This is a genomic window from Priestia sp. USM5, assembly GCF_058323215.1.
Map to the genome: position 1 here is coordinate 173,015 of NZ_JBSGKN010000001.1, position 57,671 is coordinate 230,685.

Here is a 57,671-nt window from a genome sequence, read left to right on the forward strand (position 1 = left end):
GGATGTGAGTCATACGGAGACTACTCATTTATTTAAACGCATTATAAGTGAATCCTCTCCAGCAGTATGTAATGCTGAGGGAATTTCAGACGAAGATATCGCGATTTTACAATACACCGGGGGAACAACAGGTTTTCCAAAAGGAGTCATGCTTACTCATAAAAACTTGGTAGCCAATGCAACGATGTGTTCACATTGGTTATACCGCTGCAAGCATGGAGAAGAAAAAGTGCTTGGAATTATCCCGTTTTTTCATGTGTATGGTTTAACAACGGTTCTTGTTCTATCGGTTTTGCAAAACTACGAGATGGTGCTTCTGCCTAAATTTGATGCAAAAACGACGCTCAAAACCATTCATAAGCAGCAGCCTACTTTATTTCCAGGTGCTCCGACAATTTACATCGCATTATTAAACCATCCTGATTTAGCAAAATACAACCTATCTTCTATTGATTCATGTATGAGCGGTTCGGCTCCTCTTCCTGTGGAAGTGCAGGAGCAGTTTGAAAAGCTCACTGGAGGTAAACTAGTGGAAGGATATGGATTGACGGAAACCTCTCCTGTTACTCATGCTAATTTTCTTTGGAAAGAGAGAATACCAGGAAGCATTGGAGTGCCTTGGCCAGACACAGATGCCAAAATTCTCTCGTTTGAAACAGGTAAAGAAGCTGCTGTAAGCGAAGTAGGAGAAATTGCGGTTAAAGGTCCTCAGGTCATGAAAGGATATTGGAAGCAGCCTGAAGAAACGGAGGCTGTTATGCGAGACGGGTGGTTGCTAACAGGTGATGTTGGCTATATGGATGATAAAGGTTATTTTTATGTAGTAGATCGAAAGAAAGATATTATTATTGCCGGGGGATATAATATCTATCCTCGAGAAGTTGAAGAAGTATTATATGAGCATGAAAAAATTCAAGAAGCTGTAGTGGTAGGTGTTCCTGACCCATATAGAGGAGAAACAGTGAAGGCTTACATTGTATTAAAAAATGGTGTAAGATGTACTGAAGAAGAGTTAAATGAGTTTTCTAGAAAGTATTTAGCTGCTTATAAAGTTCCGCGCCTTTATGAATTTCGAAATGAGCTTCCAAAAACAGCGGTCGGGAAGATTCTGCGACGAGCGCTGATTGAAGAAGAAAATGAAAAGCATAAAAAGGCGACGTAATCGATCGTCGCCTTTGATTTTTTTGCTGAAACATAATTGACAGATACTTGCGGTTTCTTTATTATAAAGATATGAATGAATAATCATTCATATTTTAAAGGAGCGTATAAGATTGAGAAGAAATAAGCCAAAGTATAAGCAGATTATCGATGCAGCTGTAGTAGTAATAGCAGAAAACGGATACCACAATGCTCAGGTTTCTAAAATTGCTAAGCAGGCTGGAGTTGCAGACGGTACGATATATTTATATTTTAAAAACAAAGAAGATGTCTTGATTTCCTTATTTCAAGAGAAGATGGGACAGTTTGTAGAAAAAATTTATGAAGAACTGGCGGGAATTGAAACTGCGGCAGAAAAACTTCACGTATTAATTGACAAGCATTTTTCGTTTCTAGCGGAGGATCATCATTTAGCTACAGTGACACAGCTTGAACTGCGTCAATCGAACAAAGATTTAAGATTGAAAATTAACGATGTATTAAAAGATTATCTGACTCTCATTGATTCTATTTTACAGACAGGAATCGAAACGGGTGAGTTTTCTGAAAATATAGATATTCGTCTTGCGCGACAGATGATTTTTGGAACGATTGATGAAACTGTCACAACATGGGTAATGAACGATCATCGATATGGTCTAATAGAATCGGTAGATAAAGTCCATTCCCTGCTGTTAAACGGCTGCAGCGGCTCATAATCGTAAGTGAGCCTGCTGCTCCCTTGCGAGGGGAGAAGCGCAAGGTAATGAAAATAGAAAGAAAGGGTGGGGGAAACAAATGGAGATTATCCAGGTTGAAACTGTTGATGCAATAAGCTTCATTACGTTGAATAGACAACCTGCTAACGCTTTGTCTCAAGATTTATTAAAAGATCTTTCAAGTGTTTTAAAACATTTAGAAGATAGCAAAGAGACAAGGGTTATCGTCATTAAAGGCGAAGGGAAATTCTTTTGTGCTGGAGCTGATATAAAAGAGTTTACATCACTGCAGCAGGAAAAAGATTACGAGAAACTTGCTGTTAACGGCCAAGAGCTCTTTGAGTATATTGAAAATTACCCAAAACCAGTTATTGCAGCTATTCATGGAGCTGCTTTAGGCGGAGGATTAGAGCTTGCTATGAGCTGCCATATCCGTTTGGTAACAGAAAATGCTAAGCTGGGCTTGCCTGAACTTCAGTTAGGAATTATACCAGGGTTTGGAGGAACTCAGCGATTGCCTCGTTATGTAGGGGTTCATAAGGCTTGTGAGATGATGCTGACAAGTGATCCAATATCGGGCAGCGAGGCAGTGGAGTTAGGATTGGCAAACGCAGCTTTTGAAGAAAGTCAGCTTATCAATGAAACATTTTTACTTGCTAGAAAAATTGCCAAAAAAAGCCCAATCTCTGTTAAAGCTACCTTGCAGCTGCTTCAACATGTAAAAACAGATGCTTATTACAGCGGCATCAAAAAAGAAGCACAGTTTTTTGGAAGCGTATTCAAAAGCCGTGATGCTCAAGAAGGCGTAGCCGCTTTTATTGAAAAGCGCCAGCCTAAATTTTTAGGAAAATAAGCTTAGGAGGGGAATTGAATGAATATTTATGTGTTAGTAAAAAGAACGTTCGATACAGAGGAGAAACTTTCACTAAAAAATGGTCAAATTGTTGAAGATGGAGCTGAATTTATTATTAATCCTTACGATGAGTATGCAGTTGAAGAGGCTATTCAGCTAAAGGAAAAGCATGGCGGAGAGATTACGGTCGTGAGTGTAGGAGGGGAAGAATCAGAAAAAGAACTCCGAACAGCTTTGGCTATGGGAGCAGATAAAGCGGTTTTAATCAATACGGAAGATGACATAGAAGATGGCGATCAGTACACGACTTCTAGGCTGCTGGCACAGTACTTAAAAGAGCAATCTCCTGATTTAATCTTAGCAGGAAACGTAGCGATTGACGGAGGTTCAGGCCAGGTGGGACCGCGCGTAGCAGAACAGTTAGAAATCCCTTATATTACAACGATTACAAAGCTGGATATTGAAGGTGAAAAAGTGACGGTTGTACGCGATGTGGAAGGAGATTCGGAAGTTATTGAAACGTCGCTTCCTCTTTTAGTAACAGCTCAGCAGGGACTTAATGAGCCTCGCTATCCATCTCTTCCAGGGATTATGAAAGCGAAGAAGAAACCGTTGGTTGAAGTGGAATTAGACGATTTAGATTTAGATGAAGATGATGTAGAAGCAAAAACAAAGACAATTGAAATTTATTTACCTCCGAAAAAAGACGCGGGGCGCGTATTACAAGGAGATATAAAAGATCAAGTAACAGAGCTGGTCAATTTACTGCATAAGGAAGCAAAAGTCATTTAATAAGTCAAAAGTCAAAACAATGGGGGTATTGTAATGGGACGCAAAGTGTTAGTTCTTGGAGAAGCACGTGATGGGGGATTACGAAACGTATCGTTTGAAGCGATTTCCGCAGCGTCTACTGTAGCTGACGGGGGAGAAATTATTGCAGCGTTAGTAGGAAAGGACGTAAAATCTTTAAGTGAAGAACTTATTGCATACGGAGCAGATAAAGTTGTTGTGACGGAGCATGAAGATTTAGCTGCTTACACATCGGATGGTTACGCTCAGGCATTATTAGCCATCATTGAAAGTGAACAGCCTGAAGCTATCGTATTTGGGCATACGGCTCTTGGCAAAGATCTAGCGCCAAAACTGGCAGCTCGCTTAGATAAAGGACTTATCTCGGATGTGACGGATGTAGAAGTGGGAGGGGATCAAGTAGTCTTCACTCGCCCAATTTATTCTGGTAAAGCATTTGAGAAGAAAATCATGACCGATGCTTTTACGTTTGTCACGATTCGTCCAAATAATATTTCACCGCTTGCAAAAGATGAGGGGCGTACAGGTGATGTAGAGGATTTAAATGTTGAAATCAAAAACCTGCGTACTGTTGTAAAAGAAGTCGTACGCAAAGCAACGCAAGGGGTTGATTTGTCCGAAGCAAAAGTCGTGATTGCAGGTGGTCGAGGTGTAAAAAGTACGGAAGGTTTTGGACCTCTCCAAGAACTAGCGGACGTGTTAAATGGAGCTGTTGGAGCGTCTCGCGGAGCGTGCGATGCAGATTACTGCGACTATTCTCTTCAAATCGGTCAGACGGGCAAAGTAGTCACACCAGATTTATACATTGCCTGCGGAATTTCAGGTGCAATTCAGCATTTGGCAGGTATGTCAAATTCAAAAATTATTGTTGCAATCAATAAAGATCCTGAAGCGAATATTTTTAAAGTAGCTGACTACGGAATCGTTGGAGATTTATTTGAAGTAGTGCCTCTGCTAACGGAAGAATTTAAAAAGCTGAAAGTACAGTCTGCGTAAGATTCTCGGACAAAAGTATTTGAGACGAAGTGAAGAACGAACCGTTGATCAAGATTTTTGATTAGTGGTTCGTTTTTTTGTTAGGGTAAACGCAGGGTAGGTCTTTCTAGCAGGTGATTGGAGGGCAAGGCGAAGACTCCTGCTAGAAAAGCGAAGTCTTGCATGGAAATCAACTGCGGTGTCGCAAGCGGTTCAACCCATGTATACTATTTGTTCGTCTTTGGATTCATTTAGTCAGGTCTCAGCCTCATGGGAAACGAAATTTTCTACGCATATTTTTAGGCAAATTGTACAAACTAGAGCGGAGAATAAACAGTATAAATGTAAGCAAAAAGTTAGCAAACCTTATTTGAAGGTGATATACTGTGAGTAGAATTTGGATATTGCATATATTTAGGAGGAATTAAAATGGCTATTGCACATGCTACAGATAAAAACTTTACAGATGAAATTAAATCAGGCCTAGTGCTTGTTGACTTTTGGGCACCATGGTGTGGCCCTTGTAAAATGATTGCTCCAGTTCTTGAAGAAATTGATGGCGAACTTAACGATAAAGTTAAAATCGTAAAAGTAGACGTTGATGAAAATCAAGAAACAGCTGGAAAATTTGGTGTTATGAGTATCCCAACTTTAGTATTATTCAAAGATGGAGAGAAAGTTGATCAAGTAGTTGGTTTCCAACCAAAAGAAGCATTAACAGAATTAATTAATAAACACGCGTAAGTCAAAACCTAGCTCAGGCTAGGTTTTTTTCTTTTTCTCCACTTTTTCTCTTTTGGGAATACTTTTATTTAGCGAATATGCGTTCGTTTGTTTTATACTAGATGTAAGGAACACCGCCATAAATCCAGCTTATGTACATGTATTAAGACAGGAAAGAATGTAGGTTACGCTTCATAAGCGATTGTATAGATGGACAGAGTAAGAGAAGAGGAAGGAGAAAAGTATGAACGATTATTTAAAAGAAAAGCTGGCTATTTTACCGGATCAGCCCGGCTGTTACTTGATGAAAGATAAATATGGAACGGTCATTTACGTAGGAAAAGCAAAAGTATTAAAAAATCGAGTACGTTCCTACTTTACCGGATCTCATGACGGAAAGACGCTTCGACTTGTAAACGACATTGTCGACTTTGAATATATCGTCACATCTTCTAATTTAGAAGCGCTTATTTTAGAAATGAATTTAATTAAAAAGCATGACCCAAAATACAATATTATGCTTAAAGATGATAAGGGCTATCCGTTTATTAAGATTACAGCTGAAAAACAGCCCCGACTTGTTATTACAAGAAAAATAAAAAAAGATAAAGGGAAATACTTCGGTCCTTATCCTAATGTTCAAGCAGCAAATGAAACAAAGCGGCTTCTTGATCGCATTTATCCGTTAAGAAAGTGCTCCACTATGCCAGATAGGCCTTGTTTGTATTACCATATCGGGCAATGTCTAGCTCCTTGCGTAAAAGAGGTAAAAGAAGAGCAAAACAAACAAATTATTGAAAATATCACGCGGTTTTTAAATGGTGGATATGAGCATGTCAAAACAGAGTTAACTGAAAAAATGTTAAAAGCTTCAGAAGAACTTGACTTTGAACGGGCTAAAGAATACCGAGATCAAATTGCTCATATCGAAGCGACAATGGAAAAGCAAAAAGTAACGTTTAATGATTTTGTTAATCGAGATGTGTTTGGCTATTCTTACGATAAAGGATGGATGTGTGTTCAAGTTTTCTTTATTCGCCAAGGGAAATTAATTGAGCGAGAAGTTTCTATGTTTCCTTTTTATAAAGAGCCAGAAGAAGATTTCTTAACTTTTATCGGTCAGTTTTATGCCAAAAATATTAAGCCAAAAGAAGTGATGGTTCCAGCAACGATTGATGCAGAGTTAGCTGAGAAGTTAGTAGAAGTAGAGGTTCAGCATCCAAAGCGAGGCAAAAAGAAAGAATTAGTAGAACTTGCGTGTAAAAATGCAAAAATTGCGCTCGGTGAAAAATTCTATTTAATTGAACGAGATGAAGAGCGTACAGTTGGCGCAGTTGAACGGTTAGGAGAAGAGCTTGGAATTGCCGCTCCTTATCGGATTGAAGCATTTGATAACTCAAATATTCAAGGAACAGACCCAGTTTCTGCGATGATTGTTTTTGTTGATGGGAAACCGGAAAAGAAAGAATATCGCAAATATAAAATTAAGACCGTAAAGGGACCAGATGATTACAGTTCCATGAGGGAAGTCGTTCGCAGACGGTATTCCAGAGCGTTAAAAGAAGGCCTTCCGCTTCCGGATTTAATTGTTGTAGATGGAGGCAAAGGGCATTTAGCTGCAGTCCAGGACGTTCTCGAAAATGAATTGGGACTTTTAGTGCCTACAGCAGGTCTTGTTAAAGATGATAAACACAGAACCTCCAACCTGATGATTGGTGAGCCTCCTCAAATCATACCGCTTGAACGCAATAGTCAAGAATTTTATTTGCTTCAGCGAATTCAAGATGAAGTTCACCGCTTTGCAATCACCTTCCACCGTCAAGTGCGCTCTAAGTCCGCTTTTCAGTCAGTTCTAGACGACATTCCGGGAGTGGGAGAAAAGCGTAAGAAAGCTTTGTTAAAGCATTTTGGTTCGGTGAAAAAATTGAAAGAAGCAACGGTTGAAGATATACGAAATTCAGGTGTTCCTCAAAACATTGCTGAAAAAATTTATGAAACATTACAAAAATAGTCTTGAAATAATAGAAAATATTTGATAAGCTATTAACTAATTTCATACGACACTTCATCAAATGAAGTGAAGATAGAGGTGCAAATTTAATCAGTACGCATCAGGAAGGGTATGAGCCCTTATGAACGATGCGGAAAGGGAAATTTGCCGAAGTGAACATTACCTCATAGTAATGATTGCTGGTTCTGCGTTGAATAAACGTAGGATTGTCAAGATGTAGATTCTTGGAGAGCTATCTCACGGCAGTGGACGGTTATGTTTTATAATTTTCGTTCGTTAAGCAATGAGAGCTCATCTCATTGCTTTTTTTATTGTCTGAGTAAAAAAATTTAGCTTCTCATCATCCTGCATATGCAAATTTATTGAAAAGGAATGAACAAAATTATGGCATTAATCGTTCAAAAATTTGGTGGAACATCTGTTGGTTCTGTTGAACGTATTCAACATGTAGCAAACCGTGTTATTCAAGAAGCAGAGCGCGGTAACCAAGTAGTAGTTGTTGTATCGGCAATGGGCAAAACCACAGATGCACTGGTGAAATTAGCAAGTGATATTACGGACAGTCCAAGTAAACGCGAAATGGATATGCTTCTTACAACTGGAGAACAAGTAACGATTTCCCTGTTAACAATGGCTCTTCAATGCAAAGGTCATGAAGCCACTTCGCTAACAGGTTGGCAAGCTGGTATCCAGACGGAAGCAGTTCACAGCAATGCACGAATCCAGCACATTGACACGACTCGTATTCAAAGCCAATTAGATAGAGGTCGAATCGTAGTAGTAGCTGGATTCCAAGGCTGTTCAGAAGATGGAAGCATTACAACATTAGGTCGAGGCGGCTCTGACACGACGGCAGTAGCTCTTGCCGCGGCACTAAAAGCTGCAAAATGTGATATTTATACAGACGTAACAGGAGTGTTTACGACGGATCCGCGCTACGTAGAAGAGGCTCGTAAACTTCATTCTATTTCATATGACGAAATGTTAGAATTAGCCAATTTAGGAGCAGGGGTGCTGCATCCGCGCGCTGTTGAGTTTGCAAAAAATTATCAGGTACCGCTAGAAGTGCGTTCAAGCTTAGAAAACGAGAATGGAACGATTGTTGAGGAGGAAGTTTCAATGGAACAAAACTTAGTCGTAAGAGGAATTGCGTTTGAAGATAATATTTCACGGGTGACAATTGAAGGGTTAAACAACGAGTTACAAACTCTTTCTACTATTTTTACAGCATTAGCAAAAGAACAGTTAAATGTGGATATTATTATTCAAAACGTAACGGCTAATAATCGCCTCTCTATCTCATTTTCTATTAAAACTGTAGATGTAGAAGCTGCTCTTGCCGTCTTAAAAGAGTATAAATCTACCTTGGGGTATACGCGTATTGAACATGAAAGCAGTCTGGCTAAAGTATCGATTGTGGGATCTGGCATGATATCTAATCCAGGTGTTGCAGCCGAAATGTTTGAAGTGCTGGCAGGAGAGAAAATTGAAGTGAAGATGGTCAGCACGTCTGAAATTAAAGTATCTACAGTTGTACCGCATGCTGATATGGTAAAAGCTGTTGAGACGCTTCACGTAGCATTTGAATTAGAAGAGCAGCAGGCAGTGCAAGTATAAAGAAAAGAAAAAAGACGTGGTATCTCCACGTCTTTTATATATACGTATTTCTTACTTTTTATAACGCTCCGCACGGGTTTCGGTAGGTAAGATATCTTTTCGGTCCCACTGCACGGAAATCAGCACTTTTCCGTTCTTTTCTTTAGGTGTTAAGTAGGCTTCTGTTAGGCAGTTGTTTTGACGCTGAATCTGTTCAGCCACAAACCCTGACTCAAGATGAAATGAACAAGTTTCCTGCTGAAATCTTTTGCTGACCACATCACCTGATAACTCAAGCTCTAGTGAATATTTATCTTTTTTGGCAAGCGTCAGTGTTCCCCAGGAAGCTGCTTTAAAAAATGCGACGATTTCATCCATTGTATTTAATGGATATTTACGCGCAAGGTGTTTTCCTGCCCAGTATGAGATGGTATTCGTTTCGTCTCCAAGAAGCTCTGGAATTAACACGTCACGCAAAAGGCTGTATCCGAAATATGGAACGTGATCAAGAGCTCTCTCTGTTTCAGCTGCGGCATTAGGTTCTAATGTTTCCATCGTCTCTTCAAGTTCTTGCTGTGATTCTGTTTGTAAATTGCTCATGCTTTCCCCTCTTTCTTTACTACTATTATATACAAATCTAAAAAACCTCTCACGCATTTTTTTAATAAAATGTAAGAGGATCTTTATTATGGTAAAAAGAGTTAGATGTAAAGATAAAAAATCCATAAAATTACTTTTAAAAGGGTACTTTTACCTGTGTAAATGTTTTGTGAACTTGTTTACAATAAAAGTATAAAGTAAACGCTTACTTAACTGTGGCAAGCGATATTATAATAGAAAGAAAAAATCTTTAACATCAATGCAGTAAGCGTTAACAAATATAAAATTTTATAAATTTATATTTTATAGAAGATTTAAACATCTTGCCTTGACGCTCTTAATCGATGGGAGTAAAATTAACCTGTCACATACTTTATTAGGAAATGCAAAGGTTTTCATTTCCTGTATTCACGATTAATCTATTTGTCTAGTGGGAGTAAGAAAGTTCTTCACAAACTATGTTCATTTAACTAAGGGGGGTCTACGCAGATGGCGGCAAACAGAGAGTTTCAATATCGGAGAATCCATTCACTACTTGGAGTAATACCAATCGGGATTTTCTTAACACAGCATTTAGTTGTGAATCATTTCGCGACAAAGGGAGAAGAATCATTTAATCAAGCAGCTCACTTCATGGAGAGCTTACCTTTCCGCTATGCTCTAGAAATTTTCATTATTTTCTTACCAATCGTTTTTCACGCAATATACGGTCTTTACATCGCATTCACTGCTAAAACAAACGTTAACAACTATGGATTTTTCCGTAACTGGATGTTTATCCTTCAGCGTGTTTCAGGTGTAATCACACTTATCTTCATCACATGGCACGTATGGGAAACCAGAATACAAGCTGCGCTTGGAAAAGAAGTAGATTTTCAAATGATGGAACGAATTTTAAGCAACCCAGCAATGTTTGCATTCTACATAGTTGGTGTTGTATCTACGATCTTCCACTTTGCAAACGGTCTATGGTCATTTGGAGTTAGCTGGGGGTTAACTGTAACACCACGTTCTCAAAGAATTTCAACTTATGTGACATTAGCAATCTTCTTAGCACTTACATTCGTAGGTGTTCGTACATTATTCGCATTTGCATAAAATTAAGGTTTTGAAGGAGTGGGGTTCCGATGAGTAACGGAAAAATCATCGTAGTCGGTGGCGGTTTAGCTGGCTTGATGGCAACAATAAAAATTGCTGAGTCTGGCAAGCAAGTAGATTTATTTTCACTAGTTCCGGTAAAAAGATCTCACTCAGTTTGCGCACAAGGTGGAATCAACGGAGCCGTAAATACGAAAGGTGAAGGAGATTCACCATGGGAACACTTTGATGACACAGTGTATGGCGGAGACTTTTTAGCCAACCAGCCACCTGTAAAAGCAATGTGTGAAGCAGCTCCTGGTATTATTCACTTACTTGACCGTATGGGTGTTATGTTTAACCGTACTCCTGAGGGTTTGTTAGACTTCAGACGATTTGGCGGAACGCAGCATCACCGTACGGCTTTTGCTGGAGCAACAACGGGTCAACAGTTATTGTACGCATTAGATGAGCAGGTTCGTCGCTATGAAGTTGCCGGACTTGTGACAAAGTACGAAGGATGGGAATTCTTAGGTGCTGTTCTTGATGATGAGCGCAGCTGTCGCGGAATTTCTGCACAGAATTTAAAATCAATGGAAATTAAAACGTTCCCAGCTGATGCGGTTATTATGGCTACAGGTGGACCTGGTATTGTCTTTGGAAAATCGACGAACTCAGTTATTAATACAGGTTCAGCGGCATCTATCGTGTATCAGCAAGGTGCATACTATTCAAACGGAGAGTTTATTCAAATTCATCCAACTGCTATCCCGGGAGATGATAAGCTTCGTCTTATGAGTGAATCTGCTCGTGGAGAAGGCGGACGCGTTTGGACATATAAAGACGGTAAACCTTGGTATTTCTTAGAGGAAAAATATCCGGCATACGGTAACTTAGTACCTCGTGATATTGCAACTCGTGAAATTTTTGACGTCTGCGTAGCGCAGAAGTTAGGAATTAACGGAGAGAACATGGTTTATCTGGACCTTTCACATAAAGATCCAAAAGAGCTAGACATTAAACTTGGAGGTATCATCGAAATCTATGAAAAATTCATGGGCGATGATCCGCGCAAAGTACCAATGAAGATTTTCCCAGCCGTACACTATTCAATGGGCGGTTTATGGGTGGATTACGATCAAATGACAAATATCCCTGGCTTGTTCGCAGCTGGTGAGTGTGATTATTCGCAGCACGGAGCGAACCGTTTAGGAGCAAACTCATTATTGTCAGCTATTTATGGCGGTATGGTTGCTGGTCCTAAAGCCGTTGAATACATCAATGGTTTAGAAAAGAGCGCAGATGCTATTTCTTCAAGCGTATATGATCGTCATGTGAAAGAAGAAGAAGAGAAATGGAACAATATCATGAATCTTCAAGGTACAGAAAATGCATACGTTCTTCATAAAGAGCTAGGGGAATGGATGACTGACAACGTGACAGTCGTACGATACAATGACAAACTGTTAAAAACAGATGAAAAGATTCAAGAATTAATTGAACGCTATGATCGTATTAACATTAATGACACGGCTAAATGGAGTAATCAAGCGGCAACATTTACTCGTCAGCTTCAAAACATGCTCCAGCTTTCACGTGTTGTAACGCTTGGAGCTTACAACCGTAACGAAAGTCGCGGTGCTCATTATAAGCCGGATTTCCCAGATCGTAACGATGAAGAATTCTTAAAAACAACAATGGCATCTTTCGTTGATAAGAAAACGGCTCCTTCTTTCCATTATGAAGAGGTAGACGTATCGTTAATCAAACCGCGTAAGCGCGACTACACAAAGAAAAAAGATGAAAAACCAAAAAAACAACAAGAGGGGGTTCGTTAATCAATGAGTGAACAACAAACAGTCCAAAAGACAGTGCGCTTCATTATTACACGTCAAGATTCAGCTGAATCTGCTCCTTACAATCAGGAGTTTGAAATTCCGTATCGTCCGAATATGAACGTTATTTCAGCACTGATGGAAATCAGACGTAACCCTGTTGATGCTTCAGGTAAAGAGGTTGCTCCGATAAACTGGGAAATGAACTGTTTAGAGGAAGTATGCGGAGCCTGTTCAATGGTTATCAACGGTAAACCTCGTCAGTCATGTACAGCTCTTGTTGATAAACTAGAACAGCCGATTCGCTTGCAGCCAATGAAAACATTCCCTGTTGTTCGTGACTTGCAGGTAGACCGCAGCCGTATGTTTGATTCACTGAAAAAAGTAAAAGCCTGGGTTCCGATCGATGGCACATACGATTTAGGACCAGGACCGCGTATGCCTGAAAAGAAACGTCAGTGGGCGTATGAGTTATCCAAGTGTATGACATGCGGCGTTTGCTTAGAAGCTTGTCCAAACGTAAACGACAAGTCAAACTTCATCGGTCCAGCACCGCTTTCTCAAGTTCGCTTGTTTAATGCCCATCCAACCGGTGCGTTAAATAAAGGAGAACGTTTAGAGACGATTATGGGTGATGGAGGGCTAGCGAACTGCGGGAACTCTCAAAACTGCGTTCAATCATGTCCAAAAGGAATTCCATTGACTACTTCAATCGCAGCTTTGAACCGCGACACAACAATTCAAGCATTCAGAAGTTTCTTTGGTAGCGATCAAGTATAACCACTCAAAACCTCTCCACGTGGAGAGGTTTTATTATGTCTATGACGAACGGAGGAAATACAGATGAATAATATTTCGTATATTGAAGACATGGATCACTGGAAAGAGTCATTTTCGTTTAAGCAGAAAATCAAGGTAAGATTTTCGGAAACAGATATGTTTGGGCACTTAAATAATACGGTTCCTTTTGTTTATTTTGAACAAATACGTACGGAATTCTTTCACCATATTGGCTTTATGCAAAAGTGGACGAGTGAGTATGAGGGAACGATACCGGTAGTGGCTGATTTGCAGTGCGACTATGTCAAACAAGTGTATTTTGGCAACGTGCTAGCTGTTTTTGTAAAGGCCCATAAAATCGGACGTTCTTCGGTTGATTTACACTATATGATTCAAAATGAGCAAGGAGAGGTTGTACTCACGGGGAGAGGAACAATGGTGCAAATTTCTAAAGAAACAGGAAAAAGCGTGCCTTGGAATGAAGAGATGAAAAGGTGTTTATCGACTATATAAAAATGGCTTGAAGGCTCTTTCTTCAGGCTTTTTTTCTTTTTCAAAGGTAAAAAAGAGTTTTTTGCATATTTTTTCTAAAACTAGTAACCGCGTAGGCATACCGCACATAAGATATGTTGACTAAATTTACACCCATCCGATAGTTCAACTCAGGATCAGGCAAGGAGGGTTACATTGAAAGAAAAAGAGTTTCAACCTAAACCGCTACTTACAAAGCGTGAACGAGAAGTATTCGAGCTTTTAGTACAGGACAAAACAACAAAAGAAATCGCGAGTGAACTATTCATTAGCGAAAAAACAGTTCGAAATCATATTTCTAATGCGATGCAAAAGCTTGGAGTCAAGGGGCGTTCTCAAGCAGTCGTAGAACTCCTTCGAATGGGAGAACTTGAACTATAACATGAGCTGGCTTTCTTTTTAGAAAGCCAGCTTTTTGTATATTTTTTTAAGTATCGCATATGTATCTAAAAAGAATATCATTAAGAAAATATTATAAAAAAGGTAAATCTTTATAAAAGAAACTTATTGCTTGAAATTGAATTTCAGAGTACGTATACTTTTAAGTAAGGAGATACTACTTCAAAAGAAAGAGAGGTGAGATGATGAAAAATGTATGGTTAGGGGTATTATTATGCATGATATTCTGCTTGCCTTTTGCGAGTTTGCCAGATAAATTTATTGATAATGACTTTGAAAAAGTAAAGGTCACAAAAAGTTCGGTACAGCATTACACGGATATCGTGCACATGTCTCCAGGAGCTAAGCACAGCGTCAAACAAATAGGATCTCTAATACAAAGTGTGATAGTAACTTTTGCTTTAGTATGGGTGAGTACCAAGCTCATCATTCCGACGCATCAAATTGCGTATTTTTTCCTCAAGAAAACACTTTTTTATCCAAAAATCTTTCAATCAAGTTACCTCAATTAAATAAAAAAGGTTGAAATTTCAGCAGCCTTTTCTTCAAACCTAAAATTACCTACTATTCTTAGGCTTATTTGTCATGGGGATTTTCTATACAAATAATGCAATGAAAATTTAATATTCTTCTTAAAAACTTTATAGGAGTGATCATTCAATGATGATTAAAGAAACGGAATTACCAGGAATCGGCCGTAAATTTGAAATTGAGACAAGCGGAGGAAACCGTGTGGTCGTTATTATTCATGATGATGGACGACGTGAAATCTACCACTTCGATCAAAAAGATTTAGAAGAAAGCATTTTTGACATTACGTTAACAGATACGGAATCAAGACAGCTAGCTGCAATTTTAGGCGGCATGATTTACAAGCCAAAAGCAATGGAAACCATTGAAGTGGCATTCAATGACTTAGTGATTGAATGGTACAAAGTTGAAAAACAGGCGAAAGCTCACAGTAAAACAATTGGCGAAATTGACGTTCGCAGCAACTATGATGTCACAATCATCGCTGTCATTAAAAACACGCAAAAAAAATTATCTACCCCAGGACCAGATACGTTAATTGAAGAAGGAGATACGCTTGTCATCTCTGGTGAAAGAGGAAATTTAAAAACGCTCATTAAAGAATTGCTTTCACAAGGAGGTAGTTCATAATTGGATCATTTAGTATTTGAAGTTGGGACAGCTTTGTTACTAGTCGCTTTAGCGGCTATACTAGCACATAAATTTAAATTTACGATTATTCCATTCCTCATTCTGCTGGGCATGGCGGTTGGTCCCCATGCTCCTGAGTTTGGCTCATTCAGTTTAAAGTTTATTGAAAGCCAAGAGATTATTGAATTTATGGGGAGAATTGGAGTTCTCTTTTTACTCTTTTATTTAGGGTTAGAATTTTCAGTTGGAAAGTTAATTAAATCAGGTAAGTCCATCGCGGTGGGAGGATCTATTTATATTTTAATTAACTTTACCTTAGGATTATTGTATGGATACCTGACAGGAAATCCTCTTCTTGAAGTGCTGATTATCGCTGGAATTATTACGATTTCGTCCAGCGCAATTGTCGCAAAAGTATTGGTTGATTTAAAACGAACGGCAAATCCAGAAACGGAATTGATATTAGGGATCATCATGTTTGAAGATATTTTCTTAGCGGTTTATCTTTCTGTCGTTTCAGGGTTGGTGCTTGGAGACCACGAATCGCTTGCTGGATCTTTAACATCTATTTTAATTGCGTTTGGCTATATGATGCTGTTCTTTATCATTGCTCGAAAAGCTACGCCTCTACTAAATAAACTTTTAAATATTTCATCGAATGAAATCTTTATAATCGTCGTTTTTGCGGTATTGTTTTTTGTGGCAGGCTTCTCAGAAACAATTCACGTGGCAGAAGCAATTGGAGCATTATTGCTTGGGCTTGTATTTTCTGAAACAGAACATCGCGATCGGATTGAACATCTTGTCGTACCGTTTCGTGATTTCTTTGGAGCCATCTTTTTCTTCAGCTTCGGATTAAGTATTGATCCTCTCACGCTCTGGGATGCAGGCTGGCTTGCCCTTGGAGCAGTTGCGCTTACGATTATTGGTAACTTTACAGCCGGTATGATTTCAGGAAGAAAAAGCGGGCTGTCACACAAGGCTTCGACCAATATTGGATTAACAATCATGTCACGAGGTGAGTTTTCAATCATTATGGCTAACATCGGAATTGAAGGAGGATTATCGGCCATCCTTCAGCCATTCGCTGCGCTTTATGTATTGATTTTAGCTATTATTGGTCCTTTGTTAACGAAGGAGTCTAAGCATATATACGGATTTTTAAACTCAATATTTAAATGGAAAAAACCAAATCCTCAAGAATCTAATGGATAAAATATATAAAACACAGTTGACAAATCGGATTAATATGATAAAATTCAAAATAATCCAATAACAAATCAGTTAACTATAGCAACGGGCTGATCGGTCAACCGAAAGCTCCTACCTTTTTTAGGTAGGAGCTTTTATGTTTTTAGGTGAAATAGCTTTTGATTTAAAAATTCAAGGAGGAGGAATTGCTGTGAGTGTCGTGATTCAATCGGTTAACCGCTCATTTCAAAAAGGAGAACAAGTAACTCAAGCATTGCGAAATGTAAATCTTACGATTAATAAAGGTGAATTTATTACCATTATTGGTCCGAGCGGATGCGGAAAAAGTACGCTGCTTAAAATGATCGCTGGACTTGATATAGATTATGAAGGGCGCATTGAAATCAACGGGAAGCACATAGCCGGACCTAGCATTAAACAAGGAATGATCTTTCAAGAACACCGCTTGTTCCCGTGGCTTAATGTGGAGCAAAATATAGCGGCTGACTTATCGCTGAAAGATTCGAACGTTCGGCGCCGCGTAGATGAGCTAATTGATATTGTCAGGCTGAAAGGATTTGAAAAAGCTTATCCTCGAGAACTATCTGGGGGGATGTCTCAACGAGTTGCGATTGCGCGTGCTCTTTTAAGAAATCCCGAGGTTTTATTGTTAGATGAACCGTTTGGTGCGTTGGATGCTTTTACTCGCACTCATCTGCAAGATGTGCTGTTAGACATATGGAAAAAAGAAAAAACAACCATGATTTTTGTTACCCACGATTTAGATGAATCCATTTACTTAGGAACTAAAATTGTGATTATGAGTGCCAGACCAGGAGAAATTAGTCGGGTTGTTCCAGTAGAAATTAGTCATCCGCGAAAAAAGACAGAACTACCTTTTCAGCAGCTAAGGCAGCAAGTGCTGAAAGAATTTGAAGAAGCAGGAGAACATTAAAGATTCAATCAGACAGAGAAGGAGACAGAACAGATGAAAAAGCTACTTTTAACTGCAGCTATTGTACTTGTTCTCGCATTGGCTGGGTGCGGGACGAAAGAAAAAGCGAGCGGCGAAGATTCGAAAAACGTTACGATCAATATTGGCATTCAACAAAGCCTAGGACCTTTAATGCTGGCACAAAACCAAAAATGGTTTGAAAAAGAATTTAAAAAAATAGGTGTAAACGTTAAATGGACAGAGTTTCAAAGCGGTCCTCCGCAATTTGAAGGGTTAGCATCTGGACACTTGGATTTCGGCCAAGTTGGAAACTCACCGGTTATTTCTGGTCAAGGGGCAGATATTCCATTTTTAGAAATTGCTAATTCGAGCGACGGATTAAAAGGAAATGCTATTTTAGTAGGGAAAAACAGCAAGATTAAAAGCGTAAAAGATTTAAAAGGTAAAAAGATTGCGGTTGCCAAAGGCAGCAGCGGTTTTAACTTATTGTACAGAGCTCTTGATCAAAATGGGTTAAAGCCAAGTGACGTAAAGATTATTCAGCTTCAGCCAGACGAAGCTCAGCCAGCATTTGAAAATGGGTCAGTGGATGCATGGTCAATTTGGGAACCGTTTATCTCCCTGCAAAACTTAAAAAATGAAGCTCGTATTTTAGCAGACGGCGATTCGTTAAAGGTTGCTTCACCAGGCTTTACTATTGTAAGAGAAGGCTTTGCAAAAGATCATCCGGAGTTAGTCGTTAAGTTTTTACAAGTTTATCAAAAAGCACTTGAATGGCAAAACGAACATTTTGAAGAATCTGTGGATATTCTAGCAAAACAAAAAAATCTAGATAAAGACGTAGTAAGACAAGTGTTAAAAAATAATCCTGCCTATAATCGCCCAACCTCTAAAGAAATTATTGCAGAACAACAGCGAACAGCTGATTTTCAACAATCTTTAGGCGTTATTAAAAAGAAAATTGATACGGGAGATGTCGTTGATAATTCATTTATTGAAAAAGCATTAAAAGAAAAATGAGGTGATGAAAATGAGTAAAACATCCGTGGTTTCAGGACATGTCCAGTCTTCAGCAGCTCACTTGCAACAAGTGAAAAAAAGAAAGGAAGAAGCGAAAAATAAGCAGGGAATTTTCCTTCGTTCTCTCGTCGTGCCAATTTTGCTTATCGTCGTGTGGCAAATCATTGGTTCTGCGGGCTATGTATCTAAAACCGTTCTTCCTACACCTGTTGATATTGTACTTTCTTTCAAACAGCTCATCGTATCGGGAGAACTCGGAGCTAATCTTCAAATCAGTATTTTACGTGCTGCCATAGGTTTTGCCGTTGGAGCTGGTCTAGGTTTACTATTTGGTGTTATTGTCGGTTTCTCAAAGAAAACGGAGCACTATATGGATCCATCCATTCAAATGCTTAGAACTGTTCCTCACCTTGCCTTGGCTCCTTTATTTATCTTATGGTTTGGCTTTGGGGAAATTTCAAAGATATTGCTAATTGCAAACGGTGCGTTTTTCCCAATCTATGTTAATACGTATTTAGGCATTCGCGGCGTTGATTCGAAATTATTTGATGTTGCGCGTGTTCTGCAATTTAGTAAATGGAAACAAATCACGAAACTCATTTTACCAGCCGCTCTTCCTAATATTTTACTTGGTGTCCGATTGTCTTTAGGTATTGCATGGCTCGGACTGGTAGTAGCTGAATTAATGGGAGCAAGTGAAGGTGTAGGATATATGATTATGGATGCTAGGCAGTTTTCTCAAACAGATGTAGTTTTTGTCGGAATTATCATTTTTGCTGTTGTAGGCAAATTAACTGATTCATTTGTCCGAGTATTAGAAAAGCGTCTTCTTAAATGGAGAGACAGCTACGCAGGTGAAAAATAAAAGAAGGATTTATATACTTATTAATCCTTGTAAATCTATCAGTTTTATAAGTTAAAAGGAGAGATGATAATGAGTCAGTTTACAATTATTACGGGAAGCCCTTCAAAACAATCAAGGTCAGCTGCTTTAAGTGAGTATATTGCAGCATATCTGCAAAATGAAAAACATGAAGTAAAAACCGTGCATGTCCGCGATCTACCAGCTGAAGACTTACTATATGCTAACTTTTCTAGCCCTGCGATTCAAGAAGCTCAAAAGAAAGTGGCAGATGCTGATGCCGTTATTATTGTCAGCCCAATCTATAAAGCTAGCTACACAGGAATCTTAAAAACATTTTTAGATTTAATACCTGAAAAAGGTTTGCACAATAAAACCGTGCTGCCGATAGCTACAGGGGGAACCATTGCTCATCTACTGGCTCTTGATTATGTATTTAAGCCGACATTATCCGTTTTAGGAGCTACTGCTCTTATTCATGGAGTTTATATTGTTGATTCTGAGGTGGCCTATACGAAAGAAAATGAAATTGAGTTTATTGCGGAAGAAGCAGAAGCGAGAATTAAACGTTCATTAAAAGAGCTTGAATATCATCTAGAACAAACGAAAAGGAGTGTTGAATCATGAAAATGTTATGGTTTATTCCTTCCCATGGAGATGGAAGATATCTAGGGACAAATCGAGGAGGTCGTTCAGCAGACTATTCATATTTTCGACAAGTTGCTCAAGCAGCTGACCGGTTAGGATTTGAAGGAGTTCTGATTCCAACGGGGAAATCATGCGAAGACCCGTGGCTATTGGCTGCTTCACTTATACCTGAAACAGAGCGTTTGAAATTTTTAGTAGCTGTACGTCCGGGCATTATGGCTCCTTCCGTGGCAGCGCGCATGACTTCGACTCTTGATCGAATTTCAAACGGTCGTTTACTAGTTAACGTAGTAGCAGGAGGAGATCCAGCAGAATTAGCCGGAGACGGCCTTTTCTTATCACATGATGAACGTTATGAAGCTGCGGATGAATTTTTAGATGTGTGGAAAGGGTTATTGGCTGGAGATACGGTTAATTATGAAGGAAAACATATTCATGTAGAGAACAGTGAGCTGTTGTATCCACCTGTTCAAAAACCTTCTCCACCTATTTATTTTGGCGGATCTTCACCCGCAGGACAAAAAGTTGCAGCAAAACATTCTGACGTGTATTTAACGTGGGGAGAGCCTCCTGAACAAGTAAGAGAAAAAATAACGGCTGTGAGAAAGCAAGCAGAAGCAGAAGGCAGAACCGTTAAGTTTGGGATTCGTTTGCATATTATTGTACGGGAAACGGAAGAAGAAGCTTGGGAAGCAGCCGATCGATTAATTCAGCATTTGGACGACGACACAATTCAAGCTGCACAGCGTACTTTTGCAAGGTATGACTCAGTTGGGCAGCAGCGAATGGCGAGCCTTCATAGAGGAACCCGAGAGGAACTTACGATTAGCCCTAACTTATGGGCAGGTGTGGGGCTCGTCCGGGGAGGTGCAGGAACTGCCCTGGTAGGCAGTGCTGAAAATATAGCGAAACGAATAAAAGAATATGAAGCTTTAGGAATTGAATCTTTTATTTTATCAGGCTATCCGCATTTAGAAGAAGCTTATCACGTAGGAGAGTTATTGTTCCCGCTTTTAAATATTGATGAGGGTGAAGGAAAGAGTGAAAGCATCGGTGAGATTATTGCAAACGATAGGTTTCCAAAAGCTTCAACCTCGTAAAAGAAGAACCGGTGAATTTTTCACCGGTTCTTCTTTTACATTCATCTCAGCCGAGAGACGAGTCCGTTAAATTGTTGGTTTTGGTTTTTCAGGTGCAGCTTGTTTATCTTTTCGACTTTCTTGAATATATACTTTAAAGAGAAAAATATTTAAACAGCCCAGTGTGAGGAATAACGGTGCAAAATAATATTCTTGAGACATAAGTAGGACGAAAACGCTTCCAAAACAGAACAGAGAACTAAACATAAAGTAAAACTGTAAGAATCTTCTCATTTTAGTCGCCTCCTATTCTTTTTCTTCTTACACTTATTATATCAAATACTTTCCAAAAAAGACACAAAATATTCACAAAATGTTCAATTTTTTTCTTATTTACCTATTGATTTTTTTGTCGATATGTAAATTAAGTGGGTTGTAATACCAATTAATTCCTGGGTGTAACTTTCTGATGGAAAGTTTATGTAAAATTTTATATGATAGAAATGGTATTGAAAAAAGGGGGAAAATCATCATGAGACGAATTGGGTGGCTATTTTTTACTATGGCAATTCTCTTACTCATAACTGCCGGTTGCTCAAATGATCAACAGAAAGCACAGGATCGATTTGATAAATATGTAGCCATGTGGAATAAAGAAGATTTTGAAGGTATGTATGGATACTTGTCTAAAGATGCTAAAAAGACGATTTCAGAAAAAGACTTTGTAAATCGATATAAAAATATCTATGATGCAATTGAAGCGGACAAGCTTAAAGTGAAGGCAAGTAAAATAGAAGACTTAGAAATAAAAGACCATAAAGCTGTTTTACCTTTTGAAGTAAACATGAACTCTGTAGCCGGTGAAATCTCATTTAAAGAAAATGCTGCTGTGGTTCAAGAAAAACAAGGGGATACAGAGAATTGGTATATTAATTGGAAGCCTAATATGCTTTTTAAAGGACTTAAGCAAGGAGAGCAAGTAAGAGTAGCTACTCAGTCAGCTGTGCGTGGAGAAATTATGGATCGTTCAGGGAAATATTTAGCTCAAAACGGAGAAGCGATTCAAGTTGGAGTTGTTCCCCAGCAGTTTTCTAAAGGCGGCGAGCAAGCGATACGACAATTAAGCAAGACTCTTGCTCTTTCAGAAAAAAGTATTAATCAAGCACTGAGCGCTTCTTGGGTGAAAGAGAATCAATTTGTTCCTATTAAAACAGTTAGTCAAAAAGACGCCTCTAATTTAGAGAATTCTTTGAAAAAAGTAGAAGGCATTCAACAAAAAAAGGTGAATGCGCGCGTATATCCTTGTGAAGAAGCGTGTGCTCATTTAGTTGGATACGTTGCGCCTGTCACAGCTGAATATTTAAAAGAGCATAAAGATGAAGGTTATAATGCTCAGTCTAAAGCTGGAATGATTGGCTTAGAATCTTTGTATGAAGATAAGCTTCGTGCTCGAGACGGCGTCACGATTTATACTGTAGATAAAGATGGTAATAAAAAGAATGAAATTGCAAAAGTGAATCCAAAAGACGGGGAAAGCATTCAGGTTACGGTAGACACGAATGTTCAAAAATCCCTTTATGAACAGTTAAAAGATGAAAAAGGAGTAGCTACTGCTCTTCAACCTAAAACGGGAGAAATATTAGGTCTTGTAAGCACGCCAGCTTTTGATCCGAATTCTTTTTCTTTTGGAATCGATGCTAATACGTATCAATCCCTTTCAACGAATCCTAATAAGCCGTTAATGAATCGTTTTACCAAAACGTATTCTCCGGGATCTACATTTAAGTTAGTCACCGGAGCTTTAGCGGTTGATGAAAACGTGCTAAATCCAAATGAAAGTATATCAATCAGCGGGAAGAAATGGCAGAAAGATAAAAGCTGGGGAAATTTCTACGTAACACGAGTGGGCAGCAAACCGAATGTTAATTTACGTGATGCTTATGTTACATCTGATAATATTTATTTTGCGCAGACTGCTTTGAAGCTAGGTTTAGACAAATTTAACAGTGGTTTAAAACAGTTTGGGTTTAATCAAAAATTGCCTGTTAATTATCCTTTTGAAACGTCTAAAATTGCAGGTGATCAAGATATTAAAGATGAGGGAGTATTAGCAAACTCTGGCTATGGCCAGGGGAAACTGCAAGTGAATCCTCTCCACTTGGCATTGATGTATACATCGATTGTAAACGATGGAAATATAGTAAAGCCTATTCTTATGAACGGTGATGAGAGTGGAATATGGAAAAAACAAGTAATATCTAAAGAAACGGCGCAATTAATTCAAAATGATTTAGTTGATGTCATTGAAGATAAAAACGGTACGGGTCATGCAGCAAAGATAGATGGGTTAACCTTGGCTGGAAAAACGGGAACAGCAGAGCTAAAGAAAACTCAAGGTGAAAAAGGGCAGGAAAACGGATGGTTTGTAGCTGTGGACACAAAACAGAAAAACTTACTCGTTTCAATGATGGTTGAAGGGGTAGAGGATAAAGGCGGAAGTCATTACGTCGTGCCGAAAGTAAAAAATGTATTTCAGCAATATAATAAGTAAATAATAAAAGCCAGTTCTAAAAGAGCTGGCTTTTATTATTTACACAAGGGGAGTAATGTTAAGTTTTTGTAAATCCCAATTTTATACAAACTCTGAAAACCCTTATTTTAAAAGGAATCAACGTATTATTGTTAATGTATTGTAAAGAAGCCTAAAAAAATGTGTTTGAAAAGTTATTGACAATTAACAATAATAGGAGTAATTTTTGACTTGGCGTAAAAAAATGAATCGCATAACCTATAGGTGAAAGAACCACATTTTGGGACTTTTGCTCTGGTAAACGTTTGTTTTTTTAGAATTTTTTGATACACAAGAGAGGTGGTTTCTCTCGTTATAGTAATGAACAGCTAGGTTTTATCCATTACTTTAAATGAAAAAAGAAACTAGAACACATATAAAAAGATAGAGAGAAAAAACGAGTGGTAAAGTTTCGATAAATTGGATGGAGGATTGCAACGTGATCAAAAGAAAAAAAGACAAGTTTTCTGAAATGTTAATGGACATTGCCCAAAATATTAAGGACTCAGCGGAGTTTTTAGGCAGCTTTGAACTTCAAAATGTATCTGACCTAAAGGAATTTGCCAACGTTTTAAAAGCGTATGAATCAAAAGGTGATAAATACGTGCATACAGTGATTACTGAGTTGAACAAAGCATTTATTACTCCAATTGAGCGTGAAGATATTTTACAGCTAGCGATGAGCATGGATGATGTACTTGATGGCATCGACAGCTTTGCTGCTTTAATGGAAATTCATTCAATTACGACATTTGATGAATATGTAGCTGAATTTGTTAAAAATATTCAAGGCTGTGCTGAAGAAATTTTAATTACTATTAATTTGTTGTCTGAGAAAAAGCTTCTTCAAATTAGTGAGCATGCAATTAAAATTAAAGAGTATGAGTCACATTGTGATACATTATATCGTCGTGCACTAAAACAATTATTTGCAACATGTAAAGATCCAATTAAAGTTATTCAATATAAAGAAATTTATGAAACGCTAGAAGAAATCGCGGATTATTGTCAAACGGTTGCGAACAACTTAGAATCAGTTATTATGAAGAATGCGTAACGGGGCTATAGTATAATGGATTCAATGCTAATATTAACCATTCTAATTGTAGTTGGTGCACTTGGTTTTGACTTTATCAACGGATTTCACGATACAGCTAATGCCATTGCGACTTCTGTTTCAACCAAAGCTTTAAAACCGCGACATGCAATTCTTTTAGCCGCAACCATGAACTTTGTCGGGGCTATGACGTTTACGGGCGTAGCCAAAACGATTACAAAGGATATCGTTGATCCTTATACGCTTCAAAATGGTTCTGTCGTTATTTTAGCAGCATTAATTTCTGCTATCGCGTGGAACCTAATCACATGGTATTTCGGTATCCCGAGTAGTTCTTCTCATGCAATTATTGGATCGATTGCAGGAGCAGCTATTGCAGCTGCTGGATTTGGTGCTTTAAATTACAAAGGTTTCATCAAAATCATCGAAGCCCTTCTAATTTCACCAGTTCTAGCCTTTGTAGTAGGTTATATTGTCTATACGATTATCAAGCTAACGTTTAAAAACCATAACTTGACGAAAACGAATAAGCGTTTTCGCCGCGTTCAAATCCTGACTGCAGCTCTACAATCTTACACACACGGTACGAATGATGCGCAAAAAGCAATGGGTATCATTACGCTAGCGCTTATTGCTAACAATATGCAAAGCGGTACTGAGATTCAGTGGTGGGTACAGCTGGCTTGTGCGGTCGCAATGGGGCTTGGAACGTCAATTGGTGGATGGAAAATCATTAAAACCGTTGGCGGTAAAATTATGAAAATTCGTCCTGTTAATGGAGTAGCTGCGGACTTAACGGGTGCTGCCATTATCTTTGGAGCAACGTTTATTCATCTACCTGTCAGTACTACTCATGTTATTTCATCTTCTATCTTAGGTGTAGGTTCTGCTCACCGAGTGAAAGGTGTAAAATGGGGAACTGCACAGCGCATGGTGATTACATGGGTTATCACATTGCCAATTTCAGCTTCATTAGCTGCACTTATCTATATGATTTTAAATTTGTTCTTTTAATAAATGGGGAGCTTCTTTTAAAGAAGCTCCTTTTTTTATTTACATCCCCTCATTTGCACAGTACACTTAAAACATGAAAATAACACAATCGTTTTTAAAAGGGAGATGGGGAAATGTTTGGAAAAGTAGCTGCTGATGTATTGGGGCTAAGTGATATTGGTTCTGTTATTAAGCCAGTTGATTATGACAAGGTAGATGCAGACGATTACGTTATGCATGAAGAACAAGAAAAAATTTATTTTCTAATCAAATCAAAGTCAGATGAATATTGCTTTACCAATAAAGCGCTCATTCACCTTGATGGAACAAGTGCTACAAGTAAAAAGCGAATGCTTCGCCGCTATAACTACAGCACAAATCACATTTCAAACGTAATGCTAGAAACGGCTGGAACTGTCGATTTAGATGTGGAAATTAAATTTAAAATTGGCTCGGAAACTTTTTCTATCGATGTACACAAAAAGCATATAGAAGAGGTAAAAGATTTATATAAAGCGCTGTTTAAAATGTCTGAAATAACGCGTGAAAATGAAATTGCGCTCGATTTTGCTAAACAAAGCATTCAGCTAGCTTCTTCTACGCTAAGCAGTACAAGAAATACAAGTGGAAGTGTTGCTGGTGAATTTAAAGAAATTAACGAAGCCGCGTTTTCTTGGTTATTAGATAAAAAAACAGCCTACACAACAAAAGATTTCAGCTCAGTTTTCGAGCTGTATATCAATAATTAATAGAAACAGCTGCTCCTTTTATGGAGCAGCTGTTTTTTAATGCTGAACGTTGTAGAATCCTCATGTTAACCTTGAAAAATCACCGAAAAAAGAGCACAATATAAAATAGAAAAGAGAAACAATAGAGACGGGTTTAACTGAAAGAAATAATAGAAAATAAGACTTATAGGTGGAAAGGATTACGGTATGACAGCAAAAAATAATGAGGATACAGTGGCAGAATTAGAAAAGTCACTTCGACATATTGCAGCGATTGTGAAGCAAAAAGGAAGAGAAATTTTAGAAGACTATACGATTACGCCACCTCAGTTTATTGCTTTGCAGTGGCTGTTTGAACGTGGAGATATGACGATTGGCGATTTATCAAATCGTATTTTTCTCGCTTGTAGTACAACGACAGATTTAGTAGATCGTATGGAAAAAAATAAGTTGGTGGTTCGGGTAAAAGATCCAAAAGACCGCCGCGTAGTGCGTATTCATTTGCTTCCTGAAGGAGCACGTGTTATCGAAGAAGTAATTGAAAAGCGACAAACGTATTTAAATGGCGTACTGGCAAACTTCTCTCCTAGTGAAACAGAAGTTTTACGAGTAACGTTACGAAAATTGCATGATGAAATGAAAGAAAAATGAGGCGATTGTTTTGAGTAGACCAATTGGTGTTATAGATTCAGGTGTGGGCGGATTAACGGTAGCAAAGGAAATTATGAGACAGCTTCCGAAAGAACAAATTATGTACATTGGAGATACAGCCCGCTGCCCATACGGTCCTCGTCCCAGTGAAGAAGTACGAGCTTTCACATGGGAGATGACTAATTATTTAGTAGATAAAGATATTAAAATGCTTGTTATTGCGTGCAACACGGCTACGGCAGTTGTACTAGATGAAATTCAAGAACAGCTCGATATTCCGGTTATAGGCGTCATTGAACCAGGATCACGAGCTGCGCTTAAAGTAACTAAAAATCATAAAATAGGCGTAATCGGCACAAATGGAACCGTTAAAAGCCAAGCCTATACACATGCACTCCGCGCTCTTCATACGAGAGTGGAAGTGGAAAATTTAGCATGCCCTTTGTTTGTACCTCTTGTAGAGAGCGGTAATTATGAAGGACCGGAAGCGCAGCGAATTGTAAAAGAAACATTAAAACCTTTTTATCATACAGATATGGATACCCTTATTTTAGGATGTACGCATTATCCGTTATTAAAGCCAGTTATTCAAGAAGCAATTGGGCCTCGAGTTCAGTTAATCAGTTCTGGTGAAGAAACGGCAATAGAGGTAAGTGCCATTCTTTCTTATAGCAATTTACTAGCTCCTAGAAGCATGGAGCCCGAACACTACTTCTATACAACAGGCTCAACAGAACTGTTTCAATCTATTGCATCTAAATGGTTTGAGCACCCTGTATATAATGTTGAGCATATCAAGCTTTAAAACCGAGCATATTAAGCTCGGTTTTTTTGTGGCCAAAAACTTGGTTGAGCTGGTCTAAAATGCAAATAAGCTCGTATACATAGTAGTACAAACAGTCTGAGGAGGGAAAGGAATGTCCAAAAAGACCAAATTTGTTCTCATATCCGCCGTGGTGACCACATCTGTGCTGTTATCCGGCTGTGGACTTTTCGGAGGGGATAACGCAGCAAAGGAAATTGATCCGCCAAAGGATGTCACCTATGTGAAAGATGAAAAATCATTAGCGACTGAAGCAAAAGTAACGGAAGCTAATAAAAAACAAAGTAAAGCGGCAGAAACATCTGCGCCTACCAAAAGAGAAATTTACTTGATTGATAAAAACGGGTACGTTGTTCCCCAGACGCTTGAAATTCCTAAATCAAAAGGTGTCGCTAAACAGTCTCTTGAATATTTAGTAGAGGGTGGACCAGTCACAAACTTATTGCCAAATAATTTCCGAGCAGTTCTTCCTGCTGATACAAGAGTTTTAGGGACAAAGCTGGAAAGTGACGGCACGATGGTAGCAGATTTTTCACCTGAATTTGCTGAATATAAAAAAGAAGATGAACTCCGTATCCTGCAGGCCGTAACGTGGACGCTGACGCAGTTTGAAGGCGTAAATAAAGTTAAAATTCGCATTAACGGCTATGATAAAGATGAGATGCCTGTAAATCATACACCAATCAGTAAAGGGTTGAGCAGAGCAGATGGCATTAACTTTGATAATACTGGAGTAGTTGACGTAACCCAAACGAAGCCAGTTACGATCTATTACTTAGCTCAAGAGGGCAAACAAACTTACTATGTTCCTGTTACAAAACGAATTGCTTCTGATGACAAAGATATGTACACTGCGATTGTGAACGAGCTTGTAGAAGGACCTGCGCCTGCATCAGGTTTAGTGACAGATTTTAATCCTGATGCAAAGCTCGTAGCAGCTCCAAAGTATGCGGACGGTCAGTTAACGCTGAACTTTAATAAAAACATCTTTGGAAATTTAAAAGGAACGGAAATTTCTCAGTATGTTCTCGACTCCTTGGTGTTATCGCTGACGGAACAAAAAGCCGTAGACAGCGTTGCCATTAAGGTGAATGGCAAAAAAACGCTAAAAGATGAAAAAGGGAAAAAGCTAACGGAGCCAGTTTCAAGACCTAAAAATGTGAACACAGGTAGTTTTTAAAAACAAATTTTTGTTATACTAGTAAAGGACTAAGTAGAAAGAGGTCTGCTGAAATAGCGACCTCTTTCCGCTGTTTTATAGTTAAAATGGAAGAAGCTATTACATATAAATGAATTAATAGGAGGACATGCTTAATGCGTTTGGACGGTAGGGAATTTAATGAATTGAGACCTGTATCTCTTCATACTTCATACTTAAAGCATCCAGAAGGATCTGTATTAATCTCGGTGGGAGACACGAAGGTTATTTGTACAGCAAGCATAGACGACAGAGTGCCTCCTTTTATGCGTGGACAAGGAAAAGGATGGATTACAGCTGAATATTCTATGCTGCCTCGAGCTACGGCACAAAGAAATATACGCGAATCAACAAAAGGTAAAGTCACAGGACGAACAATGGAAATTCAGCGTCTGATCGGACGAGCTCTTCGTTCTGTAGTCGACCTGGAAAAGGTCGGAGAAAAGACCATTTGGATTGATTGTGATGTTATTCAAGCAGATGGCGGAACAAGAACAGCATCGATTACAGGTGCATTTGTGGCTATGGTTTTAGCGTTTGGAAAGCTGGTTGAAGAGAACAAGCTGACAGAAATTCCTATTCGTGACTATTTAGCTGCGACTTCAGTAGGTATCCATGGAGAAAATTCGATTTTAGATTTAAATTATGAAGAAGATTCGACAGCGGAAGTTGACATGAATATTGTGATGACAGGAAGCGGACAGTTTGTAGAATTACAGGGAACGGGAGAGGAATCGACGTTTTCGAGAGAACAGTTAAACCATCTTTTGGATTTAGGGGAAAAGGGTGTTTATCAATTGATTGAACAGCAAAAGGAAGTTCTTGATCATCTGGCTGCTTACATTCCGGTTAAAGAAAGGTAAGGGATTAACGTGCGTGAAATCATTATTGCAACTAAAAATGCAGGCAAAGTAAAGGATTTTGAAACACTATTCTCACCGAAGGGATTCAAAGTAACATCGCTTCTTGATTTTCCTGAAATTGAGGACGTGGAAGAAACGGGCGTTACATTTGCAGAGAACGCCACGCTAAAGGCAGAAACCATTTCATCAGCATTAAATAAGCCGGTTATTGCCGATGATTCTGGGCTTGCTATTGATGCCTTAAACGGAGAGCCAGGCGTTTATTCCGCGCGTTATGCTGGTGAAAATAAAGATGATAATGCTAATATAGAGAAGGTACTTCAAAAATTACATGACGTGCCGTTTGAAAAGCGCACGGCACGTTTTCATTGTACGCTTGCTATTGCAGTGCCTGGAAAGAGAACAGAGCTTGTAGAAGGCACGTGTGAAGGGCGCATCTTGGAAGAAAAAAGAGGCGAGAACGGCTTTGGATACGATCCTATTTTCTTTGTAGAAAAATGGAACTGCTCCATGGCAGAATTGTCTAAAGAACAAAAAAATCAAATTAGTCACCGAGCAAATGCGTTAGAAAAACTAGCACCGCTAATTGATGCGCAATTTTAGAAGGAGTGATGACGTGTGAAACTATTAATTGTAAGCGATAGCCACGGGTTACAAGAAGAACTGCTCACTATCAGAGAAAGACATGCTGATGTAGATAAGATGATTCATTGTGGTGACTCTGAGCTGCCACAAGACAGCAAAGAAATGTCTTCGTTTTTAGGCGTTCGAGGAAATTGTGATTATGATGCATCTTACGTCAATGATCGAGTAGAGTCACTTGGAGAAGCCACGTGTCTGGTTACACACGGTCACTTATATAATGTTAAAATGTCTATGATGAATCTGCATTACAAAGCGAGAGAAGTGGGGGCAAACGTTGTTTGTTTTGGGCATTCTCACATAGCGGGAGCTGAGCTCATGGACGGAGTTTTATTTATCAATCCAGGAAGTATGTTACTTCCTCGTATGAGAAAAGAACGTACGTATGCTATACTAGTAATGGATGGTACAGAAGCTACCGTGCAGTTTTACGATATAAGCGGTAAACATATTCCTAGCATGCAGTTAACCTGTACACTTTCAGCATAATATAGCCAAATATAGGGAGAAGAGAAGGTTTTTTACCTCTCTTCTCATAAAATTTCAAAAAAACGTTGACTTTTAAATTATATTTGAATATAATAAGTATTGTCTTTGATACAGTTTAACATTATGTCCCAGTAGCTCAGCAGGATAGAGCAACGGCCTTCTAAGCCGTCGGTCGGGAGTTCGAATCTCTCCTGGGACGTCTAGAAAAAAATCCCGGCTTTTACTTTTTAGTAAAAGCCGGGATTTTTTTATTTATCTTAAAAGTGAATGTTTGTTCATTCAGTGTGTACAAATGAACGTTTCAGAAAAACTTTTTGAGTGGCTATAAACCCTTATTGCATCAATAATGAAAACGCATTCAAATATTCTGTTTAGTCTAAATTGTCTAAAAAAATCTTGAAAAGTGGTTGACTATGCATAGAAATGGGCGTAAGATAGTCCTCAAATATAAGTTTTCTAAAAATTTTAATTAATTGTAATTAATTTAAAATATGATGTGTAAAGCATTGTTCAAAAAGCATATAGCGTTTTAAAACGTTGAAGAGGATAAGTAGTTTTGATGTTTAGGTATCAACAGAGAGTCGGGTTGCTGGAAGCCGGCGTTACCAAGTCAAAATGAACTCACCTCAGAGTGTCACCCTGAAATTCAGTAAGGGCGACCGAGTGTACTTCCAAAGCACTCGTTATCAAAAAGAATGTACAGTATACATTCATAAGGTAATCATTACGATTACAAACGAGGGTGGTACCGCGTAAAGTACAAAAGACTTTTCGCCCCTTGACCTATATCATTTGATAGGGTCTATTTAGGGGTGAGAAGTCTTTTTTCTTTTATCTAGAAAACGAAAGGATGAGAAAAGTGGGAGCCAATATGCAAACGAAAGAACCTGTAAGCGCTGGGGCACAAATGAATGGAGCTGACATGTTGATTGAATCTCTAAGAAGAGAAAACGTTGACGTCATCTTCGGTTACCCAGGGGGAGCCGTTTTACCGATTTACGATAAGCTATACGGTTCAGGAATGTTTCACGTACTTGCTCGTCACGAACAAGGTGGAATTCACGCAGCAGAAGGGTACGCAAGAATTTCAGGTAAACCCGGTGTAGTTATCGCAACAAGTGGTCCTGGTGCAACAAATATCGTAACAGGTTTGGCAGATGCGATGATTGACTCACTTCCTTTAGTTGTTTTTACTGGTCAAGTAGCTTCAAGTGTAATTGGTTCTGACGCGTTCCAAGAAGCAGATGTATTAGGAATCACAATGCCAATTACAAAACATAGCTATCAAGTACGCAATATCAGCGACATGCCGAGAATCATCAAAGAGGCATTTCATATTGCGACAACAGGAAGACCTGGTCCAGTCTTAATCGACATTCCAAAAGATATGGCACAGGGTGATGGAACATTTAATTATGAAGGAGAAATTGATTTACCTGGCTATCAGCCAACTTATTTTCCAAATCAGCTGCAGGTTAAAAAGTTAACAGACGCAGTAGCAGCTGCAAAGAAACCTGTTATTCTAGCAGGTGCGGGAGTATTATTGAGTAAAGGTTCAGAAGAATTAAAAAATTATGCTGAGCGTCAAAATATTCCGGTTATTAATACGCTTTTAGGGTTAGGTTGTTTTCCTGCAGATCATCCGCTTCATTTAGGAATGGCTGGCATGCACGGAACGTACACAGCAAACATGGCAATTTATGAGAGTGATCTTCTCATTAGTATCGGGGCGCGCTTTGATGACCGAGTAACAGGTAACTTAAAGCATTTTGCACCAAATGCAAAAATTGCTCACATTGACATCGACCCAGCGGAAATTGGAAAGAATGTTCCAACCAAGATTCCAATTGTTGGAGATGCAAAAGAAGTATTAAAGCAATTGCTTCTGCAAGAAGGAGAAGTTGGAGATTATACGAAATGGCATGAGAAATTAGCGGCGTGGAAACAAGAATATCCATTATGGTATCAGAACTCAGCGGACGTGTTGAAACCACAAAAAGTAGTTGAGTTGCTTCACAAATATACAAATGGAGATGCCGTTGTTACAACGGACGTTGGGCAACATCAGATGTGGGTAGCTCAATACTACACATTTAATAATCCAGATCGATGGGTAACTTCAGGTGGCCTTGGCACCATGGGCTTTGGATTACCTTCTGCAATCGGCGCTCAGCTGGCAAATAAAGATAAAACAGTTGTAGCAGTCGTTGGTGACGGTGGATTTCAAATGACGCTTCAAGAATTAGGGGTTATTAGAGAATTAAACTTACCTGTTAAAGTGGTTGTGCTTAACAATCAGTCGCTTGGAATGGTTCGTCAGTGGCAGGAAATCTTCTATGAAGAACGCTACTCGCACTCTTTAATTCCGAATCAGCCTAATTTAATGAAGCTTGCAGAAGCCTATGATATCAAAGGTTTACAAGCTTCTACTGAAGAAGAAGCGCATGCGGCTCTGAAAGAAGCAATGGAAACAGATGGACCTGTTTTACTAAACTTCTTTGTCGCACCTAAAGAAAACGTATATCCAATGGTTGCACCTGGAAAAGGATTACATGAAATGGTAGGGGTGAAACCATGAAGCGAATCATTACAGCAACTGTATTAAACCGTGCGGGCGTTTTAAATCGCGTAACGGGGTTATTTACAAAAAGAAATTTCAATATTGAGAGTATTTCGGTAGGACACACTGAATCTGAAGATGTATCACGCATGACGTTTGTCGTAAACGTAGAGCATGACAATGCTGCTGAACAAGTGATTAAGCAGTTAAACAAGCAGATTGACGTGTTGAAAGTTCAAGATATTACGGATCAAGCCGTGGTGTCAAGAGAGCTTGCTTTAATGAAAGTAGCATCTACACCTGCGAGCCGTAACGAACTTTATGCAGTAATTGAGCCTTTCCGTGCAACCATCATTGATGTAAGCCGCGACAGCTTAATTATTCAAGTAACAGGTGAATCCAGCAAGATTGAAGCGATGATTGATTTACTTCAGCCTTATGGATTAAAAGAAGTAACGCGCACAGGGACAGTAGCTGTTCCGCGCGGTACGCAAAAAGCAGCAGCCAAACTTTCATCAATCATTTAATTCTAGCTAGTTACTAAAAAAGTAAACTATATAAAACTATATAAACTAAGAGGAGAGATTTATTATGACAAAGGTATATTACAACGGAGATGCAAAGGATCAATTATTACAAGGTAAAACAGTAGCAATCGTAGGTTATGGTTCACAAGGTCACGCTCACGCACAAAACTTACGCGACAGCGGAGTAAACGTGGTAGTAGGATTACGTAAAGGTAAATCATGGGATCAAGCAGAACAAGACGGCTTCACTGTATTATCTGTAAAAGAAGCAGTTCAACAAGCAGAAGTAGTAATGGTATTACTTCCAGATGAGCATCAGCCAAAAGTTTATAACGAAGAAATTCTTCCAGGATTAAAACCAGGAAAATCTTTAGTATTTGCTCACGGTTTTAACATTCACTTTAATCAAATCGTAGCACCTGAATTCGTTGACGTATTCTTAGTAGCTCCAAAAGGTCCTGGTCACCTTGTAAGAAGAACGTATGAAGAAGGAGCTGGCGTACCGGCGTTATTCGCAGTATTCCAAGACGTAACTGGCGAAGCAAAAGACGTAGCATTAGCTTATGCTAAAGCAATTGGCTCAGCTCGTGCGGGTGTATTAGAAACAACGTTTAAAGAAGAAACAGAAACAGATCTTTTCGGTGAGCAAGCAGTACTTTGCGGCGGTTTAACTTCATTAGTTAAAGCTGGTTTTGAAACGCTTGTAGAAGCTGGCTACCAACCGGAAGTTGCATATTTTGAGTGTTTACACGAATTAAAATTAATTGTTGACCTTATGTATGAAGGTGGAATGGAAGGCATGCGTTATTCAATCTCTGATACAGCTCAATGGGGTGACTTCGTTTCAGGACCACGCGTTGTAGATGAGCGTTCAAAAGAACAAATGAAAAAAGTGCTTGAAGATATCCAAACAGGTAAATTTGCAAAAGGCTGGATCCTAGAAAACCAAGCAAATCGTCCAGAATTTACAGCTATCAATAACCGTGAAAACGAACATTTAATTGAAAAAGTTGGCGCTCAATTACGTGAAATGATGCCATTTGTTAAAAAACAAAAGAAAGAAGCGGTGATCGCTAGTGCAAAAAATTAAACTATTTGACACGACGCTACGCGATGGTGAACAGTCACCTGGAGTCAATTTGAACCTACAAGAAAAGCTTGAAATTGCTAAGCAGTTAGAGCGATTAGGTATCGACATTATTGAAGCCGGATTTCCCGCTTCTTCAAAAGGTGATTTTCAATCCGTAAAAGAAATTGCGTCTATTGTCAAAAATTCTTCTGTAACAGGCCTTGCAAGGTCTGTTACAAAAGATATTGACATTGCATGGGAAGCGTTAAAAGAAAGTGCAGAACCAAGACTGCATGTTTTTATCGCTACTTCCGAAATTCATATGCAGCATAAATTGAAAAAAACACCTGATGAAGTACTTGAAACAGCAGTGGAAATGGTGAAATACGCAAGTAAAAAATTCCCGGTTGTTCAATGGTCTGCTGAAGATGCATGTCGCACAGATTTACCGTTTTTAGCTAGAATTGTAGAAGCTGTTATCGATGCTGGTGCAAAAGTCGTTAATATTCCAGATACGGTAGGATTTATCACGCCTGGTGACTATCAATCCGTATTTAATTACTTAAAAGAACATGTATCAAATATTCATAAGGTCGATTTGTCAGCTCACTGCCACGATGACTTAGGGCTAGCTGTTGCTAATTCAATGGCTGCTATTGAAGCAGGAGCTACTCAAATTGAAGGAACGATTAACGGAATCGGAGAACGTGCCGGTAACGCTGCTCTTGAAGAAGTAGCACTTGCGCTTCATGTCCGTCAAGACTTCTATCAAGCGAGCACAGGTTTGATCTTGCCCGAAATCAAGCGTACGAGTGACATTATCAGTAAGCTTACCGGAATGAATATTGCGCCAAATAAAGCAATTGTCGGAAAAAATGCTTTTGCTCATGAATCAGGTATTCACCAAGATGGCGTCTTAAAAAATCCGTTAACATATGAGATTATTTCCCCAGAACTTGTGGGTGTTAAACAAAATCCGATTGTGCTGGGTAAACACTCAGGCCGTCATGCGTTCCGTACACGCTTAGTAGAGCTTGGGTTCACATTGGAAGATACAGAAGCAAACGTGCTTTTTGAGAAGTTTAAAGACTTAGCAGATAAGAAAAAAGACATTACCGACGATGATTTATTGGCATTAGTCATTCAAAAGCAAGTTAGCAAAGACAGTGAATATAAGCTTGAAAGTCTGCAAGTTCAGTATGGTACGAACAATATTCCTACGGCTACGATTACGCTTCGCAAAGAAAACGGCGAAGAGATTCAAGAAGCAGCTACGGGATCTGGAAGCGTGGAAGCTATCTATAATACGCTGCAGCGCTGTGTTGAGCAAGATGTCAAACTATTAGACTATCGTATTCAGTCTATTAACGGCGGTCCGGATGCACTGGCTGAAGTATTTGTGAAGGTTGAAAGCGAAGGAACTGAAGCAAGCGGACGCGGAGTAGCATTTGACGTATTAGAATCGTCAGCGAAAGCCTATTTAAATGCCATTAATCGATTAATCGCTATTCAGCAGCATCGTACAAAGCAAGAAGTAATGTGAACTGAAGGGAGAGACCACCATGACAAAAAAAGTCGCTGTATTACCAGGTGACGGCGTAGGAACAGAAGTAACCAAAGGCGCTGTTGCCGTTTTAAAAGCAATTGGAGAGCGCTTTGATCATCAATTCGAGTTTACGTATGGATTAATTGGCGGAGCTGCAATTGATGAGGCTGGCACACCTCTTCCAGAAAGTACAATTGAGATTTGTAAGCAGGCGGATGCCGTCTTACTTGGATCCGTTGGAGGGCCAAAATGGGATCGTAACCCTTCACATTTGCGACCAGAAAAAGGTTTGCTAGCTATTCGAAAAGAATTGGATTTATATGCTAACCTTCGTCCAGTGACGTTTTATGATAGCTTAGCAGATGCCTCTCCTTTGAAAAAAGAATACATTGAAGGTGTTGACTTCATTATCGTTCGTGAGCTAACAGGGGGCTTATATTTTGGTCAGCCTAGCGAGCGTCGAACAGAAGGAAATGAAGAGACAGTTGTCGACACGTTATTTTATAAGCGTACAGAAATAGAAAGGATTATTCGCCAAGCGTTTGAAACGGCTGTAAATCGACGTAAAAAGGTAACGTCGGTTGATAAAGCGAATGTGCTTGAGTCTAGTCGAGTGTGGCGTGAAGTAGCTGAAGAAGTAGCAAAAGACTACCCGGATGTAGAGCTTGAGCATATGCTTGTAGATTCAGCTGCTATGCAGTTAATTCGTAATCCGAAATATTTTGATGTAGTGGTAACTGAAAATATGTTTGGTGATATTTTGAGTGATGAGGCTTCTATGCTGACAGGATCGTTAGGGATGCTTCCATCTGCGAGTTTAACGGTTGATGGTCCATCTTTATACGAACCGGTTCACGGTTCTGCACCAGACATTGCTGGACAAAACAAAGCTAATCCGATTGCTGCTATTTTATCTGCAGCAATGTTGCTTAGACATTCATTTGGATTAGAAACAGAAGCAGCGGTGATTGAACAAGCGGTTGAAAGTGTATTACATGCAGGTCATCGAACAGCTGACTTAGCAGACGGTAATCATTATTTAGGTACCGATAAAATGGTGGATGCAATAACTGCGGTTATTGCCAACGATTCTGCCATTTCAAGCATTATGACAGCTTACAGTTAATCATGCGTTTCTCACGTTTTGTGAGAAACGTTTTTCATAATCAGAAAGGAGGAGCAGTATGAAACCAAAAACAATTATTGATAAGCTTTGGGAACAACATGTTGTACGTCGAGAAGAGGGGAAGCCGGACTTATTATATATCGATCTTCATCTTATTCATGAAGTAACGTCTCCTCAAGCATTCGAAGGTCTTCGTGTGGCAAATCGTCAAGTGAAGCGTCCGGACTTAACGTTTGCTACAATGGATCACAATATTCCAACGGTTGACCGTTTTAATATTAAAGATCCGATTGCAAAGAAACAAGTAGACAAACTATCTGAAAACTGTCATGAGTTTGGTGTGAAGCTTTTAGATTTAACAAGCGAAGAGCAAGGAATTGTGCATATCATTGGACCGGAATTAGGATTGACGCAGCCTGGAAAAACCATTGTGTGCGGAGATAGCCATACATCTACTCACGGTGCATTTGGAGCGCTTGCTTTTGGTATAGGAACGAGTGAGGTAGAACATGTTTTAGCAACGCAAACGCTATGGCAAGCGAAACCAAAAACGCTACAAGTGAAAGTAAATGGCAAAAAACAGCCTGGTGTTTATGCTAAGGACATTGTGTTAGCAATTATTCAAAAATTCGGCGTGAATTTTGGAACGGGTTCAATCGTAGAATTTACGGGCGAATGTATTCGCGACCTTTCAATGGAAGAGCGCATGACTATTTGTAATATGTCTATTGAAGCCGGTGCAAAAGCTGGTTTAATCAGTCCAGATGATGTTACTTTCTCTTATATTAAAGGGCGTCAGTATGCTCCTAAAGGAGAACAGTTTGAAAAAGCAGTGGAAGCTTGGGCAGCTTTAGCAACAGATGAAGGTGCAACATACGATGAAACGCTAGAAATTGATGCAGATACAATTGAGCCTGTTGTAACATGGGGAACAAACCCGGCGATGAGTTCTTATGTTAGCAAGCAAGTTCCTACATTAGAAGAGTGTACAACAGAAGCTGAGAAAAAGTCTTTGTCACGAGCACTTGAGTATATGGGCTTACAGCCCGGCATGGCAATAGAAGAGATCCCAGTTCAGCATGTATTTATCGGTTCATGTACAAATGCTCGTTTGTCTGATCTTCGTGACGTGGCAGCCTTTATTAAAGGAAAGAAAGTGTCACCAGATGTGCGAGCGATGATTGTACCAGGTTCTCAAAAAGTAAAGCGAGTGGCTGAAGAAGAAGGGTTATCTGCTATTTTTATTGAAGCAGGCTTTGAATGGAGAGACTCGGGCTGCAGCATGTGTCTAGGCATGAACTCTGACTTAGTTCCACAAGGCGAACACTGTGCGTCCACTTCTAATCGAAACTTTGAAGGACGTCAAGGAAAAGGTGCCAGAACGCATTTAGTAAGCCCGGTAATGGCAGCAGCGGCAGCGGTATATGGACATTTTGTTGATGTACGCAAACTACAAGAACAAGCGGTGCGATAAGGAGGAGAACACAGATGAATGCTTTTACAATCCATACAGGAAAAGTAGCAGGTCTCGACCGAGCAAACGTAGATACTGATCAAATTATCCCAAAGCAATTTTTGAAAAGAATTGAGCGTACTGGCTTTGGCCAATTTCTCTTTTTTGATTGGCGATATAATGAAGATGAAACGTTAAATGAAACGTTTGAACTAAATCAGCCTCAAAATCAAGGAGCAACAATTCTTGTAGCTGACGAGAACTTCGGGTGTGGTTCGTCACGTGAACACGCTCCATGGGCGCTTTTAGACTATGGGTTCCGTGCCATTATCGCACCGTCATTTGCGGATATTTTTAAACAAAACTGTCTAAAAAATGGTATTTTACCTATTGTTTTACCAAAAGAAGATGTTTCCTATTTAATGAAAGAGTCTCAAAGTGCTTCTTACGCCTGTACAATCGATCTTCATCAGCAAAAAATTACCGATGAAGCAGGTTTTGAACGTACGTTTGAGATCAATGGCCATTGGAAATATATGCTTGTTAACGGATATGATGAAATTGGCTATACGCTTTCTTTTGAAGACGACATTTCTGCTTATGAAGCAAAAACGGTAAGATATTAACCAAAAATCGAGCAAAATGATGATTTTGCTCGATTTTTTTGCGTTCCGTTAATTCAATTGCTAAACTGTAAAGCAAATGGACCGCGAAGTGGGGAGAAAACATGTCGAATGAACAACAAAACAAAATTGTAGCTTTTCCTCTATTAAAAGAACGGTTGGTTGAAAAAGCTACAGAACATATGCAGCACAAGCAATTTCAAGAAGCACTTCCTTTATTTGAGCAGGCCTACGAACTTGATAATAAGCATCATGAAATTTTGCTTGGCCTTGTTATTTGTCACGTGGAGCTCGGTGATGCAGGCATAGCTAAGGAATTATGTGAGCAAATGCTGAAAGAAGATATTGGCGATTATTATCATAATTTGCAAATGTACCTCATGGTGTTAATTCAGCTTGGTCATTATCATGAAGGATATGTCACTCTACAAGCAGTTATTCAAGAACACAAACTCCCTTCTGAACATGCTGAACAGCTTTATCAGCTATTGGAGTTCTGCAAAAATAGAATGAATCAAGAACAAGTCATAGAAGAACAAACAGAAGAAGAACAGATAGAGCAGTTTAAATCATTCACAGTTCTAGACAATATTCAAGATCAGCTTGAATGGGTTCATTCATTAAAAACAAAGAGAATTGAAAAGCAGCGCTTCTTTCTGGAACAGCTATTTTCATCTGAAGCTATTCACCCTATCGTAAAAACAGTCGCTTTAAAAACAGTCATGGAAGAAGAAGTAGACATTGATTTTATGATTAGTAAGTTTGGAGAGACGAAAAAAGTAAATGCGCTTCAGCTTCAACGAACAACACCGTATTTGTTTGCCGAGCAAGTAGAAGCGCAGCTGACGGAAAAGCTGGAGCATGAAAATCCTACATTGCTGCAGGTTGCCGTTGAAATATGGCAGCGTCATTTATTTATAACATTTCCGTTTTTACCGGGTGATAATGTAAAACTTTGGACAGAAGCGGTGTATGCTGTTAGTCTGATGATGCAAGGAGAAGAGTCAGATGCAGCTGTAGCAGAGGAAGACGGAAGTTTCTCCGCAGCTGAATTATTAAAGGCAATTAAAGAGCTAAAAGAAATTGAAGAAATTTCTTTTATATAAAATGTGGTGTTTAGTTGAAACGTCATTGTTGTATGTTATAATATAATGGTTGTAAAATGCACTTAAATACGTATAGTAGAATTTCATCTTTACATTACATTCCTACTTACTTTAAAGTAGTAGGGAGTTAAATAGATAATGATTGAGGTTTGAACTGATAGGCTATCTGCATTATCTAATTTAGAAATCACTACTTAAAATGATTTTGGAGGGAAACATTCATGTCTGCAAAATGGGAAAAACAAGAAGGAAATCAAGGCGTTTTAACAGTAGAAGTTGAAGCTGCTGAGTTTGATAAAGCCTTAGATAAAGCATTCACAAAAGTTGTAAAACAAGTAAACGTACCAGGGTTCCGTAAAGGTAAAATGCCTCGTCCACTTTTCGAAAAACGTTTTGGCGTAGAATCTTTATACCAAGATGCACTAGACATCTTATTACCTGAAGCTTACAGCAATGCAATTGTTGAAGCTGGTATCGAGCCGGTTGATCGTCCGGAAATCGATGTTGAAACAATCGAAAAAGGACAACCTCTAGTTTTCACTGCTAAAGTAACTGTTAAGCCTGAAGTTAAATTAGGCGAATACAAAAACTTAGAAGTAGAAAAAGTAGATACAACTGTAACAGATGAAGACGTTGAAGCTGAATTAAAAACACTTCAAGAGCGTCACGCTGAACTAGTTGTTAAAGAAGAAGGAACAGTAGCTGAAGGCGATACAGCTGTAATCGACTTTGAAGGTTTCGTTGATGGCGAAGCATTTGAAGGCGGAAAAGGCGAAAACTATTCTTTAGAAATCGGTTCTAACACATTCATCCCTGGCTTTGAAGAGCAACTAGTTGGTCTTGAAGTAGGCGCTGAAAAAGAAGTGGAAGTAACATTCCCTGAAGAGTATCACGCTGAAGAGCTAGCTGGTAAAGCTGCTAAATTCCAAGTGAAATTACATGAAATCAAATCTAAAGAGCTTCCAGCTTTAGACGATGAGTTTGCAAAAGACGTAGATGAAGAAGTAGAAACTTTAGAAGCGTTAAAAGCAAAAACAAAAGAAAAATTACAAAGCGATAAAGAAAACCAAGCAGAATCAGCTCTTCGCGACACTTTAGTAGAAAAAGCTGCTGAAAATGCTGAAGTAGAAATTCCAGAAGCAATGTTCAACACTGAAATGGATCGTATGATGCAAGAGTTTGAACAACGTTTACAAATGCAAGGTCTTAACCTTGAACTTTACTTCCAATTCTCAGGTCAAGATGAAAAAGCTCTTCGCGACCAAATGCGTCCGGATGCTGAAAAGCGTGTGAAAATCAACTTAACGCTAGAAGCTATTTCAAAAGCTGAAAATCTTGAAGTAAGCGAAGAAGAAGTAGAAAAAGAATTAGAAAACATGGCAGGAATGTACAACATGCCTGTCGAAGAAATTAAGAAAGTGCTTGGCAGTCTTGATAGCATTAAAGAAGACATGAAAGTACGTAAAGCAGTTGAATTTCTTGTAGAAAACAGCAAAGCTGTTGCATAATAGTAAGTAAGAAACAAGGCGCGACTTGATCGTGCCTTGTTTTATAAACTTCAATAGTTTTTTTATATCATAACCAACACCGTAGAAGCAGCTTTAACCCATTGTTTGAAATCCGTGGTTATGAAATAGGCCCAATAAGAGGACACTATATAATAGCAGATCTCCATTCTGTTATGCTCATCAACAACATATACATAAAACGTTTTAGTATCTATTCAAGAAAATGTATGGTAAAATGCAATACAAATCTTTTCATAGCGCTTTTACTATGTGATAAAGAGGGGCATTTACCTACAAATAGATGAGTTGTTCATGTTGTTGGGCTATAGCGCGGATAGAAATCAGCTTCGAGCACTTTAGTAAATACTACAAGGGGTGAAAATTATGTTTAAATTTAACGATGAAAAAGGGCAGTTAAAATGCTCATTTTGTGGTAAAACACAAGAACAAGTACGCAAGTTAGTTGCGGGTCCAGGTGTTTACATATGCGATGAATGTATTGAACTTTGCACGGAAATCGTAGAAGAAGAGTTAGGTACAGAAGAAGAAGTAGAATTTAAAGATGTACCAAAACCAAAAGAAATTCGTGACATTTTAGATGAGTATGTAATTGGTCAAGAGGATGCGAAAAAATCGTTATCTGTTGCAGTATACAACCATTACAAACGAATCAATTCAAACAGTAAAATTGATGACGTTGAGTTATCAAAAAGTAATATTGCATTAATTGGACCTACAGGAAGCGGTAAAACTTTACTAGCTCAAACATTGGCTCGTATTTTAAACGTACCGTTTGCGATTGCAGATGCAACATCTCTAACAGAAGCGGGTTATGTAGGAGAAGATGTTGAAAACATCTTATTAAAATTAATTCAATCAGCTGATTACGATGTGGAGAAAGCTGAAAAAGGTATCATCTACATCGATGAAATTGATAAAGTAGCGCGTAAGTCTGAAAACCCATCTATTACACGTGATGTATCAGGTGAAGGTGTGCAGCAGGCTCTTCTTAAAATCTTAGAAGGTACTGTAGCAAGTGTTCCTCCTCAAGGTGGACGCAAACACCCTCATCAAGAATTTATTCAAATTGATACAACAAATATCTTATTTATTTGCGGTGGTGCGTTTGACGGAATCGAACCTATTATTAAGCGCCGTCTAGGTAAAAAAGTAATTGGTTTCGGTTCAGAAACAAAACAACAAGACTTTACAGAAAAAGAGTTACTAGCAAAAGTATTACCGGAAGATTTATTAAAATTTGGTTTAATTCCAGAGTTTATTGGTCGTTTACCGGTTACTGCTAGCTTAGTGCCTCTTGATGAAGAAGCGCTAGTTGAGATTTTAACAAAACCGAAAAATGCACTAGTGAAACAATATCAAAAAATGCTTGAACTTGATGACGTTGAACTTGAGTTCGAAGACGAGGCTTTAGTAGAAATTTCTAAAAAAGCAATCGAGCGTAAAACAGGTGCTCGTGGTCTACGTTCAATCATTGAAGGTATTATGTTAGATGTAATGTTTGATCTTCCTTCACGTGATGATATTACAAAATGTATTATCACAGGTGAAACAGTTCGTGATCAAGCGGCTCCTAAGTTCGTATTAGAAGACGGATCTACTATTCAAGAAGGCAGCAAAACATCAGCATAAAAAAAGCCGGGTACTCAATTTGAGTACCCGGCTTTTTTCTGTTGATGAAGGACAACTAAATTTTACTTTTTACTAGAATCTTGTTTATTCCTACTGCTGCAGGGAGATAATAACTGATAATTATCTTACTAAACTGCGCAGGAGGTTTATCTATGAACTGGACGAATATTGCCTTAATGGTCCAACTCTTTTTTGGTATCATCATTGGCTTATATTTTTGGAATTTATTACGCAATCAGCGTACGCAAAAAGTCTCAATTGACCGGGATTCAAAGAAAGAAATGGAGCAACTGCAGAAGATGAGAGCCATCTCTTTAACTGAGCCGCTTGCCGAACGTGTGAGGCCGTCTAGCTTCTCCGATATTGTCGGACAAGAAGATGGAATTCGGTCACTAAAGGCTGCCCTTTGCGGTCCTAATCCACAGCACGTTATTGTATACGGGCCGCCTGGAGTAGGAAAAACAGCAGCAGCACGTTTAGTGTTAGAAGAAGCAAAGAAAAATAAAAAATCACCTTTTAAACAAGCAGCTGTATTTGTAGAGTTAGATGCAACTACGGCGCGTTTTGATGAGCGAGGCATTGCAGATCCTTTAATTGGATCAGTGCATGACCCCATTTACCAAGGCGCAGGCGCTATGGGCCAAGCTGGAATTCCGCAGCCAAAACAAGGAGCAGTTACAGATGCACACGGGGGAATTTTATTTATTGATGAAATTGGAGAACTCCATCCTATTCAGATGAATAAGCTGTTAAAGGTTCTAGAAGATCGAAAAGTGTTTATGGAAAGCGCCTATTACAGCGAAGAAAATACACAAATTCCAACACATATTCACGATATTTTTCAAAATGGTTTACCAGCCGACTTTCGCTTGATTGGTGCGACGACTAGAACGCCTAATGAAATTCCGCCTGCCATTCGTTCCAGATGCGTAGAGGTATTTTTCCGTGAGCTTGATCGCGACGAAATTATTACAGTTGCAAAAAAAGCAGCAAATAAAGTCAGAATGGATATATCAGAAGAAGGTTTATCTCTGTTTTCTACATATGCACGCAATGGACGTGAAACGGTTAATATGATGCAAATTGCGGCTGGACTAGCGATATCAGAGGAACGAACGGACATTAAAAATGAAGATATTGAATGGATTGTTCATTCTAGTCAACTATCTCCAAGACACGATCCGAAAATTGCAGATGAGGAAAAAGTGGGGCTTATTAATGGATTAGCCGTGTACGGGCCCAACTCTGGAGCACTTTTAGAAATTGAGGTCAAAGCGATTCCTGCAAAAGAGAAAGGGAACATTATTATTACGGGTATCGTTGAAGAGGAAAGTATAGGGACTCAAGGGAAGTCTATTCGTCGTAAAAGTATGGCTAAAAGCTCAATTGAAAATGTCATAACGGTTCTTCGCTCAATGGATGTGCCAGCCGATGAGTATGATATCCACGTGAATTTTCCGGGAGGTGTGCCAATCGATGGACCTTCTGCTGGTATTGCTATGGCAACAGGGATCTACTCAGCAATTTATGAAGTCCCAATCAAACACACGGTAGCAATGACAGGAGAAATTGGTCTGCACGGCAACGTAAAGCCAATTGGCGGCGTAATTCCAAAAATCAAGGCAGCAAAACAAGCAGGCGTTCAGACGGTGATTGTGCCAAAAGAAAATATGAATGCAATGGTAGAAAAGGTAAAAGGTATCGATATTATTCCTGTCCATCATTTAACAGAGGTGTTTGAACAAGCACTATTGTCTGTACATGAGCATGTTGCACATTTGTCGGTAGATCCAGCTATTCCAAATAGAGAATCTAGCTAATTCTATCATGATAATTAAAAATTAATGGTCAGATGAATATTCATCGCCTTTTTCGCGTATAAAACCTTTATACACAGCCAACGAAAAAGGCGTTTTTTTATGAAAAGAGCTTAAAAAGATATATTTTGCCTTTTAATTCTTTCTCATGATACAATTAGTAATTACTATTGTTAGACAATGTGTATACAAATGAGATAAAATTGTTAAAAGAATTCACACTTTACATACTTTAATTGACGAGCATTGGAGGTGTTCATTGCATGGCAGAAAAAGAAAAATTGACAATGCCGCTACTGCCTTTACGAGGTTTGATCGTCTATCCGACAATGGTGCTTCATTTAGATGTTGGGCGAGACAAATCTGTGCAAGCATTAGAAAAAGCAATGATGGATGATCACTTAGTTTGTTTAGTATCACAAAAAGATATGGGTATCGATGAACCAACAAAAGAGGATTTATATAGAACCGGTACGTTGGCAAAAATTAAACAAATGCTAAAGCTGCCGAATGGAACGATGCGCGTCTTAGTAGAAGGACTAAATCGCGTAACCGTTACAGAATTTGAAGACAGCGAAGAATATTTTGTTGTACACGTGGAAAAGCAAAGTGAAGAACATCAGGTTGATGTAGAAGATAAAGCGCTGATGCGCACGCTTTTAGACTATTTCGAACAATACATAAAACTTTCCAAAAAGGTGTCCGTTGAAACTCTTTCAACCGTAAGTGACATTGAAGAACCAGGAAGATTAGCAGATATTGTAGCCTCTCATTTACCAATAAAAATTCAGCTTAAACAAGAAATTTTAGAAACAACTGAAGTGAAAGAAAGATTAAATACGATCATTTCTCATATTCAAGATGAGCAAGAAGTTTTGCAGCTGGAGAAAAAAATTGGACAGCGTGTAAAGAAATCAATGGAACGCACTCAGAAAGAGTATTATCTTCGTGAGCAAATGAAGGCGATTCAAAAAGAGCTTGGAGACAAAGAAGGAAAGACAGGAGAAGTAGCAACGCTTCGCGAAAAAATTGAAGCAAGTGGGATGACGGACCATGTCAAACAAGTGGCGTTTAAAGAATTGGATCGCTATGAAAAAATTCCTGCTACCTCCGCTGAAAGCTCAGTCATTCGAAATTATATCGAGTGGTTGATTGCGCTACCTTGGACAAACGAAACGGAAGATACGCTCAATATTCATAATGCTGAACAAGTGCTGAACGATGAGCACTATGGCCTTGAAAAAGTGAAGGAACGCGTATTAGAATATCTAGCCGTGCAGCAGTTGACAAAATCTCTTAAAGGCCCTATTTTATGTTTAGCAGGACCTCCTGGCGTAGGGAAAACATCCCTAGCCCGCTCAATTGCTACGTCTCTAGATCGTCATTTTGTACGAGTATCTCTAGGCGGTGTGAGAGATGAGTCAGAAATCCGCGGTCATCGTCGCACGTACGTGGGAGCTATGCCTGGACGCATTATTCAAGGAATGAAAAAAGCAGGAACGATTAACCCTGTATTTCTGCTTGATGAAATCGATAAAATGTCAAATGATTTCCGAGGAGACCCGTCTTCTGCTTTGTTAGAAGTATTGGATCCTGAACAAAATCATAATTTCAGCGATCACTATATAGAAGAAACGTATGATTTATCAAAAGTGATGTTCGTGGCTACAGCTAATAACTTAGCTACGATTCCGGGGCCGCTGCGCGATCGAATGGAAATTATTCAAATTGCTGGTTACACGGAGCTGGAAAAGCTTGAAATCGCGAAGCGTCACCTATTGCTGCGCCAGCTAGAAAATCACGGATTGCAAAAGGGCAATTTGCAGATTCGCGATGACGCCTTAACAGCAATCATACGTTTATATACGAGAGAAGCTGGTGTTCGTAACCTTGAACGCGAAATTGCTTCCATTTGTCGAAAAGCAGCTCGTATCGTAGTCTCTGGTGAGAAAAAGCGCGTGGTGGTGACGGCCAAAACGCTTGAAGAATTCCTTGGTAAGCCTAGGTTCCGCTACGGACAGGCTGAGACGGAAGATCAAGTTGGCGTTGCTACAGGTCTTGCTTACACAACTGTAGGAGGAGACACGCTGGCCATTGAAGTAAGCTTATCCCCTGGTAAAGGAAGACTAGTGCTAACCGGAAAGCTTGGAGACGTGATGAAAGAATCAGCTCAGGCGGCATTTAGCTACGTGCGTTCAAATGCAGAGAAACTAGGAATTGATGAGAAGTTTTATGAAAAACATGATATTCATATCCATGTTCCAGAAGGAGCTGTACCAAAGGATGGACCTTCTGCAGGAATTACCATTGCCACTGCTCTAGTATCAGCACTAACGGGTAAACCAGTGCGTAGAGAAGTAGGAATGACAGGAGAAATTACACTAAGAGGTCGCGTATTACCAATCGGTGGTTTAAAAGAAAAGTCACTTAGTGCACACCGTGCCGGATTAACTAAAATATTAATCCCTCACGATAATGAACGTGATATTGAAGATATCCCTGACAGTGTACAAGAGGAATTAGACATCGTTCTTGTGTCACATGTGGACCAAGTATTGGAACATGCGCTAGTAGGAGAGGTAAAATGAAAGTAACTCAAGCCGATATTGTTATCAGTGCTGTACGCCCTGAACAATATCCTAAAGAAAACCTGCCAGAATTTGCGTTAGCAGGCCGTTCAAATGTAGGAAAATCATCTTTTATTAATAAGATGCTCAATCGCAAAAGCTTAGCGCGTACGTCGTCTAAGCCTGGAAAAACTCAAACGCTTAACTTCTTTTTAATTAATGAAATCCTTCACTTTGTAGACGTACCTGGCTACGGATTTGCAAAAGTGTCTAAAAAAGAGCGTGAAGCATGGGGGAAAATGATTGAAACGTATTTAACAAATCGTGAGCAGCTTAAAGCTGTGTTAATGATTGTTGATCTACGCCATGCTCCTTCAAAGGATGACGTTATGATGTATGAGTTTTTGAAGCACCATGACCTTCCCGTTATGGTTATTGCGACGAAAGCCGATAAAATTCCTAAAGGAAAATGGCAGAAGCACTTAAAAGTAGTGAGAGAAACGCTGGATTTAGATCCAAATGATGAATTAATTCATTTCTCATCTGAAACAGGTGAAGGAAAAGATAAAGCGTGGAAATCTTTGCAGTATCGCATGACTCACTAAACAAAGGAATAGGAGCTAAAAAAATGGAACGTTTATCATCACTCTACCAGGAAGTGAGTCAAACGTTCCATTTTTTTAACTTGTTTACATAGATTACTTTCGTTTGAAAAATAATAAATATAGCCCAACTAGTAACAATAAAATAGGCCAGAAGGTTGTTAAATAATTTACGCCGTCTTCAACTTTTGGCAAAAATAGTTTAAGACGGTCTGAAAACATCATTAAAATGGCAATAATTAAAAGGGTGCCGCCTTGGAAAAAGCCCGATTTGGCTTTTCTAGCACTGAGTAAAAAGCTAATGGCCACCATAAAAACGACCATGCTAATATTCGTAGGCCAAAAGGGAATTTGTTCACTTACATAGAAATGAATACCTAAAGTGATTAATATGTAACTTGCAAGCAAGTTTGAATGATCTTGAGATAAAGCAGACTCAGTTAACAGTGCCGCTCCTATTAAAATTAACAGTACAGGCCACGTGTATACCTTTGCTGCAATGCTCATATGTAGTTCATTCAGTAAGAAAAAGATTCCAAATCCAACTAGTAAGACACCAAAAAACATTGATTGCTTTTTCATAGTAACCTCCAGGTGTTTCAAAACAGAAAACGTGATAAAACGCTGCTTTTTTGATACAATTTATTACGGAATAACAGTTAATATCTTAACACATGTTTTCAAAGACTGTTCACATTTTTTTTTCGAATGACTTATAGAACATGTTATAATAGTTAGAGATAAGGCGAAGATTACATCTGTGTAATGTCCGCCGGTTTTTACGAATAGTAGAATGAAGAACGCCGGATTTTACGGGCAGTTATCTCACTGTAGCTCTTTGGAAATTTAGGGGTTACTGCCCGTCAAATTCGGATAAATAAGCACATTTCAATTATAGGGGGTATGTACAAATGCATATTATAGCAGTCGGCTTAAACTTTCGAACAGCCCCTGTTGAAATAAGAGAAAAGCTTAGTTTTAATGAGCAAGAACTAGCATCTGCCATGAAAACGTTAAGCGGCCAAAAAAGCATTTTGGAGAACATCATTGTTTCAACATGCAATCGTACGGAAATTTATGCTGTTGTTGATCAATTACACACGGGCCGTTATTATGTAAAAGCATTTTTAGCTGAATGGTTCGGAATAGATAAAGAAGAGTTTTCGCCTTATTTAACCATCTATGAAAATGATGGAGCCATCGAACACTTATACCGAGTAGCATGTGGATTAGATTCAATGGTGATTGGTGAAACACAAATTCTTGGACAAGTGCGTTCAAGCTTTTTGCTTGCTCAAGAAGAAGAAACAATTGGAACGGTTTTTAATCAGCTGTTTAAACAAGCTGTGACATTAGCCAAAAAAGCTCATCATGAAACAGAAATTGGTGCGAATGCAGTTTCTGTCAGCTACGCAGCCGTAGAGCTTGCTAAAAAGATTTTTGGAGACTTATCATCTAAACACGTATTGATTCTTGGTGCGGGAAAAATGGGTCAGCTGGCCGTGCAGAATTTATATGGCAGCGGAGCTAAAAAAGTAACGGTAGTGAATCGAACATTTGAAAAGGCACAGGAGCTAGCAAACCGTTTTTCTGGAGAAGCCAAACCATTTGCTGATCTTCAACATGCTTTAAGCGAAGCAGATATTTTAATTAGTTCAACAGGAGCTAATGACTATGTAGTAACGAAACGAATGATGAGTGAAGCAGAGCGTACGCGTAAAGGTCGTCCATTGTTTATGGTAGACATCGCCGTTCCGCGTGACTTAGATCCAGAACTAGATGAGCTAGAGACGGTCTTTTTATACGATATCGACGATTTAAACGGGATTGTAGAATCTAATTTGCAAGAGCGTCAAAAAGCTGCGGATGAAATTGAAATTATGCTTGAAGCTGAAATTGTTGCTTTCAAGTCTTGGCTTGGTACATTAGGCGTTGTACCTGTTATTTCTGCACTTCGTCAAAAAGCACTTACCATTCAAGCTGAAACGATGAAAAGCATTGATCGTAAGCTCCCAGATTTATCTGAGCGTGAGCGCAAAGTGTTAAATAAACATACAAAAAGTATAATTAATCAACTTCTTCGCGATCCAATTTTACACGCGAAAGAATTGGCTGGAGAGAAACATGCTGAAGAGTCTTTAGAGCTGTTCATGAAGATTTTTAATATTGAACAGGAAGTTGCTTTGCAAAAAGAAAAAGAAGAGCAGCTTCATACATCGATTACGTCTCATTCAGTAGCTTATCAGTCTTAAGTGAGGATTGAATAATGGTTGATATGGAATTAACCAGAATCTATGAATTGATTGTGATTTTATACGCGGTGAGCGTTTTATTATATTTTATTGATTTTGTACAAAATAACCGGAAGGCAAACTCGATAGCCTTCTGGTTACTTTCTATTGTATGGGTTTTGCAAACAGCCTTTTTAATTTTACGAATGTTTGAGACGGGAAGGTTTCCTATTCTTACTGTTTCTGAAGGGCTGTATTTTTACGCGTGGGTGTTAATTACTCTTTCACTTGTGATTAATCGCCTGTTCCGCGTTGATTTTATGGTGTTTTTTACAAATGTGATTGGTTTCTTAATTATGGCTATTCATACGTTTGCTCCACTTGAAACATACACGGCTGTCCAGTCGGAGCGCCTTGTGTCAGAATTATTAATCATCCATATTACCATGGCTATTTTATCTTACGGCGCTTTTTCAGTTTCTTTTGTTTTTTCTGCTCTGTATCTTGTTCAGTATAATTTATTGAAAAAGAAGAAATGGGGCAAGCGCTTGCTAAGAATTGAAGATTTAACAAAGCTAGATTACATGTCCTATGTATTAATTTTAATTGGTGTACCGCTGTTATTGCTTTCGTTAATCTTAGGAATCATATGGGCTTATATTAAATACGTAGATTTTCATTGGTACGATACAAAAGTGTTAGGTTCATTTTTAATGTTTGTTGCATACAGCGCTTACTTGTATGCTAGACTGCGTAGAGGTATTCAAGGAAAGGCAATCGCGATGTGGAATATTGGATTGTTCTTAGTCTTACTTATTAATTTCTTTTTATTTGGCAGTTTATCGAATTTTCACTTTTGGGGTTCGTAATTAGGAGGACAACATGCGAAAAATTATTGTCGGCTCTCGTCGAAGCAAACTTGCGTTAACACAGACCAAGTGGGTCATTGAACAGTTAAAAAAACAAGGTCTTCCTTTTGAGTTTGAAATTAAAGAAATGGTGACAAAAGGGGACAAAATTTTAAATGTAACGCTGTCCAAAGTAGGCGGTAAAGGTCTTTTTGTAAAAGAAATTGAACAAGCCATGTTAGATAAAGAAATTGATATGGCCGTTCATAGTATGAAAGATATGCCGGCTGTTTTGCCAGAAGGATTAACGATTGGATGTATTCCTTTACGAGAAGATCACCGTGATGCGCTTATTTCAAAAAATGGTGAGCGATTTGAGGAGCTGCCAAGCGGTGCTGTGATTGGGACAAGCAGCTTGCGTCGAGGGGCACAGCTTCTATCTATGCGTTCAGATATCGAAATTAAATGGATTCGAGGAAATATCGATACACGCCTAGAGAAATTAAAAAATGAAGATTACGATGCGATTATCTTGGCCGCTGCAGGACTATCTCGTATGGGCTGGTCGAGAGATACGGTCACTCAGTACCTAGAGCCGGAAATAAGTGTTCCTGCTGTAGGACAAGGAGCTTTAGCTATCGAATGCCGAGAAAATGACGATGAATTATTATCGCTTCTTCAAACTTTAAATCATGATGAAACGGCTCGTGCTGTTAGAGCTGAACGCGTATTTTTAAAACAGATGGAAGGCGGATGCCAAGTGCCGATTGCGGGATATGGGCGTATAGTAGACGGTGGAAATATTGAGCTAACGTCGCTAGTCGCATCTCCTGATGGCAAAACGATTTATAAAGAGCACATTACGGGAAAAGACCCCGTTGCTATCGGTTCAGAAGCTGCTAGTCGCTTAACATCTCAAGGAGCTAAGCTTTTAATTGACCGCGTAAAAGAGGAGCTGGACAAATAATGAGTCATGAGGCTCCTCTTTTTTTGAAAAAAGTTTTGATTACAAGAGAAGCGAAGCAGGCTCATTCATTTGCAGCACAGATTAAAAAGCTTGGAGGCATACCTTTAAGCTTACCAGTCCTCACGTTTGCACGTTCTAACAATGAAGAAGAAGTGGAAGATGTCCTGCTGTCGATTGACTGTTTTGATTGGATTGTTTTTACAAGTCAAAACGGCATTTCTTTTTTCTTTGAATGGCTAAAAGAGTTAAATATCAGTCGGAGTGCTTTAAAAAGATTAAAAGTGGCTGCGGTTGGAGAAAAAACCGCAAAATTGCTGGAAAAATACGATGTTAACGTGCAACTTGTTCCAAAAGAATACGTTGCCGAATCACTTCTTGAGTCGTTAAAAGCAAATGTGTTACATCACGAGCGAGTTCTCCTTGTACGAGGACAATTAGCCCGCTCTGTTTTAAAAGATGGGTTAAAAGAGTGTGAGGTAACGGATTTAGTTGTATATCAGACCATTCGAAATCAAGGCTCTGAACGCTTGGTTAAGCAACATTTAGAAACAGGAATTGATGCCATTACTTTTACAAGTTCTTCTACAGTGAGATTTTTTGTCGAGTCAGTTAAAGATATTCCGAATTGGCTTGAGCTTATAAATGAAACCAAAGTTGTTTGCATAGGTCCTATTACGAGTCAGACAGCGAGCGAATATGGAATTAAGCATCTTGTTCCTAACACATACACAATAAATGGTATGATAGATATGTTGGTTAGTTGTTTTGAATAATAAAGGAGGATTTTAACATGAAAGATTTACAATTTACACGTCATCGTCGTCTTCGTAATTCTGTAAATATGCGTGCGCTTGTACGTGAAACACATTTACATCCGGAAGACTTTATATATCCTATTTTTATTGTAGAAGGTGAACAAAAAAGAAATGCTGTAAAATCAATGCCAGGTGTGGATCAAATTTCTTTAGACTACTTGAATGATGAAATCCAAGAGTTAGTCGATTTAGGAATCAAGTCAGCTATGGTATTTGGTGTTCCCGCTGAAAAAGATGCGGTCGGCTCACAGGCATACCATGACCACGGAATTGTCCAAAAAGGTATTCGTCAAATTAAAGAAAATTTTCCAGATTTTGTTGTTATCGCAGATACATGCTTGTGTCAATACACAGATCATGGCCACTGTGGTGTAATTGAAGACGGAAAAATCTTAAACGATCCTAGCCTTGACTTATTAGCGCGTACAGCGGTTAGTCAAGCTAAAGCAGGAGCGGATATTATTGCGCCTTCAAACATGATGGACGGTTTCGTGGCAGCTATTCGCCACGGTCTAGACGAAGCTGGATTTGAAGATGTGCCGGTGATGTCTTATGCTGTTAAATATGCATCTGCTTTTTACGGACCATTCCGTGATGCAGCGCATTCTTCTCCTCAATTTGGAGACCGTAAAACATATCAAATGGACCCAGCTAATCGCTTAGAGGCACTTCGAGAAGCGGAATCTGATGTCGAAGAAGGAGCAGATTTCTTAATTGTAAAACCAGCTCTATCATATTTAGATATTATGCGCGATGTGAAAAATACGTTTAATTTACCTGTAGTGGCTTATAATGTGAGCGGTGAATATTCAATGATTAAAGCGGCAGCTCAAAACGGCTGGGTAAATGAAAAAGAGATTGTTCTTGAAAAATTAATTAGCATGAAGCGTGCAGGAGCGGATTTAATTGTAACGTATCATGCTAAAGACGCAGCACGCTGGTTATCTGACAAGTAATTAAGGAGGCTTACACATGAGAAGTTATGAAAAGTCAAAAGCAGCTTTTTTAGAAGCGCAGCAACTAATGCCGGGTGGAGTAAACAGTCCTGTTCGTGCATTTAAATCAGTAGATATGGATCCTATTTTTATGGAACGAGGAAAAGGCGCTACGATTTACGATATTGACGGCAACAAATATATTGACTACGTCTTATCATGGGGACCTTTAATTCACGGACATTCCAACGATCAAGTAGTTGAAGCAGTAAAAAAAGTAACGGAATCTGGTACAAGCTTTGGTGCACCAACATTAATTGAAAATGAGCTCGCTAAAGTTGTGATTGAGCGCGTTCCTTCAATCGAAATCGTCCGTATGGTGAGTTCAGGTACGGAAGCAACGATGAGCGCACTGCGTTTAGCGCGTGGCTATACGGGCCGCAACAAAATTTTAAAATTTGAAGGCTGTTACCATGGACACGGTGACTCTCTTCTCATTAAAGCTGGCTCAGGCGTTGCAACGTTAGGCCTACCAGATAGCCCGGGCGTGCCTGAAGGAATCGCTAAAAACACGATTACAGTGCCGTACAATGATTTAGAAAGCGTACAATATGCTTTTAAAGAATTCGGAGATGACATTGCCGGAGTAATCGTTGAACCGGTAGCAGGAAATATGGGTGTGGTACCACCTCAGCCCGGTTTCTTACAAGGGCTTCGTGATATCACATCAGAATATGGCTCACTGCTCATTTTTGATGAAGTAATGACAGGGTTCCGCGTAGCGTACAACTGTGCACAGGGCTACTACAACATTACGCCTGACTTAACTTGCTTAGGAAAAGTAATCGGTGGTGGTTTACCAGTAGGTGCTTACGGTGGTAAAGCTGAAATTATGGAGCGAGTTGCACCAAGCGGCCCGATTTATCAAGCAGGTACATTATCAGGTAATCCGCTTGCGATGACAGCTGGATACGAGACATTAACACAGCTGACACCTCAATCCTACGATGAGTTCATTCGTAAAGCAGATCGCTTAGAAGAAGGATTGATGGCAGCAGCTGAAAAATATGATGTGCCGTTTACCGTAAACAGAGCTGGTTCAATGATCGGTTTCTTCTTCACAAACGAACAGGTCATAAATTACGAAACAGCGAAAACATCGAATTTAGATTATTTTGCAGCTTACTATCGTGAAATGGCTAATGAAGGCGTGTTTTTACCTCCTTCTCAATTCGAAGGAATGTTTTTATCAACTTCTCATACAGATGCAGACATTGAACATACAATTGCAGCAGCTGAAAAAGCTTTTTCAAAGTTGCGTGGATAAACAGCTAAATAGAAATAACTTTTATAAAGAAGCTTACGGAGGATTCCGTAAGCTTTTTTAGTTTTCAAGACATATTTTAATTTATTTGTTCATACATCTTTAATGACCGCGCTATTACCTGGCGGGTGTTGGAAGGGGGAGAACAATTTGTCGCAGGATAATTTATCATGTCTGCGTTTTTCCGTAGAAGAATCAGTATGGTTTCAAAAAGGACAGGAAGTCTCACAACTTTTGTCTATCTCCTTAGAGCCTCAAGTATCTATTCAAGAATATGACCAATATGTGTCTATTCGAGGAGCATTACAATTAACAGGTGAATACGAAACGTACGAGGGAGAGCACTCGTTACGCGAATATACAAATGAGAATCAAGTGCAATCTATCTCTGTCCGTGAAGACGGAACGGCTGAATTATCACATCAATTTCCTGTTGATATTACCATTCCTAAAAATCGTATTCAAAGTATTGAAGATGTATATGTATCTATTGATTTATTTGATTATGAATTACCAGGCACAAATCAGCTGCAGCTAATGGCTGACTTGTCCATCACAGGATTGTACGGGGAACAGCATGAAGAACAAGAACGAGAAGAAGAGGAAGAGTTTGCGGAAGAACAGCACATCGTCTCCTATGAAGAAGCAGACGATGCTGAAGAGGTATATACTGAAAACTTTGCTCAAGAAGAAGAGAAACAAGAGGAGCAAGAGTTTGACGTAAGCTATCGTGAAGCTCCCGCACTTTTAGAGGCAGAGGCTATTGAAGAAGATCATTCAGAAAAGCCTCCTAGTTATTTTTCATCTGTATTTAAAAAAGAATCTCGTGCTGAGCCGGTCGTGGAATATGAAGAGGAAGCATATGAACCATTTGAAGTCGAAGTGAAAAAAGAGGCACCAATCGAGGAAGAAAGAGAAGACAACGTGATTGAGCTCTTTCAGCTTCGTCAAGAGCAAGAAAGCTTCGAAGAATCGCAAGCTAGTGAATTAAATACGTATGCTGACGTTCAACAAGAGGCTGAGCAAGAAAAGGAAAAGATTATTGTTGAATTTCGGAAAGAAGAAAATGAAAGCGGCCGAAATGAAAACGCCCTTTATTTAACAAAGCTCTTTTCGCGGGAAGAAGAAGCTTTTTCAACGTGGAAGCTTTGTATTGTTCAAGACGGAGATTCGCTTGATACGATAGCAAACCGCTATAATACGAATGTACAAAACATTTTACGAGTGAATAATTTAGGAGATGAATATGAGCTGGAAGAAGGAAGCATCTTAAATATTCCCGTTCGTTAAAGTCGGAAAGAAAACAGTTTTGACGCATATAATGTCTTAACTGTTTTCTTTATTTTTTACGAGGAAGGAGAATATAGATGCAGCGGACAGTAGCAGACTACAAAGTATTGTTAAAAGAATATGACTTAG

55 protein-coding genes, 1 tRNA gene, 1 riboswitch and 1 other annotated feature (2 of these 58 running past the window's edge) are annotated in these 57,671 nt (G+C 39.0%); of the genes, 53 read left to right on the plus strand and 3 right to left on the minus strand.

Annotated features, from left to right (window positions below; translation table 11 throughout):
* The 8 genes from ACWATA_RS00885 to ACWATA_RS00920 all read left to right on the plus strand — a co-directional run.
* On the plus strand, positions 1–1,162 hold the 3' portion of the coding sequence (locus tag ACWATA_RS00885; RefSeq protein ID WP_098626995.1) for an AMP-binding protein. Its footprint begins 530 nt before the window's first position; 1,162 of the gene's 1,692 nt are visible here — the last part of the coding sequence; the start codon falls outside the window, past its left edge; its stop codon occupies positions 1,160–1,162.
* Positions 1,163–1,274: 112 nt separating this feature from the next.
* Complete coding sequence (gene fadR / locus ACWATA_RS00890; RefSeq protein WP_013059408.1) at positions 1,275–1,859, plus strand: fatty acid metabolism transcriptional regulator FadR; 585 nt, start codon at positions 1,275–1,277, stop codon at positions 1,857–1,859.
* A gap of 79 nt (positions 1,860–1,938) precedes the next feature.
* Complete coding sequence (locus tag ACWATA_RS00895; RefSeq protein WP_028411759.1) at positions 1,939–2,712, plus strand: enoyl-CoA hydratase; 774 nt, start codon at positions 1,939–1,941, stop codon at positions 2,710–2,712.
* A gap of 18 nt (positions 2,713–2,730) precedes the next feature.
* Positions 2,731–3,504: an electron transfer flavoprotein subunit beta/FixA family protein gene (locus tag ACWATA_RS00900; protein ID WP_016765685.1), complete on the plus strand. Its 774-nt coding sequence runs from the start codon at positions 2,731–2,733 to the stop codon at positions 3,502–3,504.
* 33 nt (positions 3,505–3,537) lie between these two features.
* Complete coding sequence (locus ACWATA_RS00905) at positions 3,538–4,518, plus strand: electron transfer flavoprotein subunit alpha/FixB family protein (RefSeq protein WP_033579632.1); 981 nt, start codon at positions 3,538–3,540, stop codon at positions 4,516–4,518.
* Positions 4,519–4,926: 408 nt separating this feature from the next.
* On the plus strand, positions 4,927–5,241 hold the full coding sequence (gene trxA, locus ACWATA_RS00910) for a thioredoxin (protein WP_013059404.1): 315 nt from the start codon (positions 4,927–4,929) through the stop codon (positions 5,239–5,241).
* 223 nt (positions 5,242–5,464) lie between these two features.
* A complete protein-coding gene (uvrC, locus tag ACWATA_RS00915) occupies positions 5,465–7,231 on the plus strand; it encodes an excinuclease ABC subunit UvrC (RefSeq protein WP_014458075.1) in 1,767 nt (588 codons plus the stop codon).
* A 65-nt stretch (positions 7,232–7,296) separates the two neighbouring features.
* Positions 7,297–7,474: riboswitch (Lysine riboswitch) on the plus strand.
* A gap of 141 nt (positions 7,475–7,615) precedes the next feature.
* Positions 7,616–8,848, plus strand: coding sequence for an aspartate kinase (locus tag ACWATA_RS00920; RefSeq protein WP_033579633.1), 1,233 nt, complete (start codon positions 7,616–7,618; stop codon positions 8,846–8,848).
* Positions 8,849–8,899: 51 nt separating this feature from the next.
* Here ACWATA_RS00920 and ACWATA_RS00925 read toward each other — a convergent pair whose 3' ends face one another.
* Positions 8,900–9,427, minus strand: a complete 528-nt coding sequence (locus ACWATA_RS00925; protein ID WP_028411755.1) for a YslB family protein — start codon at positions 9,425–9,427, stop codon at positions 8,900–8,902.
* Positions 9,428–9,916: 489 nt separating this feature from the next.
* Here ACWATA_RS00925 and ACWATA_RS00930 point away from each other — a divergent pair, with 489 nt between their 5' ends.
* From ACWATA_RS00930 to ssuD, 13 genes are all read left to right on the plus strand, one after another.
* The gene (locus ACWATA_RS00930; protein WP_028411754.1) at positions 9,917–10,525 is read left to right on the plus strand and encodes a succinate dehydrogenase cytochrome b558 subunit; all 609 of its coding nucleotides are present in this window, start codon (positions 9,917–9,919) and stop codon (positions 10,523–10,525) included.
* A 29-nt stretch (positions 10,526–10,554) separates the two neighbouring features.
* Complete coding sequence (gene sdhA / locus ACWATA_RS00935; protein WP_013059399.1) at positions 10,555–12,342, plus strand: succinate dehydrogenase flavoprotein subunit; 1,788 nt, start codon at positions 10,555–10,557, stop codon at positions 12,340–12,342.
* A 3-nt stretch (positions 12,343–12,345) separates the two neighbouring features.
* Positions 12,346–13,119 (plus strand): succinate dehydrogenase iron-sulfur subunit, encoded by a 774-nt coding sequence (sdhB, locus tag ACWATA_RS00940; RefSeq protein WP_013059398.1) that lies wholly within the window; start codon positions 12,346–12,348, stop codon positions 13,117–13,119.
* Between the two features lie 63 nt (positions 13,120–13,182).
* Positions 13,183–13,632 (plus strand): acyl-CoA thioesterase, encoded by a 450-nt coding sequence (locus ACWATA_RS00945; protein ID WP_028411753.1) that lies wholly within the window; start codon positions 13,183–13,185, stop codon positions 13,630–13,632.
* 174 nt (positions 13,633–13,806) lie between these two features.
* A complete protein-coding gene (gene gerE / locus ACWATA_RS00950; RefSeq protein ID WP_013059396.1) occupies positions 13,807–14,031 on the plus strand; it encodes a spore germination transcription factor GerE in 225 nt (74 codons plus the stop codon).
* 203 nt (positions 14,032–14,234) lie between these two features.
* Positions 14,235–14,561 carry a hypothetical protein gene (locus ACWATA_RS00955; protein ID WP_028411752.1) on the plus strand — a complete coding sequence of 109 codons (327 nt, stop codon included), beginning with the start codon at positions 14,235–14,237 and terminating at the stop codon, positions 14,559–14,561.
* Between the two features lie 148 nt (positions 14,562–14,709).
* The gene (locus tag ACWATA_RS00960; RefSeq protein WP_013085158.1) at positions 14,710–15,210 is read left to right on the plus strand and encodes a cation:proton antiporter regulatory subunit; all 501 of its coding nucleotides are present in this window, start codon (positions 14,710–14,712) and stop codon (positions 15,208–15,210) included.
* Positions 15,211–16,425, plus strand: a complete 1,215-nt coding sequence (locus ACWATA_RS00965; RefSeq protein ID WP_473049544.1) for a cation:proton antiporter — start codon at positions 15,211–15,213, stop codon at positions 16,423–16,425. It begins immediately after the preceding gene.
* 133 nt (positions 16,426–16,558) lie between these two features.
* Complete coding sequence (locus ACWATA_RS00970; protein WP_080754460.1) at positions 16,559–17,356, plus strand: ABC transporter ATP-binding protein; 798 nt, start codon at positions 16,559–16,561, stop codon at positions 17,354–17,356.
* A gap of 33 nt (positions 17,357–17,389) precedes the next feature.
* Entirely contained in the window at positions 17,390–18,376 is a 987-nt protein-coding gene (locus ACWATA_RS00975; RefSeq protein WP_028411749.1) for an aliphatic sulfonate ABC transporter substrate-binding protein, read from the plus strand.
* A 10-nt stretch (positions 18,377–18,386) separates the two neighbouring features.
* On the plus strand, positions 18,387–19,241 hold the full coding sequence (locus ACWATA_RS00980; RefSeq protein ID WP_028411748.1) for an ABC transporter permease: 855 nt from the start codon (positions 18,387–18,389) through the stop codon (positions 19,239–19,241).
* A gap of 69 nt (positions 19,242–19,310) precedes the next feature.
* Positions 19,311–19,865 carry an NADPH-dependent FMN reductase gene (ssuE, locus tag ACWATA_RS00985; RefSeq protein WP_028411747.1) on the plus strand — a complete coding sequence of 185 codons (555 nt, stop codon included), beginning with the start codon at positions 19,311–19,313 and terminating at the stop codon, positions 19,863–19,865.
* A complete protein-coding gene (gene ssuD, locus ACWATA_RS00990) occupies positions 19,862–20,986 on the plus strand; it encodes an FMNH2-dependent alkanesulfonate monooxygenase (RefSeq protein ID WP_033579638.1) in 1,125 nt (374 codons plus the stop codon). The genes ssuE and ssuD overlap by 4 nt, the downstream gene beginning before the upstream one ends.
* Positions 20,987–21,052: 66 nt before the next feature.
* Here ssuD and ACWATA_RS00995 read toward each other — a convergent pair whose 3' ends face one another.
* Positions 21,053–21,259, minus strand: coding sequence for a hypothetical protein (locus ACWATA_RS00995; protein ID WP_013059387.1), 207 nt, complete (start codon positions 21,257–21,259; stop codon positions 21,053–21,055).
* Between the two features lie 238 nt (positions 21,260–21,497).
* On the opposite strand from ACWATA_RS00995, the gene ACWATA_RS01000 reads away from it, so the two are divergent.
* The 24 genes from ACWATA_RS01000 (at position 21,498) to yihA (ending at position 49,135) form a co-directional block, all read left to right on the plus strand.
* Positions 21,498–23,516 (plus strand): penicillin-binding transpeptidase domain-containing protein, encoded by a 2,019-nt coding sequence (locus ACWATA_RS01000; protein ID WP_473049545.1) that lies wholly within the window; start codon positions 21,498–21,500, stop codon positions 23,514–23,516.
* Positions 23,517–23,958: 442 nt separating this feature from the next.
* The gene (locus tag ACWATA_RS01005) at positions 23,959–24,591 is read left to right on the plus strand and encodes a DUF47 domain-containing protein (RefSeq protein WP_029711160.1); all 633 of its coding nucleotides are present in this window, start codon (positions 23,959–23,961) and stop codon (positions 24,589–24,591) included.
* A 15-nt stretch (positions 24,592–24,606) separates the two neighbouring features.
* Entirely contained in the window at positions 24,607–25,605 is a 999-nt protein-coding gene (locus tag ACWATA_RS01010) for an inorganic phosphate transporter (RefSeq protein ID WP_028411744.1), read from the plus strand.
* 113 nt (positions 25,606–25,718) lie between these two features.
* Positions 25,719–26,333: a PH domain-containing protein gene (locus ACWATA_RS01015; RefSeq protein WP_013059383.1), complete on the plus strand. Its 615-nt coding sequence runs from the start codon at positions 25,719–25,721 to the stop codon at positions 26,331–26,333.
* Positions 26,334–26,519: 186 nt separating this feature from the next.
* Positions 26,520–26,963 (plus strand): MarR family winged helix-turn-helix transcriptional regulator, encoded by a 444-nt coding sequence (locus ACWATA_RS01020; protein WP_013059382.1) that lies wholly within the window; start codon positions 26,520–26,522, stop codon positions 26,961–26,963.
* Positions 26,964–26,973: 10 nt separating this feature from the next.
* Positions 26,974–27,768: a glutamate racemase gene (racE, locus tag ACWATA_RS01025; protein ID WP_028411743.1), complete on the plus strand. Its 795-nt coding sequence runs from the start codon at positions 26,974–26,976 to the stop codon at positions 27,766–27,768.
* A 112-nt stretch (positions 27,769–27,880) separates the two neighbouring features.
* Positions 27,881–28,966, plus strand: a complete 1,086-nt coding sequence (locus tag ACWATA_RS01030; RefSeq protein ID WP_033579640.1) for a GerMN domain-containing protein — start codon at positions 27,881–27,883, stop codon at positions 28,964–28,966.
* Between the two features lie 134 nt (positions 28,967–29,100).
* Entirely contained in the window at positions 29,101–29,847 is a 747-nt protein-coding gene (gene rph / locus ACWATA_RS01035) for a ribonuclease PH (protein ID WP_033579641.1), read from the plus strand.
* Between the two features lie 9 nt (positions 29,848–29,856).
* Positions 29,857–30,450 carry an XTP/dITP diphosphatase gene (locus ACWATA_RS01040; RefSeq protein WP_028411740.1) on the plus strand — a complete coding sequence of 198 codons (594 nt, stop codon included), beginning with the start codon at positions 29,857–29,859 and terminating at the stop codon, positions 30,448–30,450.
* A gap of 15 nt (positions 30,451–30,465) precedes the next feature.
* Complete coding sequence (locus tag ACWATA_RS01045) at positions 30,466–30,978, plus strand: metallophosphoesterase (protein WP_028411739.1); 513 nt, start codon at positions 30,466–30,468, stop codon at positions 30,976–30,978.
* A gap of 125 nt (positions 30,979–31,103) precedes the next feature.
* Positions 31,104–31,177 (plus strand) — tRNA-Arg (locus tag ACWATA_RS01050).
* A gap of 329 nt (positions 31,178–31,506) precedes the next feature.
* Positions 31,507–31,760: a binding site (T-box leader), on the plus strand.
* Positions 31,761–31,828: 68 nt separating this feature from the next.
* The gene (gene ilvB, locus ACWATA_RS01055) at positions 31,829–33,556 is read left to right on the plus strand and encodes an acetolactate synthase large subunit (RefSeq protein ID WP_205689536.1); all 1,728 of its coding nucleotides are present in this window, start codon (positions 31,829–31,831) and stop codon (positions 33,554–33,556) included.
* Complete coding sequence (gene ilvN, locus ACWATA_RS01060) at positions 33,553–34,065, plus strand: acetolactate synthase small subunit (protein WP_013059375.1); 513 nt, start codon at positions 33,553–33,555, stop codon at positions 34,063–34,065. The genes ilvB and ilvN overlap by 4 nt, the downstream gene beginning before the upstream one ends.
* Positions 34,066–34,129: 64 nt before the next feature.
* Positions 34,130–35,155, plus strand: a complete 1,026-nt coding sequence (ilvC, locus tag ACWATA_RS01065; RefSeq protein ID WP_028411737.1) for a ketol-acid reductoisomerase — start codon at positions 34,130–34,132, stop codon at positions 35,153–35,155.
* Positions 35,142–36,677 carry a 2-isopropylmalate synthase gene (locus ACWATA_RS01070; protein ID WP_025750618.1) on the plus strand — a complete coding sequence of 512 codons (1,536 nt, stop codon included), beginning with the start codon at positions 35,142–35,144 and terminating at the stop codon, positions 36,675–36,677. The genes ilvC and ACWATA_RS01070 overlap by 14 nt, the downstream gene beginning before the upstream one ends.
* A 19-nt stretch (positions 36,678–36,696) precedes the next feature.
* Entirely contained in the window at positions 36,697–37,806 is a 1,110-nt protein-coding gene (gene leuB, locus ACWATA_RS01075; protein WP_028411736.1) for a 3-isopropylmalate dehydrogenase, read from the plus strand.
* 58 nt (positions 37,807–37,864) lie between these two features.
* Complete coding sequence (leuC, locus tag ACWATA_RS01080; RefSeq protein WP_028411735.1) at positions 37,865–39,280, plus strand: 3-isopropylmalate dehydratase large subunit; 1,416 nt, start codon at positions 37,865–37,867, stop codon at positions 39,278–39,280.
* Between the two features lie 14 nt (positions 39,281–39,294).
* Complete coding sequence (leuD, locus tag ACWATA_RS01085) at positions 39,295–39,885, plus strand: 3-isopropylmalate dehydratase small subunit (RefSeq protein WP_028411734.1); 591 nt, start codon at positions 39,295–39,297, stop codon at positions 39,883–39,885.
* A 101-nt stretch (positions 39,886–39,986) separates the two neighbouring features.
* Entirely contained in the window at positions 39,987–40,988 is a 1,002-nt protein-coding gene (locus ACWATA_RS01090) for a tetratricopeptide repeat protein (RefSeq protein WP_155010563.1), read from the plus strand.
* A gap of 221 nt (positions 40,989–41,209) precedes the next feature.
* The gene (tig, locus tag ACWATA_RS01095; protein ID WP_028411732.1) at positions 41,210–42,496 is read left to right on the plus strand and encodes a trigger factor; all 1,287 of its coding nucleotides are present in this window, start codon (positions 41,210–41,212) and stop codon (positions 42,494–42,496) included.
* 384 nt (positions 42,497–42,880) lie between these two features.
* Positions 42,881–44,146 (plus strand): ATP-dependent protease ATP-binding subunit ClpX, encoded by a 1,266-nt coding sequence (gene clpX / locus ACWATA_RS01100; protein WP_013059367.1) that lies wholly within the window; start codon positions 42,881–42,883, stop codon positions 44,144–44,146.
* Positions 44,147–44,298: 152 nt separating this feature from the next.
* Positions 44,299–45,966, plus strand: a complete 1,668-nt coding sequence (gene lonB / locus ACWATA_RS01105; RefSeq protein ID WP_028411731.1) for an ATP-dependent protease LonB — start codon at positions 44,299–44,301, stop codon at positions 45,964–45,966.
* A gap of 260 nt (positions 45,967–46,226) precedes the next feature.
* Positions 46,227–48,551, plus strand: a complete 2,325-nt coding sequence (gene lon / locus ACWATA_RS01110; protein ID WP_430079281.1) for an endopeptidase La — start codon at positions 46,227–46,229, stop codon at positions 48,549–48,551.
* Positions 48,548–49,135, plus strand: coding sequence for a ribosome biogenesis GTP-binding protein YihA/YsxC (gene yihA / locus ACWATA_RS01115; protein ID WP_013059364.1), 588 nt, complete (start codon positions 48,548–48,550; stop codon positions 49,133–49,135). Before lon ends, yihA begins: the two co-directional genes overlap by 4 nt.
* Positions 49,136–49,228: 93 nt before the next feature.
* Here yihA and ACWATA_RS01120 read toward each other — a convergent pair whose 3' ends face one another.
* The gene (locus ACWATA_RS01120; protein WP_013059363.1) at positions 49,229–49,714 is read right to left on the minus strand and encodes a LiaF transmembrane domain-containing protein; all 486 of its coding nucleotides are present in this window, start codon (positions 49,712–49,714) and stop codon (positions 49,229–49,231) included.
* Between the two features lie 329 nt (positions 49,715–50,043).
* Between ACWATA_RS01120 and hemA the strand changes: the two genes are divergently transcribed.
* From hemA to ysxE, 8 genes are all read left to right on the plus strand, one after another.
* Positions 50,044–51,384 carry a glutamyl-tRNA reductase gene (hemA, locus tag ACWATA_RS01125; RefSeq protein ID WP_033579644.1) on the plus strand — a complete coding sequence of 447 codons (1,341 nt, stop codon included), beginning with the start codon at positions 50,044–50,046 and terminating at the stop codon, positions 51,382–51,384.
* Between the two features lie 14 nt (positions 51,385–51,398).
* The gene (locus ACWATA_RS01130) at positions 51,399–52,232 is read left to right on the plus strand and encodes a cytochrome C assembly family protein (RefSeq protein WP_013059361.1); all 834 of its coding nucleotides are present in this window, start codon (positions 51,399–51,401) and stop codon (positions 52,230–52,232) included.
* 13 nt (positions 52,233–52,245) lie between these two features.
* Positions 52,246–53,178, plus strand: a complete 933-nt coding sequence (gene hemC / locus ACWATA_RS01135; protein ID WP_367076843.1) for a hydroxymethylbilane synthase — start codon at positions 52,246–52,248, stop codon at positions 53,176–53,178.
* On the plus strand, positions 53,178–53,951 hold the full coding sequence (locus ACWATA_RS01140; protein ID WP_257042153.1) for a uroporphyrinogen-III synthase: 774 nt from the start codon (positions 53,178–53,180) through the stop codon (positions 53,949–53,951). The genes hemC and ACWATA_RS01140 overlap by 1 nt, the downstream gene beginning before the upstream one ends.
* 17 nt (positions 53,952–53,968) lie before the next feature.
* Positions 53,969–54,949 (plus strand): porphobilinogen synthase, encoded by a 981-nt coding sequence (gene hemB, locus ACWATA_RS01145; RefSeq protein ID WP_014458109.1) that lies wholly within the window; start codon positions 53,969–53,971, stop codon positions 54,947–54,949.
* A gap of 16 nt (positions 54,950–54,965) precedes the next feature.
* The gene (gene hemL, locus ACWATA_RS01150) at positions 54,966–56,255 is read left to right on the plus strand and encodes a glutamate-1-semialdehyde 2,1-aminomutase (protein ID WP_013059357.1); all 1,290 of its coding nucleotides are present in this window, start codon (positions 54,966–54,968) and stop codon (positions 56,253–56,255) included.
* A gap of 147 nt (positions 56,256–56,402) precedes the next feature.
* Positions 56,403–57,542: a stage VI sporulation protein D gene (gene spoVID / locus ACWATA_RS01155; RefSeq protein ID WP_028411727.1), complete on the plus strand. Its 1,140-nt coding sequence runs from the start codon at positions 56,403–56,405 to the stop codon at positions 57,540–57,542.
* A 77-nt stretch (positions 57,543–57,619) separates the two neighbouring features.
* Positions 57,620–57,671, plus strand: the beginning of a protein-coding gene (gene ysxE, locus ACWATA_RS01160; RefSeq protein ID WP_013085128.1) for a spore coat protein YsxE. Its footprint extends 998 nt past the window's final position; only the first 52 of its 1,050 coding nucleotides appear in the window; it begins with the start codon at positions 57,620–57,622; its stop codon lies beyond the right edge, outside the window.

Excerpts from the sequence above, each read along its gene's own strand:
- ACWATA_RS00895 (WP_028411759.1), top strand. The coding sequence starts at position 1,939 with ATGGAGATTATCCAGGTTGAAACTGTTGATGCAATAAGCTTCATTACG.
- ACWATA_RS00900 (WP_016765685.1), top strand. The coding sequence starts at position 2,731 with ATGAATATTTATGTGTTAGTAAAAAGAACGTTCGATACAGAGGAGAAA.
- ACWATA_RS00905 (WP_033579632.1), top strand. The coding sequence starts at position 3,538 with ATGGGACGCAAAGTGTTAGTTCTTGGAGAAGCACGTGATGGGGGATTA.
- trxA (WP_013059404.1), top strand. The coding sequence starts at position 4,927 with ATGGCTATTGCACATGCTACAGATAAAAACTTTACAGATGAAATTAAA.
- uvrC (WP_014458075.1), top strand. The coding sequence starts at position 5,465 with ATGAACGATTATTTAAAAGAAAAGCTGGCTATTTTACCGGATCAGCCC.
- ACWATA_RS00920 (WP_033579633.1), top strand. The coding sequence starts at position 7,616 with ATGGCATTAATCGTTCAAAAATTTGGTGGAACATCTGTTGGTTCTGTT.
- ACWATA_RS00925 (WP_028411755.1), bottom strand. The coding sequence starts at position 9,427 with ATGAGCAATTTACAAACAGAATCACAGCAAGAACTTGAAGAGACGATG.
- ACWATA_RS00930 (WP_028411754.1), top strand. The coding sequence starts at position 9,917 with ATGGCGGCAAACAGAGAGTTTCAATATCGGAGAATCCATTCACTACTT.
- sdhA (WP_013059399.1), top strand. The coding sequence starts at position 10,555 with ATGAGTAACGGAAAAATCATCGTAGTCGGTGGCGGTTTAGCTGGCTTG.
- sdhB (WP_013059398.1), top strand. The coding sequence starts at position 12,346 with ATGAGTGAACAACAAACAGTCCAAAAGACAGTGCGCTTCATTATTACA.
- ACWATA_RS00945 (WP_028411753.1), top strand. The coding sequence starts at position 13,183 with ATGAATAATATTTCGTATATTGAAGACATGGATCACTGGAAAGAGTCA.
- ACWATA_RS00955 (WP_028411752.1), top strand. The coding sequence starts at position 14,235 with ATGAAAAATGTATGGTTAGGGGTATTATTATGCATGATATTCTGCTTG.
- ACWATA_RS00960 (WP_013085158.1), top strand. The coding sequence starts at position 14,710 with ATGATGATTAAAGAAACGGAATTACCAGGAATCGGCCGTAAATTTGAA.
- ACWATA_RS00970 (WP_080754460.1), top strand. The coding sequence starts at position 16,559 with ATGTTTTTAGGTGAAATAGCTTTTGATTTAAAAATTCAAGGAGGAGGA.
- ACWATA_RS00975 (WP_028411749.1), top strand. The coding sequence starts at position 17,390 with ATGAAAAAGCTACTTTTAACTGCAGCTATTGTACTTGTTCTCGCATTG.
- ACWATA_RS00980 (WP_028411748.1), top strand. The coding sequence starts at position 18,387 with ATGAGTAAAACATCCGTGGTTTCAGGACATGTCCAGTCTTCAGCAGCT.
- ssuE (WP_028411747.1), top strand. The coding sequence starts at position 19,311 with ATGAGTCAGTTTACAATTATTACGGGAAGCCCTTCAAAACAATCAAGG.
- ssuD (WP_033579638.1), top strand. The coding sequence starts at position 19,862 with ATGAAAATGTTATGGTTTATTCCTTCCCATGGAGATGGAAGATATCTA.
- ACWATA_RS00995 (WP_013059387.1), bottom strand. The coding sequence starts at position 21,259 with ATGAGAAGATTCTTACAGTTTTACTTTATGTTTAGTTCTCTGTTCTGT.
- ACWATA_RS01000 (WP_473049545.1), top strand. The coding sequence starts at position 21,498 with ATGAGACGAATTGGGTGGCTATTTTTTACTATGGCAATTCTCTTACTC.
- ACWATA_RS01005 (WP_029711160.1), top strand. The coding sequence starts at position 23,959 with ATGGAGGATTGCAACGTGATCAAAAGAAAAAAAGACAAGTTTTCTGAA.
- ACWATA_RS01010 (WP_028411744.1), top strand. The coding sequence starts at position 24,607 with ATGGATTCAATGCTAATATTAACCATTCTAATTGTAGTTGGTGCACTT.
- ACWATA_RS01015 (WP_013059383.1), top strand. The coding sequence starts at position 25,719 with ATGTTTGGAAAAGTAGCTGCTGATGTATTGGGGCTAAGTGATATTGGT.
- ACWATA_RS01020 (WP_013059382.1), top strand. The coding sequence starts at position 26,520 with ATGACAGCAAAAAATAATGAGGATACAGTGGCAGAATTAGAAAAGTCA.
- ACWATA_RS01030 (WP_033579640.1), top strand. The coding sequence starts at position 27,881 with ATGTCCAAAAAGACCAAATTTGTTCTCATATCCGCCGTGGTGACCACA.
- rph (WP_033579641.1), top strand. The coding sequence starts at position 29,101 with ATGCGTTTGGACGGTAGGGAATTTAATGAATTGAGACCTGTATCTCTT.
- ilvB (WP_205689536.1), top strand. The coding sequence starts at position 31,829 with ATGAGAAAAGTGGGAGCCAATATGCAAACGAAAGAACCTGTAAGCGCT.
- ilvN (WP_013059375.1), top strand. The coding sequence starts at position 33,553 with ATGAAGCGAATCATTACAGCAACTGTATTAAACCGTGCGGGCGTTTTA.
- ilvC (WP_028411737.1), top strand. The coding sequence starts at position 34,130 with ATGACAAAGGTATATTACAACGGAGATGCAAAGGATCAATTATTACAA.
- leuB (WP_028411736.1), top strand. The coding sequence starts at position 36,697 with ATGACAAAAAAAGTCGCTGTATTACCAGGTGACGGCGTAGGAACAGAA.
- leuC (WP_028411735.1), top strand. The coding sequence starts at position 37,865 with ATGAAACCAAAAACAATTATTGATAAGCTTTGGGAACAACATGTTGTA.
- leuD (WP_028411734.1), top strand. The coding sequence starts at position 39,295 with ATGAATGCTTTTACAATCCATACAGGAAAAGTAGCAGGTCTCGACCGA.
- ACWATA_RS01090 (WP_155010563.1), top strand. The coding sequence starts at position 39,987 with ATGTCGAATGAACAACAAAACAAAATTGTAGCTTTTCCTCTATTAAAA.
- tig (WP_028411732.1), top strand. The coding sequence starts at position 41,210 with ATGTCTGCAAAATGGGAAAAACAAGAAGGAAATCAAGGCGTTTTAACA.
- clpX (WP_013059367.1), top strand. The coding sequence starts at position 42,881 with ATGTTTAAATTTAACGATGAAAAAGGGCAGTTAAAATGCTCATTTTGT.
- lonB (WP_028411731.1), top strand. The coding sequence starts at position 44,299 with ATGAACTGGACGAATATTGCCTTAATGGTCCAACTCTTTTTTGGTATC.
- lon (WP_430079281.1), top strand. The coding sequence starts at position 46,227 with ATGGCAGAAAAAGAAAAATTGACAATGCCGCTACTGCCTTTACGAGGT.
- yihA (WP_013059364.1), top strand. The coding sequence starts at position 48,548 with ATGAAAGTAACTCAAGCCGATATTGTTATCAGTGCTGTACGCCCTGAA.
- ACWATA_RS01120 (WP_013059363.1), bottom strand. The coding sequence starts at position 49,714 with ATGAAAAAGCAATCAATGTTTTTTGGTGTCTTACTAGTTGGATTTGGA.
- hemA (WP_033579644.1), top strand. The coding sequence starts at position 50,044 with ATGCATATTATAGCAGTCGGCTTAAACTTTCGAACAGCCCCTGTTGAA.
- ACWATA_RS01130 (WP_013059361.1), top strand. The coding sequence starts at position 51,399 with ATGGTTGATATGGAATTAACCAGAATCTATGAATTGATTGTGATTTTA.
- hemC (WP_367076843.1), top strand. The coding sequence starts at position 52,246 with ATGCGAAAAATTATTGTCGGCTCTCGTCGAAGCAAACTTGCGTTAACA.
- ACWATA_RS01140 (WP_257042153.1), top strand. The coding sequence starts at position 53,178 with ATGAGTCATGAGGCTCCTCTTTTTTTGAAAAAAGTTTTGATTACAAGA.
- hemB (WP_014458109.1), top strand. The coding sequence starts at position 53,969 with ATGAAAGATTTACAATTTACACGTCATCGTCGTCTTCGTAATTCTGTA.
- hemL (WP_013059357.1), top strand. The coding sequence starts at position 54,966 with ATGAGAAGTTATGAAAAGTCAAAAGCAGCTTTTTTAGAAGCGCAGCAA.